This is a genomic window from Rathayibacter rhapontici (assembly GCF_001995175.1).
Classification (GTDB): Bacteria; Actinomycetota; Actinomycetes; order Actinomycetales; family Microbacteriaceae; genus Rathayibacter.
Map to the genome: position 1 here is coordinate 1 of NZ_MUKN01000020.1, position 55,101 is coordinate 55,101.

Genomic DNA, 55,101 nt, shown 5'->3' on the forward strand with positions numbered 1-55,101 from the left:
GCCGCGACCGGCCGAGGGCCGGTCGCCGAGAGCGGCGCCCGCCTCCATCCCGCGCCGGGCGACGGCCGCCGGGTCGCCGATGTTCCCCGCGAGCGCGCCGTAGTAGGCGACCGCGTCCGGCACCGTCGCCTCGGCCGGCTCCGGAGCGCCCAGGTACGCCTCGACGGTGAGGATCGCGCGCGAGGCGTGCCCCGCGAGCCCGCGGACGTCCCACTCGCCCAGGGCGGGCAGCGTCCACTGGTCGTCGCGGATCCGCTCGAGCAGGCGGACGAAGGCGGCGGCGGAGGTCTCGAACAGCGCGGAGTCGGCCATGGACCCCATGCTGGCACGCGCTCTGGACCTCTCACCGGGGCGGTCGGGACCCCAGAATGGCCGGATGACCGACTCCGCCCCCGTTCAGCCGCGCCGCCCCGCACCGGTGCGCCTCGTCGGCCGCACGGTCGTGCTCGAACCGCTCGGCGAGGAGCACGTCGACGGCCTGCGCGCCGCGATCGCGCGCCCCGAGGTCTTCGCCGGCGGCTACGGAGGGGGAGCAGCGGGACTGGATCCCGATCCGGCCGCCTTCCGTGCGTTCGTCCGCCGCTACTACCCGTGGTCGGGACTGCCCTGCGCCGTCCTCGTCGACGGTCGCGTGGTCGGGGTGACGGCGCTCGCCGACTTCGACGAGGCGCGCGAGGCGGCGCACCTCGGCTGGACCGCCTACGCACCCGAGGTGTGGGGCACCGCGGTGAACCCCGAGACGAAGCGGCTGCTGCTCGGTCTCGCGTTCGACAGCGGCTACTCCCGGGTGAAGCTGCAGGCCGACGCGGCCAACACGCGGTCGCGTGCGGCGATCCTCCGCCTGGGGGCGACCTTCGAGGGGGTGCTGCGGCACGACCAGCGGCGGGCCGACGGATCGTGGCGCGACACGGCCGTGCACTCGATCCTCCGCGAGGAGTGGCCGGCGGTGCGCGACGGCCTCGACCGGCGCCTCGAGGCGCTCCGATAGCAACGGCGGACCCGCTCCCGCAACCGGTGCCCCCTGATGCGGGACAGGAGTAGGAAGAGGGCATGGAACGGATCCACTACGCGGGCAGCTCGGTGCTGACCGGCAGCGCCATCGCCCGGTCGCTGGTGCACTACGCCGAGGCGCTCGCGCTGCGAAGGGGGTCCGCGGCGGTCGAGATCCCCGTCCGGCGCCCGGACGGCGGACTCGGCACGGCGGCCCTGCTCATCGGCCCCGCGAGCCAGCTCCTCAGCGAGCCGGAGGAGAGCGACGCCGAGGAGATCGTGGACGAGGAGCTCGTGGCGCGGATGACGCGCGAAGCGGGGCGTCTGGGCGTGTCGCACCCGGTCGCCGAGCCGCAGGACTCGGAGAGCGCGCTGCACCTGCCCGACCTGGACTTCACGGGGTTCGACGACGACGAGGTGCGCTGAAGTGGCCGCACGAGGACCTCTCGGTAGGATCGGCACCTGCCGCGACCACCGGAGCGGAAGCGCTGCCCCGGCGTCCCCCGGCCCCCACCGAGCACCGCGGCCCGAACGGAGAGTGGCCTGATGGGCCGACTGATCTACGACTCCACCCTGGAGGCCGACTTCGACGACCGCCTGCTGGCGCACATGCAGATCGTCATCGGATCCAAGCTGTCGCGGAACGAGTCCTTCTACTTCTCGTGGAAGGACTCGCAGGCGGTCGGCGACGGGCGCACCTCGATCTGGCTCCACCCCGCGATCCCGCTGCGCTTCAAGTACCACGGGGGCCGCGCGCCCTCGATCAACCCCGACTGGATCCGTCAGCTGCTGGCCGATTCGCACACCGCACACGGTCTGCGCATCAGCGAGGAGCCGCACGGCAGCAGTCGACCGAGCGAGGAGCCCATCCTGTGAAGCGTGTCGAGATCATCTACGGCGGATCGCCCTACAGCCTGAGCGACACGAGCGCCGCGGAGGTGCGCGCCGAGGTCGAGCGGGCGCTCGACGGCGAGGCGTCGCGCTGGCTCGTCGTGAACCAGGGCGAGGGCGAACCGCGGAAGACGGCGATCCTGATCACTCCGGGAGTCGCGTTCTCGGTCGCGGACGTCGCGCTCTGAGCGGTCGCGCCTGCTGATCGAGTAGGGCACGCAGCGGCCGTCTCGAGATCCGCGATGTCTGGAGCGGGTGGCTCAGGGGCGCAGCAGGGGCGGGAACTCGGCGGGGATCTCGCTCGCCAGGTAGCCGGCCGCGCCGATCCGCTCGCTGAGACGGGAGTCGGCCTCGGTGTGCAGGTGCACCGCCCAGGCCGCCGCGCCGGCGCCGTCGAGTCCTCGTGCCCGCAGGCCGGCGGTCGCTCCGGCGAGCACGTCGCCGCTCCCGGCCGTCGCGAGGCCCGGATGCTCGCCCTCGGCGCGCACGAGCACGCCGTTCGGGCTCGCGACGACGTTGAACAGGCTCACGACCGCCTCGTAGCGTCGCGCGATCGCGACGGCGGCCGTCTCGACGTCCTCGATCTCCGCACCGAGCAGCCGCTCGGCCTCGGCGGTGTTCGGAGTCATCAGGAGCCGTCCCGCGAGCGAGCGGGCGACCCGCTTCTGGCCCGGCAGGACGCCGAGCGGGAACGCGTCCAGGTGCACGGCGGGCACGTCCCGCAGCAGCGGAGCGAGGGCCCGCAGCGTCGCGGCCGTCGCCTTCGGATCGTCCAGGCCGGGGCCCACCAGTGCGACGTCGGCCGAGGCGAGCTCGCCTTCGAGCGCCTCGAGACCGCGGCCGGTGATCGACCCGGTCCGCGACTCCTGCAGCGGGACGACGCCGCACTCGGGGAGCGCCACCGCGGTCGCGGAGGCGACGGACTCGGCGACGCAGAGCGTGATGCGGCCCGCGCCGACCCGCAGCGCCGAGATCCCCGCGAGCAGGGCGGCACCGGGGGTCTTCCGGGCCCCGCCCACGACGACCACGTCGCCGCGCGCGTGCTTGGATCCTCCGGGCTCGGGCAGCGGCCAGCGCCCCTCGAGCAGTGCGCGGTCGATGACCTCACTCATGCGGGTCTCCCTCTCCTTCGTCGCGATCGTCGTGCCGGGTGACCGGCGCGCCGGTCCGCTCCAGGTGCTCGGTGCTCGAGAAGCGCTCGACGCTCCAGCCGTCGTCGCCGCGGATCAGGCGCGTCACGGACGCGTTGGCCACGGGGGTGGAGGCTCCGATGTCGAGGAGCTCGCGCTCGGACAGGCCCTCGCAGACGTAGCGGGTGATCAGCACGACGGCGTCGTGGCAGAAGAGCACGGCGGGCCCGGTCGGCGCGACGGCGTCGAGGTGGTCGAGGAACGAGCGCATCCGGAGCGCGAGGTCGGTCCAGGACTCGCCGCCCGGCGGCCGGTAGTAGAACTTGCCGTGCCACTCCCTCCGCGCCGCCTCGTCGGGGTGGCGGGCACGGAACCCGGAGGTGGTCAGCCGGTCGGCGATGCCGAGGTCGCGGTCGCGGAGGCGCTCGTCGATCCGGAGCGGCAGGTCGAGGCCGGCCTCGGCGAGGGCGAGGTGCGCGGTCGACGAGGCGCGGACGAAGGGCGAGCTCCAGGCCGAGACCGGGGCCGCCTCGCCGCCGAGCCAGCGTCCGAGCGCCTCGGCCTGCTCCCGCCCGGCCCCGGACAGCTCGACGTCGGCGTCGCGCCGGTCGACCGCGATCTCGAGCGCCCCCTCGGCCTCGGCCGCGCTGGCCGCGACGTTGGCGACGCTCTCGCCGTGGCGCACCAGGAGGAGCTCGGTCGGTCCGGTCGTGCGCGGGGGAGCCATGGAACCAGCATCCGCTCGGCGCCCCCGGACGGGTAGGGGTTTGCGACCGGGGAGGAGCGCGCGCTACGGGCTCTCGACTCCTCCCGGCGCACGGACGAGACTGGGAGGACGACCTGAGGAGACCCATGATCCCGACGCTGTCCTCGCGCGCCATGCTCGTCATCGGCCTCGTCGCCGTGGTGCTGCGCATCCTCCTGATCGACATCGCGCCGTTCGTCTGGGGGCCCTACCAGGGGTCGTCGCCGACGCTGGCGCTCCTGCTCCAGGTGCTCTCGATCACCGCCGGAGTCGCGTCGGGCGTCGGCTACGCGTTCCTCGCGGGCGCCTTCGTCGTGCGGCACCTGGAGGTGCGCGAGGAGGCGGAGCGGCGCCGCTCCGTCCACTTCGTCGGGCGGTCGGCGGCGAAGGAGTAGGCGCTCAGGCGCTCAGGCGCTCTCCTCGGCCGACACCGCGGTGATCACGGCCGCGAGCGTCTCGGGGTTCCCGAGGATCCGGAAGTGGCCGCCGGTCTCGATCCGCACGTTCACCGCGCCCTCGAGCATGCTGCCCTCCGGGATGTGCGGGTCGAAGACGCCGAAGACCGAGGTGATGCGCGCGTTCGCGCCCGCCCGGCTCGCGAGCAGCAGCGTCGTGGCGTCGCGCGGCGAGAACGAGCGGAGGCTCTTCAGCACGAGGTAGGGGGCGTAGCGCGAGCCGCCGAACGGGGTCGAGACCGCGACCATCCGGTCGACCCGGCCGTCGGGGTCGAGCTCGGTCATGACGTACTTGCCGATCAGCCCGCCCTTGCTGTGCGCGACGATCACCACGTCGCGCAGGTCGTGGCGCTCCAGGTAGGCGGCGACGTCCTCCGCCGTGCGGGCGACCGGGCGCCCGTTGCGGCCGAGGTCGTCGAGCACGTGCAGAGGGTGCCCGCGGCGGTGCAGCGGGTCGATGATCGGGCGCAGGAAGGACCAGGTCTCCCAGATGCCGGGCAGGACGAGCACGGGGCGGCGGTCGCCGTCGAGGTAGTCGTCGGGCGCGCGGCGCGAGACGAAGCCGCGCACCTGCCAGCGACGGCGTAGGCGTAGTCCTGGATCCACCAGAGGCCGTCGCGCAGGATCCGGTTCACCGGACGACCTCGATGACGCCGGTGTCGGCGGTCGTCCCGCCGCGGGTCGCGGTGGGCGTCTCGATGGAGGTGGCGAAGCGCCCCAGTTCGCGGGCCAGCTCCTCGGGCTCGGTGCGCGGGACCACGTGGCGGGAGCGACCGAGCTCGATCACCCGGGCGTCCGAGCACGCGGCGGCGAGACGCGCGCACCAGTCGCGCGTGCCGATCGGGTCGTCGTGGCCGCGGACGATCAGCACCGGCTGCGCGAGCACGGCCGCCCGTTCGACGATCGGGTGGTGCAGCATCTCAGGGAGCTGCCGGAGGTACCAGCCGATGCCTCCGCGCAGGTAGTCGCCGAGGACGAGCGCGTCGACTCCGATCGGCTCGCCGAGGCAGTCGCGGGCGAGCGCGAGGCCCTGCCGGACGGCTCCGGGGCGGGCGGGATCGACGACGGGCCCGATCAGGACGACGCCCTCGACGACCTCGGGGACGAGCGCGGCCAGCTCGACCGCGACCTGCGTGCCCATCGAGTGGCCGACGGCGACAGCGCGGGTGACGCCGCGATCCTCCAGCACCCGCGCCACGAAGCGGGCGTGATCGGCGATGCCGACGCGTCGCTTCGGCGGACGGTTGGCGCCGAAGCCCGCGAGGTCGACGGCGACGACGCGCCCGTACCGCCGCAGCGGGGCGACCAGGCGCGAGAACGTGCGGTGCGACATCCCGATGCCGTGCAGGAGCACGAAGGTGCGGGGCGCGTCGAGCGGGCCGAGCGCGTAGGAGCGCAGCTGCACGCCGTCGACCTCGTGGTGGACGGCGGAGACTCGACGGGGCATGCCTCCAAGGCTAGGCAGCCGCCGGATGCCGCGCGCGGGGATGCGCGGGGGCGGTGGCCTGGGCTAAGGGGCGTCGCTGCCCGGCTCGGAGGCGAGCGCCTGGGCCGAGGCCGTCGCGCCGGCGGCGCAGGAGGGAGCGGGCTGCTCGGAGTACTCTCCCGTCGCGCACGCGGCGGCGTCGATCCGGGCCTCGCGGGACGTCACCTGCAGATCCGGACCCGCGACCTCGATCGTCGCTCCGCCGATCGCGTCGAGCAGCCACGTCTGCCGGGTCTCGGCCTCGCCGATGCAGCCGGCGTACGTCATCGCGGGGTCGGGGAGCGCCGACCAGGAGTCGGCGCCCGCGTCCACGAGTGCGAAATCGAGGAAGTTGCACGCCCCGCTCACGTGGAGACGCGTCTCCGAGTCGCGCGTCACGAGCGCGAGAGTGAGGGAGCGGGTCCAGTCGAGCTGCTCCTGCCCCTCCGACGCTCCGGTCACGCCGTAGGTCCCGAGCGCGTCCGCTCCGGTCGTGGACGCCGGCGACGGGTCCGTCGGGGCGCCGCCGTCGGCAGGAGGGGACTGCGAGCATCCGGACGCGGCGATCAGCACCGCCGCGGCCAGCGCGGCCAGAGTGCCGCGGAGGAGGGTCTGCCGCATGTCGTCTCCTGTTTCTCCGCCGGGGTGGCCGGTGCCCGCGTCGTCGGGCGGATCTCGCTTCGTCCGCGCCGAGTCGACGGGGAGGCTCTGAAGACGACTGTAGGAGGTGGACCGGCTCGGCGGCCTCGATCCGCACCATCGCTGCCGGCGTGCAGGAGCAGGCGCCGGTCAGTACAGTGCGGCGAAGAGCTCGCTGCGGGTGGTGACGCCGAGTTTGCGGTAGACGCTGCGGAGCTGGGTCTTCACGGTGTTCGGGCTGACGTGCAGCGCGGAGGCGATGTCGGCGGTCGATCCGCCGAGGGCGGCGCGCTGGGCGACCTCCTGCTCCCGGGCGGTCAGCAGCGGGGGAGCGAGGGCCGGGGTGGGCTCGAGCGCGCCCGCGGGGGCGACACGCGGCTCCCGCCGGGCGAGCAGGCCCGAGACCGTGGCGCGGTCGTGCTCGGGGAGCACGGTGAGGAGCCAGTAGAGCCCGTGCTCGGACGCGAGTGCTGCGATGCGCTCGAGGTCGTCCGGGGAGCGGTCCGGCCCGACGACGAGCACCAGGAGCTCGGCGCGGGGAGCGAGCCGGATCGCGCGGAGCGGAGCGAGGAGGTGACGGGCGTCGGCCGCGCGTCCTTCCCGGGTGAGGACGAACGCGCGGAGGGCCGCGGTGAAGTGGTCGAGGATCGTGCTGATCGACGTCCCGGAGCCCAGGGCGTCGATCGCACGACCGGGCCGAGCAGCGGCCGCGTGCAGGAGGTAGCGCGTGATCCGCACGGATCCGGCATCGATCTCGGAGAGCGTCGACAGCGGCCTCGCTCTCAGCTGGGTATCCAGCTCGGCTCTGAGGACGCGCGGTCGCTGCTCCCATTCGACGATCGCGCGGACGTGGAAGTAGTGCGCCCAGCGGTGCCTGATGGTGGTCGGATCGATGCCGTCGACGAGGCGGCGGGCTCCCTCGCGATCGAGGACGTCGAAGCGCAGGAGCGCCTCGGCGAGTGCCGCCGAGGCGCCGCCGCCAAGAGGCTGCTCCGCCCCGCCGCAGAACTCGTCGAGGGAGCGCTGCGCTCGGGCCCGCTCCCCGTGGAGGGCGGCGAGGAGGGCGGCGGCCCCGCCTGCCAGCGACCGCATCCGGCCGGCCGACGGTGCGCACTCCGTCGCACGGGCAGCGGCTTCGTAGAGATCGATCGCGTCGCTCGTGGCGCCGACGTCTTCGAGAGCGCGAGCCCACTGGAAGAGCCGCTCGGACCGCCCGCCGGCCGTCGTCGCCTCGCCCTGCGGAGTCGCGTCCGCCAGGGTCCGGCACTGCGCGACGAGCGGGAGAGCCTCCGCTGCACGGCCTGCTCGTCTCAGTTCGACGATCCGGGAGGTGAGGGCAGGGATCCCGCACGGATCCTCGTCGGCGTCCGGTGCGGCGCTCGAGCGGCTGCGGACGAAGTCCCGGGCCCGGATCCACCGCGGACGCTCGTCCAGGACGCTCTCGGGGATCCGATCGAGGATCGCCAGAAGCTCGGCCCGGCGGACGTGGACGAGACGCGGCCAGTGCTCCTCGAGGAGCTCGACGGTGCGATCCCACTCCTCCGACTCGGCGGCGCTGCGGAGGGCGGCGAGGTGTCGGCTCTCGGGCACGAAGCGGTTCTCCGGAGGACGGGGTGCGGACTTTCCAGGACGTCGTCGCCGTTCGTCCTGCACGCTCGAGCGACGACGAGAAGCTGCTTGCGCGAAGTCTAGTGGCGCCGCGGGAACGACCAGCGGATGATGGACGCGCTTCCGGTTCCGCCCCGCGCGCGATCGAAGTCCACTGCTCGAGTAGAAGCGATCATGTCCTTCTCGCGGGACTGCTGGTGGGAGCAGAAGGAACACGGGAAGAGTGATCGCGCGACGCGAGTCGGTCGGCCGAGATCGCTCGTTCGAGAACGACGTCTCCGTCGTCCGCGCCTCGCAGGCGGTCGCCCGGGTTCAGAGGGACGCGGGTCCGTCGCTCCGATCGAGCGGCCCCCGGTTCTCCGCTCGGGTCGTACTCGGCCTCATCGCGACGGCGAGAGAGCGGTCGACTGATCGATGGCCAGGAACTCGGCGTTCTGGATCTCGGCGAAGGACGCACCGGCCAAGCGCTCGATCACCGCGATGTGCCCGTCCTCGGCGTCGTCGTCCTCCGTCAGGGCCGCCTCGGCTTCGAGCGGCGCACCGGTGTCCTCGATCAGCTCGCCCGCGAGCTGCACGCGGAGTCGCTCCTGCGGCCCGATTGCCTGGATGACGTACTGATCGGCTGTTCCACCGAGGATCACGAGGAAGAGCTGCGCGTCACCGGCCACCACCTTCGCCGTCTCGCCGAACATCGGATCGGCGAGGACGACGTGCGGTCCGACCTGCGCCGCGGTCAGCGCCTCAGCGGTCATCCCCGTGGCGTCGAAGAAGGAGGTGGACGGGCCGGTCGCCCCCACGCTCTCGAGAGTGCGGTGCGGGAGGATGCCGAGCGCGATGTCGTAAGCCATGGAGCCAGCCTCGCAGAGTCGCAGGAGACGGTCATGGGACCCGGCGCAGATCGTCGGCGGCGGACAGGGCAGTGGACGGGCGCCGTGCGACGAGCAGAGCGGGACGCGGTCGGGACCCGGCCGCGACCGGCGCCGATCAGGCGTGTTGCCCTGGAGCGGGCCGGTGCACCACCCCGGATCACATCGCCGGATCCCCTTCGGTCGCAGTGAGCCGGGTCGGCGGGAGGGCGAGCTCAGCGGACGGCGTCCGGCTCCGGCGCGAAGGTCAGTGTGCGGAGGCGGCCGGAGGGCCAGATCCGGCGGGCGTAGGCGAGGACCGCGGCCGCGACGAGGAGCAGAGCGAGCATTCCGAACAGCCCTGCTTCCGGTCCGTACGATCCGCCCGAGAGGATCCCGTCGTCCGTCGGCCGGGTGCTGAAGCGGCCGGGGACGACGGTGATCCCGCTGATCGGGAGGCCCCAGACGGCCAGGGCGAGGTTCCAGGACGCGTGCAGGGCCAGCGGGAGCCAGAGTGACCGGGTGACCACGAAGGCGATGCTCCACAGTGCGCCACCGAGCGCCGTGCCGACGGCGCCGACGGCGGTGGCATCGGGGTTGCCGAGGTGCAGGAGTCCGAAGACGACCGAGGTCGCGGCGACTCCGATCCAGCGGCCCGCGGGCAGGCTCCGGACGACCTCCACGACGCCGGTCAGGAGCAGGACCCGGAACATCAGCTCCTCCACGAGGGCCATCGCTCCGATGACGGCGGTCCACAGGCCCAGCTCCGGGAGGGACGGCTCCACCGCCCGGACGTCGATCACGCCGAGTGCCTGCTCGACGAGGAACACGAGGGTCACCGCGGAGAAGGACGCCGCGATCCCGACCGTGAGGTGCAGCGGTGTGCGGCGGTCGATCGCGAGTCCGAAGCTCCTGACCATCGGACGACCGGAGCGGCGGAACCGCAGGGCTGCGACCAGAGCGAGACCGACGGCGACGAGCAGGACGAGCAGATCCACGGGGCTCCTCGGGAGATGACGAAAACTCGATTCTAGGAGAGGGATCGAGGGGGAGCAGCGGGCGGCGCGCTCCGGTGGCGAGGCCTCGCGTTCCGCAGCGTCTCCCTCGCCGAAGGCCGAGCGGAGCGACGGCGCGGCGGACACGGTGCAGCGACACGTGTGCAGATCCCGCCTCGATGCACGTGTGCCTCAGGCGCTCAGCCGTGCCGCCCGCTGTCGGCGGCGACGCGGCGATGCGGGACGACCGCATCAGAGGGGTCGTGGGTGCTTCCCGTCAGCGTGCTGCATGCTCGAGCGGGGAGGGTCACGGCCGGCGCCGGGCCCGAGAGCCGGCCGTCGAGGTCGCGCCGAGAGATTCGGGCCGAGAACGGTCGTCCTCGGTCGTCCGAGGAGTGGCCGCTCCGGTCATCTCGGGGGCTTCAGATCGGACGCTTTCAACGCGCGACGCAGTGCGTGGTGAGAACCGAATCCCGTTCGGCGCGCCAATGCGTTCATATCCACTCGATCACCCGATTCCCGAGTGTCCTCGAGGAAGTCGACCGCCGCTTGACGTCGGTGAGCGCGCAGAGCATCACGCGGTGAGATCGACAACTCCGCGGTGAAGACGCGCCACAGGTATTCGCGAGTGACGCCGAGTTCCGAGGCGAGCTTCTCGACCGTGAAATCGGGATCGGGAGCTCGTCTCTCCAGCGCTTCTCGGGCACGGCGGACCAGAGACTGCGCTCCCGTCTGCGTGACGACTGCGACAGGTGCGTCCGAGTGAGCGACGAAGCCCTCGAGGCAGGAGTGGATCGTCACGGCCAATCGAGAGGTATCGACCAGAGGAAGTGCCGGGTCGGTGTTCAAGACGATGTTGACCAGCGATATCAGCGCCGCGTGCGGCCATTCCTGGCGGGCGTTCGACCATCTGGCCGCAGGGAACGACGACGGATCCAGCGCGGAGAGAGTGCCGGTGGCGGGCGCTTCGATCTCGATCCGCGCGCTCGGTCTCCGCACGTCCATCCGCGCGCGCTGCCCGGGGGCCAGGGCGAACGAACTTCCCGCAGAGATCACGACCGATCCATCGCTTCCCGCAGTCTTCTCGGGCGGACTGATGGTGATCTCGGCGTCGAGCTGAAGAACGAACAGTGCCGATCCGGGCGGTGCCGTCACGACGCCCGTCGCGGCACCGTGCCATGTTCTCGTCAGGAGATGACCGGACACGTACCGCTCGTCGACCGAGATCTCCACAGCGCCGGAACTCGTGAGACCTCTCGCCGAGAACCACGCTGCGGCTGCATCATCGCGGAGGATCACTGGTTACTCGCTTCGGACGGGAATGACGCCTTCTCGCTTCAGGTCGGGATATCGCGGCCGTTGCGCTGCCCCTCAAAATATCGACGCGGCCGTCGTCCGCCGGTGCTTTCTCTCCATGTGAATCAACATTCTCGCTAAGTGACTAATCGCCCTGTTCTTCTGGACCGGACAGCGAGGAGACGTCACGATCGGCTCGTCCCTAGAGAATGCGAAAGGTCCTCATGAACAGCACTCAGCCCGACCCGATCCTTGGCTCCGCAGAAGGCGTCCAGCGGCGCACGATCGTCGCCGGCGCGGCCTGGACGATCCCGGTCATCGCGACCGCCGTCGGCGCTCCGCTGGCCGCCGCGTCGGATCAGCCGACGCTCACGTTCACCAACGGGCCCTACAGCGCGAACGGCTGCGGGACGCTCGGAGATGTCGTCATCCGCGCGACCACCGACGGTACGACTCCAGTCACCTCGGGAACGCTCATCAGCGTCACCCTTCCGGCGGGCTTCACCTGGTCGGACGGCTTGACCGGACCGCGGGCGTTCCCGGCCGATGGCAATGGTGAGGTCGCGGTGAGCGGGATCCGTGTCCCCGCAACGGCGACGAACGCCACCCTCACCGCGTCGACCGGCGGGCTGACCGCCGCAGCGCCCGTCAGCGTCACTGCGAACCAGAGCGTCTTCGCCGCCGATGGCAGCCCGCTCGGGACCGGGCAGCCGGTCGGTCTGGTCGGCCTCAAGGGCGACGGGGCGAACGCGTGGGGTGTGACCTCCAGCGGAGACCTCTGGCTCACCAACGGCGGACCGTGGGCGCCGATCGCGGGCGGCACTGGCGTCAGCGACTACTACGTCAACGGCGGTGGCGGTGCCTATCTGAAGGACGGTGTGGTCTACGGTGCCGGCGGTGCCGTCTTCGGGTCGGGTCAGCCGGGAACCCTCGTCAGCATCGAAGGCGACGGGGCCAACATCTGGGGTGCCGACGCCGCCGGCAACCTGTTCCTCTCGGGTGGAGGAGCATGGCTGCCGATCGCGGGTGCCACCGGCACCAGCGACTACTACGTCAACGGAGGCGGCGCAACGTACCTGAAGAACGGTGTGGTCTACGGTGCCGACGGTACCGTCTTCGGGTCAGGTCAGCCGGGAACCCTCGTCAGCATCGAAGGCGACGGGGCCAACATCTGGGGTGCCGACGCCGCGGGCAACCTGTTCCTCTCCGGCGGAGGAGCATGGCTGCCGATCGCGGGTGCCACCGGCGCCAGCGACTACTACGTCAACGGCGACGGCGGTGCCTACCTGAAGGGCGCCTGCTAGGACTCGACGTGCGGGTGGGCGTTCGATCGCCCACCCGCCGCGCTGTCTGCCGACTACCTCCGCTCCGAGTCGCTCCGACCTGTCAAGCCGCCGCGCAGCCCCCCGAGCACTGCCTAGCCTCGGAGCACGGCGGCGCCTGCCGGCCGGGGGAGGACATCGACATGCGGATCGCGATCGTCGGAGCGACGGGCAATCTGGGCACGGCGCTGCTGCGGCGCCTGGAGGGGGAGGAGTCGGCGGAGGTCGTCGGCATCGCTCGCCGGGCGCCGAGGCCCGACTCCTCCGAGTACCGGGGAGCGACGTGGAAGGAGATCGACGTCGCGTCGAGCGCGGCGTCGCGGCAGCTGCGCGAGGCCTTCGAGGGCGTCGACGCGGTCGTGCACCTCGCGTGGGCCATCCAGCCCAGCCACGACCCGGCGTTCCAGCGGCTCGTCGACGTCGGGGGCACCGCGAAGGTGCTCGAGGCGGCGGCCGCGAGCGGGGTCGGCCAGGTGCTGGTCGCCTCCTCCGTCGGTGCGTACAGCGCGGCGCCCAAGTCGGAGCGGGTCGACGAGAGCTGGCCCACGGGCGGGCTGCACACGTCGACGTACAGCATGCACAAGGCGGCGAACGAGCGGGCGCTCGACGTGTTCGAGGCGGAGCATCCGGGGATCGTCGTCACGCGGCTGCGGCCGGGCATCGTGTTCCAGAAGGCGGCGGCGACCGAGATCGCCGGGCTCTTCGCGGGGCCGCGCTACCCGACGCGGTGGCTCGGAGCGATCCGGCCGCCGGTGCTGCCGCTGCCGCGCACCATGATCTTCCAGGCGGTGCACGCGGACGACGTCGCCGACGCCTTCTGGCGGGCGATCGACCGCCGGGCGGGCGGTGCGTTCAACATCGCGGCCGAGCCGGTGCTCACGCCGCAGCGGATCGCGGACCTCCTGGGCGCCCGCTGGATCCCGGCGCCGACCGGCCTGATCCGCTCGCTCGTCACCGCCACCTGGCATCTGCGGATCCAGCGGACGGACGCGGGGTGGATCGACATCGCGACGAACGTGCCGGTGATGTCGACCGAGCGCGCTCGCGAGGTGCTGGGGTGGGAGCCGGCGCGCACGGCCGAGGACGCGTTCCGCGAGCTCCTCGCCGGGCTCGGCGACCGCACGACGAAGGCGGGATCGCCGCCGCTGCGGGGCTGACGGGAACACGGGAAGGGCGGCGGATCCGAGGATCCGCCGCCCTTCCCGTGCGAGGGGGAGAGGCTACGCCTGTCCGTTCTCCTGCACCGCGTGCTTGGCCTCGCGGGCCGAGTCCTTGACGTCCTCGGACGCGGACGTGCCGGCGTCCTTGACGTTCGCCGCGGCGTCGGTCGCGGTCTCCTTGACGGACGCGAAGGCCTGCTGCGCGGGCTCCTGGAGCTCGCTCGCCGCCTCCTTCGCCGCGTCGGTGACCTTGTCGACGACCGGCTGAGCCGAGTCCTTGACCTTCGACGCCGCCTGCTTCTCGGCGTCGGACGCCGGGATGAGGGAGGCGACGAGCAGGCCTGCGCCCAGCGCGATCAGGCCGACCGCGAGCGGGTTGCCCTCGGCCTTGCCCTTGACCGAGCCGGCGGCGCCCTTGACGGAGTCGCCCGCTCCGGAGACCGAGCCCGAGACCGAGTCGGTCGCGTCGTGGACGGTGCCCATCACGCGGTCGCGGACCGAGCCGACAGCGTTCTTGACCTTGTCGGTCTGGCGCTGCGCGATGGCGTGCGGGCTGACCTTCTCGGCCAGCGCGTCCACATCCGTGCCCAGCTCGCCGCGGGTGCGCTCGATGTCGGCGCGGATCTCGTCCGCGGTCTTGTTCTGTGCTGCGTCGTACGTCATCGTCCTGCCCCGTTCGGCTTGAGTGATTCGGGAATCTTCTTGAGGGAGTCGACCGTCTCGGGTGCGCCCTCCACCTGCTTGAGGCTCTTGCGCCCGACGGAGTAGAGGATCGCGGCGATGACGCCCCAGATCACGGCGACGACGACGGCCGACCAGCCGTTGTCGATCAGGTGACCCAGCCCCCACCAGAGGGCGATCGAGAGGAACAGCACGGCCATCAGCGCGGCGTAGCCGGCGCCTCCGAGCAGTCCTGCACCCTTGCCCGCCTTGCCGGCGGACTCCTTGATCTCGGCCTTGGCGAGCGCCATCTCCTGACGGATCAGCGTGGAGAGGTCGCGGGACACCTCGCCGAGCAGCTCGCCCAGCGATGTGGTGGCGGCGCGTTCGTCGGGGGTCGGCTCACCGAACCCGGCGCGATGCGCTCCGGTGGGGTCGGTCATGGCCGGCTCCCGCCCGGGAAGGTGTCGTAGCCCGTCGAGGTCGGCGGCGTGCTCAGCGGGTCGGCGACCGGCACTGTGGGCAGGTGGTCGCGCTCGAGCGAGCTGCTGCCGGTGGTCCCCGTGTAGGTGTCGTCGACGAAGGGGCTGTCGATGTACGCGGTGTCGACGCTGGACGCGGCGGGGGCGCTGTACTCGGGGCCCGAGGTCGAGGCGGCGGCCTCCTTCTCGTCCTTCGCCTCGGAGGTGAGGGCGCGGATCAGGCGTCCGCCGACGAGGCCGGTGGCCGCGGCGATCAGGATGAACGCACCCGGACGGCGGCGGGCGAAGGACTTGACGTCCTCGAGCAGCTCGGCGGGCTCGCGGTCCTCGAGCCACGACGCCACGCCCTGGGCGCGGTCGGCGAGCTGCGAGACGAGGTTCGTGGCGGCGTTGCTGCCGCCCTCGCCCTTGGCGAGAGAGGTGAGGTCGTCGCTGAAGGCGCGGACTCCCTTGGCGGCGTTGTCCTTCTGGGCGTGCGCCTGCTCGGTCAGCTGGCCGCGGCTCTGGTCGAGGAGGTCCTTGACCTGCACCTTGGCCTCGTGGGCGACGTTCGCCGCCTCCTGCTTGCCCGTGGAGAGCACGTCGCCGGCGGCCTGCTTGGCGTCGCCGGCGACGGAGCCGGCCTGCTCCTTGGCGGTGCCGACGGCCTCCTTCGCGGCGTCGACCTTGCCGGAGGTCCCGGAAGTGCCGGTGGTCCCGGTGGTCGTCGTGGTGTCGTAGCTCGCCTCGGTCGCGCCGTAGTTGGCTGCGCCGTTGCCGAACGGAGGTGAATCGGGATCGATGGTGGACATCGTCAGTCCCTTCCAGGATCGAGTCGGGGGAATTTAGGTGTGCGTGCCGACGTGCCGCTCCGAGGATCGGTGCACCGGCAAGGGACAGTCTGGGCAGCGCTCCCAGGAAGCGGGAAGGGCGTAGCGCTCGAGCGCCGGAGAGGTCTACCATCGCGCTCCCGCGACGCTCGGAGCGGTCCTGCGAACGACGACGGGCCGCGGGAACCGGGGCGCCTTGGAGCACACTGCGACGACGCCGGGAAAGCGCTGCCAGTCCGAGACTCCCGCGCTCGCGGCGCCGCGCAGTCAAGCCCCTTCTGACCCGTCAACAGGCCTGCCTACGGTCGAAAGGACACCGGGTCGCACCCGTCCGTATCTGCGAGGAAAGGGAACCACCAGCATGTTCTTCCACAAGCAGGAGTTGCAGTTCAAGTCGTCGCCGTCCAAGCCCGACGCGGTCTTCGCGAGGAGGTTCCAGGAGGTGCTCGGCGGGCAGTACGGCGAGATCACCGTCGCCATGCAGTACGGCTTCCAGTCATGGAACTCGCACCAGCCCGGCAAGTACCGCGACCTGCTCTTCGGCATCGGCGCCGAGGAGTTCGGCCACGTCGAGATGATCGCCGTGATGATCGCCCAGCTGCTCGAGAAGGCCCCGATCGAGCAGTCCGAGGACGCGATGAAGAAGGATCCGGTCCTCGCCGCGGTGATCGGAGGAACCGACATCCAGCACGCGATCGTCGCCGGCGCAGGCGCCCGCCCGGTCGACAGCATGGGCAACCCGTGGCAGGGCTCCTACATCACCGCCAGCGGCAATCTGCTCGCCGACTTCACCGCCAACGCCAACGCCGAGATGCAGGGCCGCCTCCAGGTGGCGCGGCTGTACCACATGACCGACGACCACGGCGTGCGCGACCTCATGTCGTTCCTCCTGGCCCGCGACACCATGCACCAGAACCAGTGGATGGCGGCCGCCGCCGAGCTGCGCGCCGAGGGCAAGGAGGACCTGCCGGTGCCCTCGAACTTCCCGCTCGCGAACGAGGAGCGCTCGGTCTCGTACCAGTACCTCAACTTCTCGGACGGGCAGGCGGCCAAGGAGGGCACCTGGGCCTCCGGCCCCACCCCGGACGGCAAGGGCGAGTTCAGCTACCACGACGGGCCCACCACCAGCGCCCCGATGCCGCCGGCCACCCAGCCGGACCCGCGCTTCTACGGCACCGACCCGAAGCCGAACATCGTCGAGAAGGTCACCGGAGCGGTCAAGGACGCGGTGAGCAAGAAGTGACCGCCCGACGGATCCTCGGGGCGCTCGGCGCCTCCGCTCTGATGGTCGGCCTGCTGGCCGGCTGCACGGGCGACGCGCAGACGCCGAACCAGTCCGGCAGCGCGGTGCGACCAGCGCCGACGACGGATCGACGCAGACGCCCACGAATCCGCCGTCGGACACTCCGGCATCGGAGACGGCGACTCCCGCGACCTGAGGGGCGGAGCTTGGCCCTCCCCGGGCCGGGAAGCAACCCCCTGCCCCCGTTCAGGTGGCCGCGAGCTTCGGTGCCTAACGTCGTGCTCAACGATCAGTGAAGGAGGCACCACCTATGGGGCTCGATGACAAGATCAAGAACGCCGCTCAGGACATCGCCGGAAAGGCGAAGGAAGCCGTCGGCGACCACAACAACGACAGGGACCTGAAGGCCGAAGGCCAGAAGGACCAGACCGCCGCATCGACCAAGAAGGTCGGCGAGGACGTCAAGGACGTCTTCAAGTAGGCAGTCGCTCACGTCGGCGGCGCTCCCCTCGGGGGGCGCCGCTTCGTGCGTTGAAGCCCTTCTTTGCTGGTCGAGTAGCCGGGCAGCGGTGTATCGAGACCGACGTCCGCACGAAGTTCGGGAGTGCGTGGATCTCGATACGCAATCTGCGAGGGCTACTCGATCAGCAGGGGGGCCTGCTGATCGAGTAGCCGCACAGCGGCGTATCGAGACCCGCGTCCAACGAGTGCCTACGGCTGCAGGACGACCTTGATGCAGCCGTCCTCCTTCTTCTGGAACGTCTCGTAGAGGCCCGGCGCATCCTCGAGCGGCGCGTGGTGCGTGACGAGGTCCATGACGCCCAGCGGGTCGCTCGGGTCCTCGACCAGCGGCAGCAGCTCGTCGATCCAGCGCTTCACGTTGCACTGGCCCATCTTGAGGGTGACCTGCTTGTCGAACATCGACTTCAGCGGCAGCGGATCGGCCTCGCCGCCGTACACGCCGCTCAGCGACACGGTCCCCCCGCGCCGCACCAGCTCGAGCCCGCCCTGGATCGCCGCGAGCCGGTCCACTCCGACCGTGTCCATCGCCTTCCGCGCGAGCGGATCGGGCAGCAGCCCGGCCATCGACTGCGCGAGCGATCCGACGGGCGAGCCGTGCGCCTCCATGCCGACCGCGTCGACGACGGAGTCGGGGCCGCGCCCCTCGGTCAGGTCGCGCAGCTCGGCGACCACGTCGTCCGTGAGGTCGAACACCTCGACGCCGTGACGCGCCGCCATCGCGCGCCGCTCGGCGACCGGGTCGATCGCGAGCACCCGGAAGCCCTTGTGCACGCCGATGCGGGCGGCGAACTGACCGACCGGGCCGAGCCCGTAGACGGCCAGCGTGCCTCCCTCCGGCACCTGCGCGTAGTCGACGCCCTGCCAGGCGGTCGGCACGATGTCGCTGAGGAAGAGGTAGCGGTCGTCGGGCAGGTCGGAGCCGACCTTGACGGTGTTGTAGTCGGCGAGCGGCACGCGGAGGAACTCCGCCTGGCCGCCGGGGACCTGGCCGTACATCTTCGTGTAGCCGAAGAGCGCGGCGCCCGACTGGTACTCGGTGACCTGCGTCGTCTCGCACTGCGACTGCAGTCCGCGGCGGCACATGAAGCACTCGCCGCAGGCGATGTTGAAGGGGACGACGACGCGGTCGCCGACCGACAGCGAGGTCACTCCGGCGCCCACCTCCTCGACGACGCCCATCGGCTCGTGGCCGAGGATGTCGCCCTTGTCGAGGTACGGCCCGAGGAGGCGGTACAGGTGCAGGTCCGATCCGCAGATCGCGGTCGAGGTGATGCGGACGATCGCGTCCGTGGGCTGCTGGATGCGGGGGTCGGGGACGGTCTCGACCGAGACCTTCTCGATGCCCTGCCACGTGAGTGCGCGCATGCTTGCTCCGTTCTGACCGGCGCTCGCCGGTCGTGCCCCTCCAGGCCACACCGCGCGGGGAGGGGCTGTCAGGGGGTTGACGCCCCGGCGCTCGGATCGTCGGCGGATACTCGGGCGACCGGGCCGGGGATCCTCGGGTCGCGGGCAGCGCGCACTGGGAGGACGTGCATACGGCGTTCACCTCGCACACGGGCGGCGGGTGGTGTGATGGAGGGATGGAAGCTCTCTACACCGCTATCGCCCACGCCTCCGGTGGAGGACGCGACGGCCACGTCCGCACCGAGGACGACCGCCTCGACCTCGACACCCGCCCGCCCCAGGAGCTCGGCGGCTCCGGGGACGGCACCAACCCCGAGCAGCTGTTCGCGGCCGGGTACTCCGCCTGCTTCCTCGGCGCTCTGCACGGCGCGGCCGGGAGCTGAAGATCGACACGACCGACGCGGCCGTGTCGGCGAGCGTCTCGATCGGCAAGAACGACGACGGCGGCTTCGGCCTCGCCGTCGAGCTCGACATCCACGTGCCGAACGCGAGCCCGGAGCAGGCCCAGCAGGTCGCCGAGAAGGCGCACACGCTGTGCCCGTACTCGAACGCGACGCGCGGGAACATCCCCGTGGAGCTCACGATCGTCTCCTGACGATCCGCTCCGACGACGGCCCCTGCTCCTCTCGGAGCGGGGGCGTCGTCGTCGACGGGGTCCGTTAGGGTCGGACGCATGACCGAGAACCCGTCGCGCGAGGAGTCGGAGGCCCGGGCCGAGCTCGAGCAGATCCGGCAGAGCATCGACAACATCGACGCCGCCCTGATCCACCTGCTCGCCGAGCGCTTCAAGTTCACGCAGAAGGTCGGGCGGCTGAAGGCGGCGCACGGACTGCCGGCCGCGGACCTCGACCGCGAGGCGCGCCAGATCGCGCGGCTGCGGTCGCTGGCCGAGGAGTCGCACCTGGACCCGGCGTTCGCCGAGAAGTTCCTGGGCTTCATCGTCGCCGAGGTCATCCACCACCACGAGCAGATCGCGAACGGCGCGGAGGCCTGAGGGCCTGAGCGGCGCCTGCGCGATCTGCAGGTGCTCGTGCGATCTGCAGGCGCTCGTGCGATCTGCAGGGGATCCAGGCTGATCCGCGTCCCGCGACGCGGTGGGAAGCGCGTTCCCGCGCGGATCCCCTGCAGACGGTACGAGGGCTGCTCGGCTGCGGTGCCGCCTGCGGAGTGGTGCTCGTGCGATCTGCAGGCGTTCGTGCGATCTGCAGGGGATCCGGCTCCGATGCCTGCTGGTCGCGCGGTGGGAAGCGCGTTCCCGGGCGGAATGCCTGCAGATGGTACGAGGAGTGACCGGGAGGGTGCAGCCTCCGGAGTGGCGCTCGTGCGATCTGCAGGGGATCCGGGCGGATCCGCGCCCGCGGCGCGGTGGGAAGCGCGTTCCCGCGCGGATCCCCTGCAGATCGTGCGACGAGCCGCCTACGCCTCCGCGGGGCGGCCCAGCGCGCGCACCGAGGTGACGCGGCGGCGGGCGATCGCGGCGACCGTCAGCAGCAGGCCGAACAGCAGCCAGAGCACGAGGCCGACGACCGCGCCGCCGACGCCTCCGGTGCTCTCGACCACGCCCGACAGCGCGTTCTGCGCGGCCGACAGCGGCAGGAACCCGAGGGCGTCCTCGAACACGCCGGGCACCGTCGAGATGATGCCCGCGCCCAGGCCGATGACCGCGGCGAGCATCGCGAGGAAGCGCCCCACTCCGCCCAGCAGCGCCACGAGGCCCTGGTTGACGGAGGCGAACGACGCACCCACCAGCATCGACAGCAGGGCGAAGCCGACGAAGGCGCCGGCGTCGAGATCGGCGACGAACTGCATCACGATCGCGACGGCGAGGCCCTGCACGAGCCCGATCCCGAGCGCCGGGGCGTAGGAGGAGAGGGCGAGCGCCGCGGAGGACCGGGTCGAGGTCAGCGCGCGGTGCGAGAACGCGGCGAGCACCAGGAACGACGCGAGGGCGCCGAGCCAGAGGGCGATCGTGGTGAAGAACGGCACCGAGGAGGCCCCGAACAGCGACGTGGAGCTGCTCGCGTTCTCGACGGGATCCGCGACCACGTCGGCCAGGTTCTGCGACTCCGCCTCGGTGTAGGTCGGCAGCTGCGCGACGGCCGAGTCCAGGCCGGTGGCCAGGGTCCGCGTGCCGTCGGCGAGCTGCAGGGCTCCGTCCGAGACTCCGACGGCTCCTTCGGCGAGCTGGTCCGCTCCGTCGGCGGCCGAGGAGGCGCCGGTCGCGAGCTCGGCGGCGCCGTCGGCGGCCGAGGTCGCGCCGGTCGCCAGCTGAGCGGCACCGGTCGCGGCCGCCGAGGCTCCGGTCGAGAGCTGGGCCGCTCCGGTCGCGGTCTGGTCGGCTCCGTTGGCGAGCTGTCCGAGGCCGGTCGAGAGCGACGTGACTCCGGTCGCGACCTGGCGGGCGCCGCCCGCGGCCTGCTGCGTGCCCACGACGAGCGAGGGCGCCTCGGGGGTGCCGACGCGGATGCCCGCATCGAGCGCCTGCGTCGCTCCCGCCGCCGTCGCGGTCAGTGCGACCGGGCCGTCGGCGGCGGTGAGGGCGTTCGCGACGATGCCGCTCGCGGCCAGGCACTGCGGGTCGGCGCAGCCTCGAGCGCCTGCTGCAGCGCCGCGAAGGTCCCCGCGGTCGACTGCGCCGCGCCGCCCGAGAGCTGCGCGATCTGCTGGGTGCTCTCGCCGATCGTGACGGTGCTCGCGCTCAGCTGGTCGAGCCCGTCGGCGACCGCGGTCGCTCCGGTGCCCAGCTGCGCGGCGCCCGTCGCCGAGTCGCGGGCGCCGGTGGCGAGCTGCGCCACTCCGCCCGACAGCGCCGACGTGCCCGTGCCCAGCTGCGCCACTCCGCTCGACAGGTCGGACGCGCCGGTGCCCAGCTGCGCGACTCCTTCGGACAGCGCCGACGCGCCGGTCGACAGCTCGTCGATGCCGTCGGCGAGGGAGCTGGTGCCGTCGGCGAGCGAGGAGGCGCCCGTGCCGAGCTCGGTCGCTCCGTCGGCGAGCGTGCCCGCGCCCTCGGCCGCCTGGCCGATCTGCTCGTTCAAGTTGTTGAAGCCGACGTAGACGTTCTCGAGGTACGCGGTGGTGAGCTGCGTGTTCAGGAGGGACGTCGCGGTGCTCGTGACCGTCGCCGAGATCGCGTCGTCGACGAGCTTCGCCTTGTCGCTCGTGGCGATGTCGATGGTGGCCTTGGTCGCCGCCGCCGCGTCGCCCGCGTACGAGGTCGCTGCCGCTGAGAAGTTCGAGGGGATGGTGACGACGGTGGCGTAGGAGCCGTCGGCCAGTCCCTGGGCGGCGTCGTCCTTGTCGGTGAGGACCCAGGTGAAGTTCGAGGTCGAGTCGGAGCCCGAGACGTTCGCCACCGGAGTGGGGGACGCGGTCGGCGTCTCCTCGGTGCCGCCCGTGACCAGCCCCGCCGCGAGCTGGCGCCCGAGCGGCACGGTCTGCCCGTTGAGGTCGACCGGGGTGTCCTCGTTCACGACCGCGGCCGTGACCTGGTCGAGGCGCTGGGTCGGGTCCCACAGGGCCCAGACGAGCAGCCCGCCGATGGCGAGGGGGACCAGGACGATCCCGAGGAGGGTGAACCAGGACACCTTCTTGGCGCCGCGGGGACGCTCGAGGGAGAAGAGAGCCATCTGTCAGAGGACCTTTGCGATCGCGCGGTCGGATGCCGCAGTCGGGACCGCGCGCACGTCGCGGTCGGAGGGGAGGAGGTCGTCGAGCGCGTCGGGCTCGACGGCCGAGGCGACGACGGTGAACGGGCGCTCGTGCTCGAGCGCGTGCGCCCGGGCGCCGTCGAGCTCGGCCCGCAGGTCGTCGCGCAGCCGCGGATCGGTGACCGCGTCGACGTCGTCGAGCACGAGGAGCGCCGGGTGCGTCGAGAGCGCCGCGCGCACCTCCTCGATCGGATCGGCGGCGCCGGCCAGGCGCACGAGGCCGACCCGGCCGCGCACCGCGGAGGCGCGGATCGGCACGACGAGTCCGTCGACCTTCAGGCGACCGGAGTCGGGGGCCAGCCGGCCCGCCAGCGTCAGCAGCAGGGCGGTGCGTCCCGAGCGGTGCGGTCCGTGCACGACGAGCGCCGCTCCGGCCGGCACCCGCACGGCGACGTCGCGGTAGAGCGGTCCGTCGGGACCGTCGAGCGAGAGGCCGTCGGCGGCGATCGCGTCGGTCGCTCCGGGCTCGGGCCACTCGGCGAGCGCGAGCTCCTTCGTCAGGCCCTCGCCCTCCACGTCGAAGGAGGGGAGGAGGCGGTCGAGCCAGCGGGGCATGTGCCACGCGCGGTCGCCGAGCAGGTGCAGGACCGCCGGGACCAGCGTCATCCGGACGATGAAGGCGTCGACGAACACGCCCACGGCCAGGCCCAGCGCGATCGGCTTGATGTTGGTGTCGCCCTCGGGCACGAACGCCGCGAAGACCGAGAACATGATGACCGCGGCCGCCGTGACGACCTTCGCCGAGCCGACGAAGCCCGACTCCACCGCGGTCCGCGCCGAGCGCCCGTGGACGTAGTCCTCGCGCATCCGCGAGACGAGGAACACCTCGTAGTCCATCGCGAGCCCGAACAGCACGCCCATCAGGATGATCGGCATGAAGCTGATGATCGGGCCCGTCTTGTCGACGTGCAGGGCGTCGGCGAACCAGCCCCACTCGAAGACCGCGGCGACGGCGCCGAACGACGCTCCGACCGACAGCAGGTAGCCCAGCGTCGCCTTCAGCGGCACCCACAGCGAGCGGAACACCATCGTCAGCAGGACCAGCGACAGGCCGACGACCAGGATGCCGAACGGCAGCAGGGCGTTCGCGAGCGTGTCCGAGATGTCGATGCCGACGGCGGTCTGGCCGGTCACCGCGAGGTCGACGCCGTACTCCTCCTGGAAGTAGTCGTGCCTGTCGCGGATCTCGGCGACCAGCGCCTTGGTCTCCTCCGAGTCCGGTCCGCCCTCGGGGATCACCTGGATGATCCCGGTGTCGGCGGTCTCGTTGGGAGTGGCCAGCGGCACGGAGGCGACGCCGTCGAGGCCCTCGATCTCGGTCTTGAGGTCGGCCATCAGGCCCAGCGGGTCGGTCGAGCCGATGATGGTGCCGGTGACGATGAGGGGGCCGTTGTAGCCGTCGCCGAAGTTCTCGGCGAGCAGGTCGTACGTGTCGCGGGCGGGCGTGCCCTCGGCCTGGTAGCCGGCGTCCGGCAACGCGAGGCGCAGGCTCAGCGCCGGGATGCTCGCGACTCCGAGCACGCCGATGACGGCGATGATCGTGACGATCGGGAACCGGGTGACGGCGCGGACCCAGCCGCGGAAGAAGCCCCGCGGGACCTCGGCGTGCGCGTGCGTGCCCGGCGAGGCGGGAGCCGCGTCGGGCTCGACATCGGTATCGGCGTGGGCTCCGGCGACCTGCTTCGCGGTCGCCTTCTTCTTCGCGCGCCGCTCCTTCGGGCGCAGGCGCTCGCCGGCGAATCCGAGCAGCGCCGGAGTGAGGGTGAGCGCGATGACCACCGCGATCGCGACTCCGCCCGCCGCCGCGATGCCCATGGTCGTCAGGAACGGGATGTTCGCGACCGACAGACCGACCAGTGCGATGATCACCGTGAGGCCGGCGAAGACCACCGCGGAGCCGGCGGTCGCGACCGAGCGCGCGGTCGACTCCTCCGGGTGCATGCCCTGCTTCAGCTGGTCCTGGTGGCGGCTGATGATGAAGAGGGCGTAGTCGATCCCGACTGCGAGCCCGAGCATCAGGGCGAGCAGCGGAGTCGTCGACGAGATCGACGCGAAGCGGGTCGCGATGAAGATGGCCGACATCGAGAGCGCGACGCCGAGCAGTGCGGTGACGAGCGGCATGCCGGCGGCCAGGAACGAGCCGAAGGTCAGGACCAGGACCACGAGGGCGACGATGAGGCCGATGGCCTCGGTGAGCGTCACTCCGGGCAGGTTCTGCGAGAAGAGGTCGCCGCCGAGCGACACGACGGAGCCGGCGGGCAGCGCCTCCTCAAGGGTCGTCGCCTCGGCCTGGAGGGCCTCTCGGGACTCCTCGGAGGTGGTGGTCGCGGAGCCCTCCATCTGCGCGGTGATGACGAGGGCGTTCCCCTCGTCCGAGATCGTGCCCTCGACGGTGTCGGAGTAGGGGTCGGTGACCGCCGCGACGCCCTCGATGCCGGTGAGCGCCGCGACGGCGTCGGCCACCGGCCCGGTGATGTCCGCGTCCTCGACGCCGCCGCCGTCCGGAGCGACGACGACGTAGCGCGCGGAGGTGCCGCTGACCTGCGGGAACGTGCGCTCGAGCTGGTCGAGCGCGGTCTGCGACTCGGTGCCCGGGATCGAGAAGCTGTTGTCGGTGCCCTGGTTCAGCAGCACGGCGCCGCCGCCCGCGAGCACGACGACGGCCAGCCAGAGGACGGCGACGAGACGGTGGGCCTGGTAGACCCATCGCCCGAGTCGGTAGAGCAGCGACGACACGCGGTCTCCTGATGATCGAGGGGGAGGAGGACGATACGACGGTGTACCCGATACACGAATGTATCCGATACAGGAACGTATCCGATACAGTGATTCCGCTCAACGCCCCTTGACAGCTCTCGGAGAGGATCCAGGAATGACGGTGATCGACGCTCCCGAGCAGTCCTCCCGACGCAGCCGCACCCGCGAGCGGCTGCTCGACGCGGCCTACGACGTGTTCGCCGAGACCGGAGTGCACTCGGCCTCGGTCGAGCAGGTGTCGGAGCGGGCCGGCTTCACGCGCGGCGCGTTCTACTCGAACTTCACGAGCAAGGAGGAGCTGTTCTTCGCCCTGATGGAGCGCGAGAACGGCGCCCGCCTCGCCGGGCTCGTCGAGCAGATGGGCCGCACGCTGCCCAAGCTCGCCGGCACCGCCGAGCCGCTGACCGCAGAGGCGCTGGGCGCGGTGGTGCTCGACTTCCTGCACGGCCCCTTCGACGACGACCGCCGCTGGTGCCTCGTGCAGGCCGAGTTCGAGCTGCTGGCCCTGCGCGACCCCGCCATCGCGACGCGCTACAGCGGGTTCCGGGCGCGCTTCGACGCCTCCCTCGTCGACATCATCGGCTCGGCTCTGCGGGAGGTCGGCCGGGACTTCGCGCTCGAGCCCACCGCCGGGGTCCGGCTCGTGCTGGCGAGCTACGAGGGCGCCGTGAAGCAGTCCCTCCTCGACGGCGACTCCGACGGCCAGAGTCTCGAGCGGCTCCGCTCGTCCCTCACAGGAGTCGTGATCGCGGTCTCGACGCCGGTCTGAGCCCGCGGTCCCCGCCGGCCCCCGCGCGCGGCGAAGATGGACCCATGGAACTGCGTCAGCTCGAACACTTCCTCGCCGTGGCGAAGGAGCAGCACTTCACCCGCGCCGCGAGCGCGCTGCAGATCTCGCAGTCCGGGCTCTCGGCCTCCATCCGCGCGCTCGAGAGCGAGCTGGGCAGTCCGCTGTTCACCCGCAGCACCCGGCGCGTGGAGCTGACGCCCGCCGGCCGGGCGATGCTCGAGGAGTCGGAGCGGTCGGTGGCGAGCGCTCTCGCCGCGCGGGATGCGGTGCGGGCGGTGCAGGGCGTGCTGCGGGGGAGCCTCGCGGTCGGCACGGAGGAGTGCCTGGGCGGCGTGCACCTGCCGCGCGAGCTCGCGACCTTCCGAGGCGAGCACCCCGGAGTGGCGCTGCGGCTGACGCACGACGGATCCGGCGCGCTGCTCGAGGCGGTGGCCGCCGGTCGCTCGATCTGGCGCTCGTCGCCGACATCGGAGCGACGCCCGCGGGCGTGCGGACCCTGCCGCTCGCGAGCGAGGGCTTCGCGGTCCTGGCGCACCCCGATCATCCGCTCGCCGACCGCGCGGTGTGCCGCGTGCCCGATCTCGTCGGCGAGACGATCGTGGGGCTGCAGGGGCACTGGGGTGCGAGCCACTTGGCCGCGCAGGCGTTCGCCGAGCACGGGCTCGGGTTCGAGGTCGAGCTCGAGGTGAACGACGTGCACACGCTGCTCGATCTGGTCGGCTACGGCATGGGCGTCGCGGTGGTGCCGGCGCACTTCGCCGAGAAGCGCCCCGAGGCGCTGACCGCGGTGCCGCTCGAGGATCCGCTGCTCGTCTGGCGCACGATGGTGGCGGTTCCGGAGCGGCCGACCGCGGCGGCCCGCGCCTTCGTGTCGGCGCTGCCGTCGCCGTCGGCGGTGCCGGTCGAGTAGCGCCGCCCTGCTGCTGGTCGAGTGGCCCCGGAGGGGCGTATCGAGACCCGCGGGTCCGGCGGTGGTGGATCTCGATACGCCCGCTGCGCGGGCTACTCGATCAGCGAGTGCTCCCTGCTGGTCGAGTAGCTCCGCCCTGCTGCTGGTCGAGTAGCCGCGGAGGGGCGTATCGAGACCCCGCCCGGCGCTCAGTCGAGCGACGCGAGCTCCTCCGGGGTCAGCTCCAGGTCGGCCGCCGTGGCCGAGTCGCGGATGCTCTCGGGACGCGACGAGCCCGGGATCGGCAGCACGATCGGCGCCTTCGCCAGCTCCCACGCCAGGCAGACCACCTGCGGCGAGACTCCGTGCGCCTCGGCGACGTCGGCGAACGCCGAGTAGCGCGAGCCCAGCTCAGCGGCCGACGAGATCCCGCCCAGCGGGCTCCACGGCAGGAACGCGATGCCCAGCTCCGCGCAGAGCTCGAGCTCCGGCTCGCTCGAGCGGAACGACGGCGAGAACTGGTTCTGCACCGAGACGAGGCGACCGCCGAGGATCCCGTGCGCCTCCCGGATCTGCGCCGGGTCGGCGTTCGAGATGCCGGCGCGCACGATGACGCCCTCGTCGAGCAGCTCGACGAGCGCTCCGATCGAGTCGGCGTACGGCACCGCCGGGTCGGGCCGGTGGTACTGGTAGAGCCCGATCGCCTCGACCCCGAGACGCTGCGCGGACGCGCGGGCCGCCTCCTTCAGGTGCTCGGGACGCCCGTCCTGCGTCCACACGCCGGGCTCGGGGCGCAGGTGCCCGCCCTTCGTGGCGACGAGCACTCCGGAGGTGTCGCCGCCGTAGCCCCGCAGCGCCTCGGCGATCAGCAGCTCGTTGTGGCCGAGGTCGTCCTCGCCGCCCAGGTGGTAGGCGTCGGCGGTGTCGACCAGGGTGACGCCGGCGTCGAGTGCCGCGTGGATCGTGGCGATCGACCGGTCGCGGTCGGGCCGGCCCTCGATCGACATCGGCATGCCGCCGAGGCCGATCGCGCCGACGGTGATGTCGCCGAGTGCGCGCTGCTTCATGAGTCCTCTTCGTTCGGGGGGAGTGCGGAGTGGGAGACGGGGACCGGGGTCACCAGGCGTAGTCCTCGGGCGCCGTGCGGTGCCCGGGGAAGATCTCGTCGAGGCGGGCCAGGTCGTCGGAGTCGAGCGCCACGTCGACCGACGCGACCGCGCTCTCGAGCTGCTCCATAGTGCGCGGGCCCGTGATCGGTCCGGTCACGCCGGGCTGGTGCAGGAGCCACGCGAGCGCCAGCTCTCCCGGGGCGACGCCGCGCTCGCGGGCGAACGCCTCGTACTGCTCGAGCGCCGGGCGGTTCTTCTCGATCGCCTCGGCCGAGCGGCCGGCGTTCCGACGGCTGCCCGACTCCGTCTTCTCGATCACTCCGCCCAGCAGCCCGCCCTGCAGCGGCGACCAGGGGATCACGCCGAGCCCGTAGTGCAGCGCGGCCGGCAGCACCTCGCGCTCGATGTCGCGGGTGAGCAGGTTGTAGATCGACTGCTCCGACGCGAGGCCGGTGAAGTGCCGCGATCGGGCCGCCTCCTGCGCCTGGGCGATGTGCCAGCCGGCGAAGTTGCTCGAGCGACGTAGAGGACCTTGCCCTGCTGCACGGCGACGTCCATCGCCTGCCAGATCTCGTCCCACGGCGTCGAGCGGTCGACGTGGTGGAACTGGTAGAGGTCGATGTGGTCGGTCTGCAGGCGGCGCAGGCTGTCGTCGAGGGCGCGGCGGATGCTGAGGGCCGACAGGCGGCCGCCGTTGGGCCAGGAGTCGCGGCCGCGCTCGGCGCCGGGCGCCGCGTACTGCTCCATGTCGCCGTAGACCTTGGTCGCCAGGACGGTGCGCTCGCGGCGCTCGCCGCCCTGCGCGAACCAGCGTCCGACGATCTCCTCGGTGCCGCCGCGGTTCCCGTCGCCGCCGTAGACGTTCGCGGTGTCGAAGAAGTTGACTCCCAGCTCCTGCGCCCGGTCCATGATCGCGAACGAGTCGGGCTCGCTGGTCTCGGGTCCGAAGTTCATGGTGCCGAGGACGGCGCGGGAGACGGACAGGCCGGTGCGGCCGAGATTCGTGTACTGCATGCTCCCATCCCACGCCGCCCCGGCCCCCGTGTCCAACAGGGGCTCGTCATGGCATTCAGCGTTGGCGGAGGTCAATGCGCCGGCCGCGCGGCGGCGGCGGCGGGCTCGGCCGCGTTAGAGTCGCCGGGTGGCACGGCAGACGACGACCCAGCGCATCCTGATCGCCCTCTCCTCGACGCTCCTGCTGGCCGGGTGCACGTCGCCGGCCCCGAGCCCGAGCGCTCCGGCCGAGACTCCGGCCGCGACGACGGAGCCCGCCGCCGCTCCGCGCCCCGTCCCGAGCGAGGTGCTCGCGCCGGTCCCCCTGGCGGGCGCCTCCGGATCGACGCCGTCGACGGGATCCTGCGCCTCGGCCGCCGCCGCGCCGTCGGGATCGATCGGCGACGTCGACCTCGAGTCCGTCCGGGACAGCGGTCCCAAGACCGGTGCGACCGGCGCCGTCACGACCGCGACCGACGGGAGCCCCGCCTCCTATCTCGTCGCCGGGGGCGACATCAGCGCCGAGATCGCCGAGCGCTTCTGCGTCAGCCCCGAGTTCCTCGACGCGCTCAACTCGGCGCGCCGCGACGGAGTGGGCATCGACTCGCTCTACGCCGGCGACACGCTCAACCTGAGCCCGTCGGCCGTGCTGAGCGTCGGCGACCAGAACGGCCGCGTCCTCGACAACGACGCTCCGAGCCCGCTGCCCGAGCAGGAGGACTGACCGCCGCGCGGTGTCGTCAGGCCGCGACGAGGCCCAGGAGCACCGCCGTCACCGCGACGGACGCGGCGAACCCCACTCCGCGCCGGCCGGCCTTCTCGCCCTCGGCGAGCCAGGGCAGCGACTCCCAGCGCAGGGCGGCTCCGGCGACAGCGGCCGCGGTCACCGCGACCAGCGCGAACCACGGAGCGAGCGTCACCGCGGTCCAGTCGGCGAAGACCCGGACGAGCGCGAGCACGAGCGCCGCGTCGACCAGGTGCGAGAGCAGGCGGAAGCGGTCGCGGGCGAGGAGCGTCCCGAACCGGGGCAGCGGCACCGCGGCCAGAGCGGTGCGTCCGACGACGTAGACGCCGATGACGAGTGCGACGAGCGTGGCGAGGATCACGACCCCTCCTCCAGGACGTGGGCGAGCAGGTCCAGGCCGACGTCGTCGACCGAGGTGGCGGTGCTGCCGTTCACGAAGACGGCGACTCCGCGCTCGCGGTCCATCGCGAGCATCGTGGAGTAGCCGGACGTGCCTCCGTCGTGCCACGTCGTCTCGCGGCCGTCGGCCGCCTCGGACGTGAACCACGCGAGGCCGACGCGATCGGATCCGCCGGCGTCGTGGCGAGGAGCGAGCACTTCGTCGGCTGCGACTCCGAGAGCCGGATCGTCGGTGAGCAGCGCCTGCGCGTAGCGGGCCATGTCGGCGGCCGTCGAGCGCACGCCTCCGGCCGGGGCGTAGCCGCCCATCGCCCAGGCGTCGACGGAGCGGCCGCTCGCGGCGTAGCCGGTCGGTGCGTCGGGGCCGAGGCCGTCGGCGGTCGTCGGGACGCGGCTGTCCGCCATGCCCAGCGGTGTGAGGATCCGCTCCTGCACGAGATCGGCGTAGTCGCTCCCCTCCGCCCTCGCGAGGGTCTGGCCGAGCACCGCGGCGCCCAGGTTCGAGTAGAGGAACGGCTCGTCGACACTCGACGCGTCGGCCGCGTGGCGCAGCACGTCGTCGGCGGAGTAGCCCGCGTAGGGATCGGTTCCCCGCAGCTGCGAGAGCAGCGAGCGTCCGATCGTGCCGAGTCCGCTCGACAGGCGCGGCAGCCCGGACGTGTGCGTCGCGAGCTCCTCGAGGGTGCCGTCGAAGCCGCCGACGTCGGCGTGATCGGCGGCCCGGTCCTCAAGAGCGACGGTGCCCGAGGCGGCGCTCTGCGCGAGCAGGAGCGCGGTCATCGTCTTGGTGACCGAGCCGATCTCGACCTCGGTCCTCTCGTCCGCGCCGAAGCCGGCGAAGCGCACGCCCTCCGGAGTGACGACCGCGGCCACGATCTCGTCGCGGACGCCGTCGCCGAGGTGCTCGGCGATCCAGGTGGCGAGCTCCGCGTCCCCGGTCGCCTCGGGGGAGAGGGACGGGGTCGGCGGGCGGAGGAGCACGCCGGCGGCGAGGACCGCGGCGGCGGCCGCGGCGGCCACGACGACACGGGTGCGGCGCGTCATCGGGGGCCTCCGGCGGCGAGCAGGATCACCAGCAGCGGGACGAGTCGCTCCGGAGGGACGCCGTAGCGTCCGCGGCCGCGCGCTTCGAGCCAGCCCGCCGCGACGAGCTGGTTGACGTGGTGGTAGATCTGGCCGGTGGTGCCGGCGCCCTCGCTCTCGGCGAGCTGCGCGACCGTCTCGACTCCGCCCGCGACGGCCTGGAGGAACCGCAGGCGCACCGGACTGCCGAGGGCCGCGAGCGCGGCGGGGCCGGGGCTGGCGCCCCAGTCGCGCTCGAAGAACGCGTCGGTCGTGAGCCCGTACTGCCACTCGACGGGGCCGGCCGGAGTGCCGACGGAGCCCGCGAAGACGACGCCGCCGGGAGGGGGGAGCCGGTCGCGGAGGGCCGTGATCGCCCAGAGCGGGTCGTCGTGCGGGGGTCCGGGGACGGGAGCGACGGCTCCGCCCGCCTCGAGCCGGTCGAGACGGGCGCGGAGCTCGTCGAGCTCGGCGGCGAGGTCGCGGGAGGTCATGCCTCCATTCTTGCAACTATTCCGTAATAACGGAACCCTCCTGCGCGCCCCTCCTCCAAAAGTTGCGGGAAGCGTGAGTACTCACCGCAACTATTGGCGAAGCGCGCCGGGCGGCGGCCCCGAGCGGGCAGGAGTCCGTGCGTCGTCCTGCCGCCCTCGAGTCCTCCGAAGTCGTCGTACTCGAGCCCCAGTGCGACGACTCTTGGACAGCGGACGGGCGACGTGCTCGGAGACGCGGCGATCCTCCAGAAGTTGCGGGAAGCGCGAGCGTTCACCGCAACTTCTGAGGAAGCGAGCGGGCGGGATTACGCGCGTCGTCCTGCGGCCCTCGAGTCCTCCGAAGTCGTCGTACTCGAGCCCCAGTACGACGACTCTTGGACAGCGGACTCGACGACCTAGGAGACGCCGCGATCCTCCAGAAGTTGCGGGAAGCGCGAGCGTTCACCGCAACTTCTGGCGAAGCGCGCCGGGCGGCGGCCCGGAGTGCGCGCCCATCCTCCAGAAGTTGCGGGAAGCGCGCGCCGTTACCGCAGCTTCTGCGGAAGCGAGCCAGCAGGAGCCCGCGCGGCGATCCTCCGGAAGTCGGCGGAACCGCGCGCGCTCACCGCGACTTCTGCGGAAGCGCCGCCGGAATCAGGCGAAGTGCTTCGGCAGCACCGCGCTGTTCACCGTGCGCAGCTCCGCGAGCGGCAGCGTGAACAGCCCCTGCACCTCGACGGCCGGAGTCGCCGCGTCCGTCACGCCGATGCGCAGCACGGGGTACCCGCGCCCCTCGCACAGCCCGCGGAACTTCACGTCGTCCTCGCGCGGCACCGACACCAGCACGCGGCCGGTCGACTCCGAGAAGAGCGCCGCGGTCGCGTCGACCCCGTCGCGCTCCATCAGCTCGTCGAGCCAGATCCGCACACCCACGCCGAAGCGCAGCGCCGACTCGGCGACGGCGACCACGAGCCCGCCGTCGGCGAGGTCGTGGGCGGAGGCGATGAGCGACTCCCGCGCGCCCGCCGCGATCAGCTCGGCGAGGGCCTTCTCCTGGCCGAGGTCGAGCTCGGGCGGCAGGCCGCCCAGGTGGTCGTGCACGGTGCCGGCCCAGGCCGAGCCGTCGAGCTCGTCGCGGGTCGTGCCCAGGAGGTAGACGTTGTCGCCCTCGTCCTGCCAGCCCGAGGGGATGCGGCGCGCGACGTCGTCGATCACGCCGAGCACGCCGACGACCGGGGTCGGGAAGATCGGCACGTCGCCGGTCTGGTTGTAGAACGAGACGTTGCCGCCGGTGACGGGGATCTCGAGCTCGAGGCAGGCGTCGGCGAGGGCGGTGACCGCCTCGCGGAACTGCCACATGACCTCGGGGTTCTCGGGGCTGCCGAAGTTGAGGCAGTCCGAGACGGCGACGGGGGAGGCGCCGGTGACGGCGACGTTGCGGTACGCCTCCGCCAGCGCGAGGCGGGCGCCCTGCGCCGGGTCGAGCTGGCACCAGCGGCCGTTGGCGTCGGTCGCGACGGCGAAGCCGAGGCCCGACTCCTCGTCGACGCGGACCATGCCGCCGTCGTCGGGGTAGCTGAGCGCGGTGTTGCCGAGCACGTAGCGGTCGTACTGCGAGGTGATCCAGCTCTTGTCGGCGAGGTTCGCCGAACCCAGCAGCGCGAGGGTCTCGGCGCGCAGCCCGTCTCCGGACGACTTCCGGGGCAGGCGCGAGGACGAGTCGGCCTGCAGCGCGTCGAGCCAGGCCGGGTACTCGAGGGGCCGCTCGTAGACCGGTCCGTCGACCGCGACGGTGCGCGGGTCGACGTTGACGATCTCCTCGCCGTGCCAGTTGATGATCAGGCGGCCGGAGTCGGTGACCTCGCCGAGCACGCTGGTCTCGACGTCCCACTTGCCGACGACCTCGAGGAACGCGTCGAGCTTCTCGGGCGTCACGACCGCCATCATGCGCTCCTGCGACTCCGACATGAGGATCTCCTCGGCCGTGAGCGAGGGGTCGCGCAGCAGCACCGAGTCGAGCTCGATGAACATGCCGCCGTCGCCATTGGAGGCGAGCTCGGAGGTCGCGCACGAGATGCCGGCCGCTCCGAGGTCCTGGATGCCCTCGACGAGATCGCCGCGGAACAGCTCGAGGCAGCACTCGATGAGCACCTTCTCGGCGAACGGGTCGCCGACCTGGACGGCCGGGCGCTTGGTCGGTCCGCCGTCGGCGAAGGTGTCGGAGGCGAGGATCGACGCGCCGCCGATGCCGTCGCCGCCCGTGCGCGCCCCGAAGAGCACGACCTTGTTGCCGACTCCGCGGGCGTTCGCGAGGTGCAGGTCCTCGTGGCGCAGCACTCCGACCGCGAGGGCGTTCACGAGCGGGTTGCCCTGGTAGACGGAGTCGAAGTAGGTCTCGCCGCCGATGTTCGGCAGGCCGAGGCAGTTGCCGTAGAAGGAGATGCCGGCGACCACGCCGTGCACGACGCGCGCCGTGTCGGGGTCGTCGATCGCTCCGAAGCGCAGCGCGTCCATGACCGCGACGGGCCGCGCGCCCATCGAGATGATGTCGCGGACGATGCCGCCCACTCCGGTCGCCGCGCCCTGGAACGGCTCGATGTAGCTCGGGTGGTTGTGGCTCTCGATCTTGAAGGTGACGGCCCAGCCCTCGCCGACGTCGACCACTCCGGCGTTCTCGCCCATGCCGACCATGAGGTTCTTCTTCATGGCGGGGGAGACCTTCTGCCCGAACTGGCGGAGGTACATCTTCGACGACTTGTAGGAGCAGTGCTCGCTCCACATCACCGAGTACATCGCCAGCTCGCCGCTCGTGGGGCGCCGGCCGAGGATCTCGCGGATGCTCGCGTACTCGTCGGGCTTGAGGCCGAGAGCCGCGTAGGGCTGCTCCTTCTCGGGAGTCGCCTCCGCGTTCGCGGTGGTGTCGGGGACGGCGATGCGGCTCTGTGCCATGTGCTCGAGGCTCCTGGAGAGGGGGCGGGGGATGCGCGTCGATCCTACCGGCCGCCGCCCGCGCGGCCCCGGCCGGGAGGCGGCGCCGCGGACCGGCCGCCGGGAGGCCTCCCGCGACCTCTCGGCTGCCGCACACAGCGCATAGGATCGCCGGATGAAGTGGGCGGCTCTCCTCGTGACCGTCCTCTGGGGTCTCGTGCAGTGCTTCGGGAACCTGAGCGCCGCGAACGTGAACTCGGACGAGCCCGTCTACCTCTCCGCCGGCTGGGACTACCTCCACGGCGACGTGAGCGCGAACCTGGAGCACCCGCCGACCGCCAAGTACGTGCTCGGCGTCGCGCAGCTCCTCCTGGGCGAGGGGCTCCTCGCCGGCCGCCTCGCGGCCGCGGCCGCGACGTTCCTCACCGGCGCGATCCTCTGGTTCTGGCTGAAGCGCGAGCTCGGCTTCGTGCTCGCCCTGATCCCGGCCGGCCTCTTCCTCCTCCTCCCCCGCTCGAGCGCGGGCGGGCCGGGGCGGATCGACCGGTTCGCGATCCTCGAGCCGTTCATGATCCTGTTCGCCGTCGCCGCGATGGCGGCCGCGTGGGCCTGGGCCCGGCGCGAGGGCGCGCGACCCTGGCTGATGCCGCTCGCCGGCGCGCTCCTCGCCCTCTCGGTCACGTCGAAGCTCACGACCGCGGTGCTCGCGCCGGTCGTGCTGATCCCGCTGCTGATGGTCGGCCGGCGGAGTCGCCGGCGCGCGTGGCTCGGCGCCGCGGGCTTCTCCGCCGCCTTCCTCGTCGCCGCCGTGCTCGCCTACCTGCCCGTGCATCCGGTGGAGGCGATCCGGTACCTGGTCGAGTTCCAGTCCGAGCACAACGCCGACGGGCACCTGATCGACGTGGCCGGCGCCGCCTACGCCTTCCCCCCGTGGTGGGCGAACCTCTGGTTCACGGCGGTGGGGCTCGGAGTCCCGGCGCTCGCCGTGCTGCTCGCCGGGGTGCTCCTGGCGCTGATCGCGCCACGGCAGCGCGCGCTCGTGCTCTATCTCGGCTCGGCGACGGCGCTGCTGCTCGTCTTCCACCTGGCGATCAGCTCGGTCGCCCTGCCGCACTACTACGCGGTCTGGGCGTGGCTGCTCTGCGCGCTCGCCGGAGTGGGCGTCGCGGAGGCACTGCGCGGGCGCCTCTCCCTGCCGCCCCGGGTCGCCCGCGGGGTCGGGGCGGTCCTGCTGGCCGCCTCCGTCGTCATCGGGGCCGTCTCGACGCTCGGGGTGCTGCAGGAGCGGCCGACCGGAGTCGCGCGCGTCGCCGACGCCCTCCGCGAGTGCGGTCTCGACGAGGGCCTGGTGCTCGTGCAGGGAATGTCCTCGGGCGTCTACGTCCCGTACCTCGGCGACCGGTACACGACCGATCCGGCCTCGGAGGGGATCGTCGCGATCGCGATCCAGGAGTCGGCCCGTTTCCCGGTCGACCCCGCGGTCACGGCCTACCTCGAGGGCCCCGGCGCCTCGGACGAGGTGCTGCGGCTCGACGGCCTGGACCTCGTGCTCACCCGCGGTCCCCTCGACTGACTCTCAGCGCGAGACGCAGGCTCCGGGGTCGACCGCCGCGCTCAGCGACGGCGCCTCGGCGGCCACCGGCGACAGCACCGACAGCGGGATCGCGTAGCCCACGTTGTCCACCGACGCCGCCTTGCCGAACACGACCCCCGAGACCGTGCCCTCGAGCGAGAGCAGCGGGCCGCCGGAGTTGCCCTGGTTGACGACGGCCGCGAGCGTCAGCACCTCGCGCGAGGTGGGTGCGCCGTCGACCATCAGCGACACGGTGGCGTCGGAGGAGACCTGCGCCGATCCGAGCGTCAGCGGCCCGCCGAAGGGGTAGCCGGCGACCACCGCGTCGTCGCCCGCGGCGACGGCGTCGTCGAGCGCGAGCGGAGCGGCGGACAGGCCGTCGACCGCGACGACCGCCAGGTCGGCGGCGGCGTCGACGTAGACGACCCGGCCGGTGCGCGGCGGCTCGCCCGGTGCCTCGACGACCGGCTCCGACACTCCGGCGACGACGTGCGCGTTGGTGACCACGCGGTCGTCCGACACGACGAAGCCGCTGCCCGTCACTCCGACGTCGCAGGCCCAGGCCGTGCCCGAGACCCGCACGACGGAGTCGGAGGCGGTCGCCACCTCGGGGTCGTCGGTGGCGACGTCGGCGATGCTCGGCGCCTGCGTCGGAGCGTCGATCGCCTCGACGATCCACGACGTGCCCTCGTCGACGACCGTCGACTGGAGCTGCGCGAGGAAGCCGCGCACGGGATCCGGAGTCAGGTCGTCGATGGTGCGGATGACCGTGGAGCCCGCGACGGAGGTGGTCACGAGCGGCACGCCCAGGAGCGAGACGGCCGAGGTGATCGCGATCCAGACGAGACCCGAGATCGCGACGCCCGCGACTCCTCCGGCGAGCCGATCGAGCACGCCGAGCTTCACCTTGTCGGCCCCGCGGCCGAACGCGGCGCCGATGGAGGCGCCGATCGCGTAGCCGATGCCGAGGCAGAGCACCGCGGTGCCGATCACGGCCAGCATGCGCCACTCGCTCCCGGCGGCCCAGGCCGAGACGGCGGGCACCGCGAAGGAGGCGCCGATCGCGCCGGCGACGATGCCCGCGAGTCCGCCGGCGGTGCGGAGGAACCCGCGGCGCAGGCCGTCGACCAGCGCGCCGATCAGGCTCAGCACGACGATGACGTCGACGATCACGGATGCACCCACGCGGACCTCCAGGTTGGGGGGTCCTCCAGCATGACCGACGCCGCATGCGGGGACGCCCGGAGGAGCCTGCGAGTCGCGAGGCCTGCAGAAGTAAGGCTCAGCGTTCCGACTGGGGCGGTCGCGGCCCGGTTCCGGCTCTCAGCCTCAGCTCTGCGGCTCCGAACGCCCTGCCGGATCAGAAGAACGAGATGCAGTACGGCTCCGCGACCGGCGCGAAGAAGCGGTCGACTCGCTCGCGGTCCTCCGGAGCCAGCACCACGGCGCCCGCGCGGGCGAGCGTCGACGGGCGGGCCGAGCCGAGCAGCAGCGTGCCGAGGTCGGCGACGTCGAGCTCGAGCACCGCGGCCGCGTCGGTGCGCTCGACGCGCCCTTCCCCGCCGTCGACCGTGATGCGGTAGCCGCCGTCGACGAGCCCGAGGGCGTCCCGCACCGCGATCACCAGCTCGCCGTCGGTCGTCCAGGGACGCGCGCCGAACGCCGCCGCGACATCGAGGACCCGGGTCCAGATCAGGTCGGAGACCGTGGTCACCTGCACCACGCGCGCGTCGCGCAGCGCCCAGGTGAGCGGGTCGTCGAGCGGAGCCATGTCCCACGTGACGGTTGACGCGAGGTCGACGGCGCCGAGGAAGCCCCAGAGGCCGAGGTACGCGTCCTCCGTCGCGGCGACGAGGTCGACGACCGCGAGGGTGCGGTCGTCGTCGTCCGGCCCGGTGGCGCGGTAGGTGACGTAGCCGTCGAGCACGCCCTCGGAGTCCAGGTGCACGGCCGAGCGGACGGAGGGTCCCGACACGGTCTCGCCCGTCTCCATGCCGACCGCGTTGCCCGCGGCACGCGACTGGCGCGTGATGGACCCCGGGGTGCGCGCGTGGAACGCCGCGAAGACCTCCTCGACCCGCGACTGCAGCCACGGGGTCGAGACGACCTCGACGCGTCCGGCCGGCTCGACCTGCAGGGCGAAGCGCGGACCGGTGTCGACGCGGATCGAGCGGGTGAAGGCGGAGCGGCCGAAGCCGAAGCGGCGGTAGATGGAGGCCTCGCTGGCGGTCAGCAGCGCGACGGCGGCGCCGGCCTCGCGGGCGCGGTCGAGGTCGTCGGTGATCATGGCGCGCAGGATCCCGCGGCGCCGGTGGGTCGCCCGCACGGTCACCTGCGAGACGAGGTGCGCCGGGAGCTCGCGGCCACGGCCGACCTGCAGCGTGCCGGGGAACGCGGCGTACGTGGCGACGGGCACCGCCGCGCCGTCGAGGCCCTCGGGGGCGTCGGAGTCGTGCACCGCGGTCAGGAAGCGCTGGTCGGCGACCATGTGCTCGGCCCAGTCACGCCACTGCTCGGCCGAGTACTCCTTCTCGTGGAACCCCGCGTTGATCGCGGTGCCCCAGGCGCGGGTGGCGGCGTCGGGACCGCCCTCGGCGGTCAGTGCGGCGGGGAAGTGGCGGAAGTCGAGACCGGGGAGGGACATCCGACCAGCCTATTCACCGGCCCGTGCTCGCGGGGGCCGCGCCTCACAGCACGCCCCAGCGCTTCTCCAGCGCCGCATCCACCGCGACGGCCAGCTCGTCCATACGCGCCGACGGGTCCGACGCCCGGAGTTGCTCCGCGAGGGCCGCGATCGCCGCGCGCCGCCGGGGCAGCGTCGCCGTGAACGCGCAGTCCCGCAGCACCAGCAGGAGCGTCTCCGCCGGCGCCTCCACGCGGGACAGCACGGTCAGTCGCCGCTCGAACGGCGACTCCGGAGCGATCACCCGCAGGAACCCCTCCGGATCCTGGTACGCCGCCGGCGGGTCCGGCACCCGGGCGAGCAGCGCCAGTGCCGACGCCAGCCCGTCCAGGTCCGCCGCCGCCGCGAGCGCGTCCAGCCGCGAGTCCACATCCGCCCCCGGCCCCGCCCCGAGCACGACCGCGGCGAGCGCCTGCCCGTCGATCCGCCGCTCCTGGGCCTCGTCGGGCACCGTCTCGTCGGCCGACCACCACGAGAGCAGCGGAGTCGCGGCCACCGCGAAAGAGCCTGCCCGCCGCTCCAGCGCCACGAACAGGTCCTCTCGCGCCGCGAGCGCGACGAGCGCGTCGACATCGATCGCGAGCACCGTGCCCGAGGTCTCGGGCAGCACGAGATGCCGACCCGACGGAGGAGCGAGCTCGGCGCGGGTCCGCGCGCCCGGCCCGCGCGTGCTCGCCTGCAGGATCGCGTCTTCGAGAGTCGGCTCCGTGCGTCGTCGTCCGCTTCCCAGCACCATGCCGTCACGCTACCGTCGCGGCATGACCCGCTACCTGGCGCTGCTGCGCGGAGTGAACGTCAACGGCCGCACGGTCCGCAGCGCCGACCTCGCGGCGGTCGTCGAGCGAATCGGCGGCGCGGGAGTCCGCACGGTCCTCGCGAGCGGCAACGCGGCCTTCGACTCCGACCGCGACCCCGCCGAGCTGAAGCCCGCCCTTGAGGCCGCGCTGGAGGAGCGCTTCGGCTACGACGCCTGGATCGTCCTCATCGAGCAGGAGGCGCTCGCCGCGGTCGCCCGCGCGTACCCGTTCGAGCGGATCGACGACGTCGCGCATCCGTACGTCGTCTTCGGCTCGAGCGACGCCGCACTCGACGACGCCCTCGCCGCGATCGGCACGAACGACGTCGACCTTCTGCAGAGGGGCGCGGGAGTCCTCTACTGGCGCTGCCCGCGCGGGTCGTCCACGGACACTCCGGCGGCGAAGGTCCTGGCCCGCGCCGCCTACCGCGCCACCACGACCACCCGGAACCTCCGCACGGTCGAGAAGCTCGCCGCAGCCTGACGGTTCACCCGATCTGGGGTGCCGCTCCGAGTGCGGACGGCGGGGATACTCGCTCGGTGATCCCCTCCCGATTCCCCCGCGCCCTCGGTTATCTGCTCCTCATCCCGCTCGGCGTCGTCGTGGGCGTGGCACCCGTGGCCGTCGGCGAGGGGCGATCGTCGGGGATCGTGCCGATGATCGTCGTCATGCTCGTGATCTTCGTCCCCCTCGTCGCCTGGATCCTCTCGGTGCGGTGGCGGACCGACGCCCTTTGGGACCGTCTGCGCACAGCCCATCCGGATGCCGTGATCCTCGAGGCCCAGCGGACCCCCGAGACCGTGTCGGCACTGCCTCGCGTGCAGAGCAACCGCTTCTTCTCCCTGGCGATGATGTACTTCCTGGTCATCGATGAGGACGGAGTGGCGATCCACAGCTCCAGCGCCGGGTCGGAGAAACCGGTCGTGCTCGCGTGGGACCGGCTGGGGCCGTTCTCGACGGGCGCAGTGCGGATCGGCAGACACTCCGGTACCGCCCTCGTCGTCACGGTGGCGCCCTCAGGGGAGCAGCTGCCCGTTGCCGTCCGCGACAGCGGGCCGATGGCGGCGGTGCGGATCTCGCCGACTCCGGCGGGAGTCGCGGCCCTCATCGAGGCTCTCGAGGAGGTGCGACGGCGGCCGAGGGAGGGACGGACGCCGAGCACACCGACGGCGGGCGGCCCAGCGCAGGAGAAGGACTGACAGTCTGAAGAATCCCTCACATATTGGTTAGGCTATCCTTACTCTCGGTCCACCCGGCCGACACTCCTGGAACCGCCTTCCGAAAGGGAACGATGCCCCGCGTCACCAAGCCGCTCGCACTCCTCGCGACCGCACTGCTCACCGCCGGTCTCGCCGGCTGCTCGTCCGCCGCGACCGGCTCCGAGGACGCCGCCTCGGGCGACTTCACCCCCATCACCATCGAGCACGCGCTGGGCACGACGACCATCGAGTCCCAGCCCGAGCGCGTCGCGACCGTCAACTGGGCGAACCACGAGGTCCCCCTCGCGCTGGGCGTCGTCCCCGTGGGCATGGCCGCCGCCAACTTCGGCGACGACGACGGCGACGGACTGCTCCCGTGGGTCTCCGCGAAGCTCGAGGAGCTCGGCGGCGAGACCCCGGTCCTGTTCGACGAGACCGACGGCATCGACTTCGAGGCCGTCGCCGACACGCAGCCCGACGTGATCCTCGCCGCCTACTCCGGCCTGACGCAGGAGGACTACGACACCCTGAGCGAGATCGCTCCCGTCGTCGCCTACCCCGAGACCGCGTGGGGCACCTCGTGGCGCGACACCATCACCTTCAACAGCGAGGCCATGGGCATGGCCGCCGAGGGCGAGGAGCTCGTCACCGAGCTCGAGGGCGAGATCCAGGAGGCCGCCGCCGCGTACCCGCAGCTCGAGGGCACCTCCGCCATGTTCCTCACCCACGTCGACCCGACCGACCTCAGCCAGGTCAGCTTCTACACGACCCACGACACCCGTCCGGCCTTCTTCGCCGACCTCGGCCTCGCCACCCCCGGCAGCATCGAGACCGCCTCGGCGACCACCGACGCGTTCTCGCTCACCCAGAGCGCCGAGCAGGCCGACGCGTTCGACGACGTCGACGTGATCGTGACCTACGGCGACGACGAGCTCGTGAACACGCTCAAGGCCGACCCGCTGCTCTCGCAGATCCCGGCCGTCGCGAACGACGCCATCGTCCGCCTCCCATCCACCCCGCTGGGCACCGCCGCGAACCCGACCCCGCTGTCGATCTCGTACGTCCTCGACGACTACCTCGGCCTGCTGGCCGAGGCCGCCGACAAGGCGAAGTGACCCTCACCGCCCCGCCTGCCGCCGCGGGCGTCGCCGCTGTGCGACGTCCGCGGCGTCTGCGTGCGCTCTGGCTGCTCGTCGCGGTCGGAGTGCTCGTCGGCGCGGGCGTGCTCTCAGTCATGGTCGGCTCGCGCGACGTGGCGTGGAGCGACGTCGTCGCGGCGTTCGGAGGCTCGACCGACGGCTTCGGGCAGGCCGCGGTCGCCAAGCGCCTCCCGCGCACCGTGCTCGCCATGATCGCCGGAGCCGCCCTGGGCGTCGCCGGCGTGCTCATGCAGGGCGTGACCCGCAACCCGCTGGCCGACCCCGGCATCCTCGGCGTCAACACCGGCGCCTCCCTCGCCGTCGTCACCGGCATCGTCTTCTTCGGTCTCAGCACCGCCACCGGCTTCATCTGGGTCGCCATCGGAGGCGCCGCCGTCGCGGCCGTGTTCGTCTACGTCGTCGGCTCCCTCGGCCGCGGGGGAGCGACTCCGCTCAAGCTCGCGCTGGCCGGCGCCGCCACCTCGGCCGCCCTCGTCTCGGTGATCAGCGCGATCATCCTTCCGCGCGCCGACCTCTCGGGCGGCATCCGCTCGTGGCAGATCGGCGGAGTGGGCGGCGGCACGTTCGCGAGCATCGGCCAGGTCCTGCCGTTCCTCGCGGTCGGCTTCGCGATCTGCGTGCTCTCGGCCAAGAGCCTCAACACCCTGGCGCTCGGCGACGAGCTCGCCGCAGGCCTCGGCGAGCGCGTCGCCGTCGCCCGGGGCGCCGCGGCTTTGGGCGCGGTGGTCCTCTGCGGAGCGACGACCGCGATCACCGGACCGATCGGCTTCGTCGGCCTCGTCGTCCCGCACGCCTGCCGCCTGATCGTCGGCGTCGACCACCGCTGGCTGCTGCCGTTCTCGGCCGTCGCCGGCGCGGTCCTCCTCACCGGCGCCGATGTCGTGGGCCGCATCGTCGCGCGCCCGAGCGAGATCGACGTCGGCATCATCACCGCGCTGATCGGCGCTCCCGTCTTCATCGCGATCGTCCGCCGCCAGAAGGTGCGCGAGCTGTGACCGCGGTGCTCGAGCGGAGCCACTCCGCCACCGCCGCCGCCGTCGCGTCCGGTCGTCGTCGTCGCGGGGCCCGCCGCCGCGCCGTCGTCGCCGTGCTGGCCGTCGCGGTCGTCGTCGCCTTCGCGCTCTCACTCGTCTACGGCCAGACCGTCTACACGCCCGACGAGGTGCTCCGGGTGATCCTCGGTGAGCAGGTGCCGGGCGCCTCCTTCACCGTCGGCCGCCTGCGCCTCCCGCGCGCCGTGCTCGCGGTGCTCGTCGGCCTCTGCTTCGGCCTCGGCGGCGTCAGCTTCCAGACCATGCTGCGGAACCCCCTCGCGAGCCCCGACATCATCGGCATCAGCGCGGGCGCCTCCGCCGCCGCGGCCTTCGCCATCGTGACGCTGTCGCTGGGATCCACGCAGGTCTCGATCCTCGCGATCACCGCCGGTCTCGCCGTCGCCCTGGTGGTCTACGCCCTCGCCTACCGCAGCGGAGTCGCGGGCACCCGGCTGATCCTCATCGGCATCGGCGTCGCCGCCATGCTCGACAGCGTCACCGCCTACATCCTGTCCCGCGCCGCCGCCTTCGACTTCCAGGAGGCGAGCCGCTGGCTCACCGGCAGTCTGAACGGCGCCCGCTGGGAGGAGGTCGTCCCGGTCCTCGTCGCCGTGGTCGTCCTGACCCCGGTGCTGCTGCTCAGCTCCCGCGACCTCGCCGGCACGCAGCTCGGCGACGACACCGCCTCCGCTCTCGGCATCCGGGTGAACCGCACGCGTCTCGTCGTGATCGTCGCGGCCGTCGGCCTCATCGCGTTCGCCACCGCGGCCGCCGGCCCCATCGCGTTCGTCGCGTTCCTCTCCGGGCCCATCGCCGCGCGCCTCATCGGCCCGGGCGCCTCCCTCCTGGTGCCGTCTGCCCTGGTCGGAGCCCTGCTCGTGCTCGTCGCCGACCTCGTCGGGCAGTACGCGCTGGGGCTGCGCTACCCGGTCGGCGTCGTGACCGGGGTCCTCGGCGCCCCGTACCTGATCTACCTCATCGTCCGCAGCAACCGATCGGGAGGGTCCCTGTGACCGCCGAGCACACCCTGACCGTCGAGAGCCTCACCCTCGGCTACGGCGACCGCACCGTGGTCGACGGCCTCGACCTCGTCGTCCCGCCCGGCCGGATCACCGCGATCGTCGGCGCGAACGCCTGCGGCAAGTCGACCCTCCTCCGCTCGATGTCGCGCCTGCTCGCCCCGCGCGCGGGCACCGTGCTACTCGACGGCAAGGCCGTGCACCGGATGCCCGCGAAGCAGCTGGCGCGCACGCTCGGCCTCCTCCCGCAGTCGCCGATCGCTCCGGAGGGGATCACCGTCGCCGATCTCGTCGGCCGCGGACGCCATCCGCACCAGGGCCTCCTGAGCCGCTGGAACGCGCACGACGACGAGGCCGTCGCGACGGCCCTGGACGCGACCGACACCGCCGCCCTCGCCGACCGCGCGGTCGACGAGCTCTCGGGCGGGCAGCGCCAGCGCGTCTGGATCGCCATGGCCCTCGCGCAGGAGACCGACCTGCTGCTGCTGGACGAGCCGACCACGTTCCTCGACGTCAGCCACCAGGTCGAGGTGCTCGACCTCCTCGTCGACCTCAACCGCACGCGCGGCACGACCGTGGTCATGGTGCTGCACGACCTCAACCTGGCGGCCCGCTACGCCGACCACCTCGTCGCCCTGGCCGACGGCACCGTGCACGCCGCCGGCACCCCCGCCGAGGTGCTGACCGAGGACGTGGTGCGCGCCGTCTTCGGGCTCGACAGCCGCATCATCACCGACCCGACCTCCGGCACGCCGCTGATGCTCCCGCTCGGCCGCCACCGGCTCGCTCCGCCCGCCGAGGACGCCTCCGCCCCGCAGAACTGAGGCTCGCGGCGCCGCGATCGCTTCACTTCGACGCGGAGAGCACTGCAGCCTTACTTCTGCGGACGATCGGCGACCGACGGCGAGTCCCGGACTCGACAGCGGCGGATCGCGCCCTGAGGGCACGCCGCGAGGCGCGCACGTGACGGACGTGTAAACGGTTCCAGACACCACCCCGGGCGGCGTATACGATTCTTCACAGTCCGTGGCGGGCAGCCGTCGTCGGCACACTCCGCCGCATCCTGCCCCCGACCAGAGGTTCCCCCGCCGTGTCTGCACTCTCCGCGCGCCCCGACGCCTCCGCTCTCCGCGGGCTCCGTGCGCTCCTGTTCGACCTCGACGGCGTCCTGACGCCGACCGCCGATGTGCACATGCACGCGTGGTCGCGGCTCTTCACGTCGTACCTCGAGTCGAAGGGGATCGCCGAGGGCTACTCCGACGCCGACTACTTCCGCTCCATCGACGGGCGCCCGCGCTACGACGGCGTCCGCGCACTCCTCGCCTCCCGCGGCATCGTGCTGCCCGAGGGCGAGCCGTCCGACGACCCCGCGCTCGAGACGGTCTGCGGGCTCGGCAACCGCAAGAACGCGGCGTTCAACGCCGTGCTCGAGGCGGAGGGGGTCGCGCCCTACCCCGGCTCGCTCGCGTTCCTCGACGCGGCGATCGCCGCGGGCGTCGAGGTCGCCGTCGTGACCTCCTCCCGCAACGGCGTGCCCGTGCTCGTCGCCGCCGGGCTCCGCGACCGCTTCGAGGTCGTCGTCGACGGCCTGCTCGCCGCCGAGCGCTCCATCGCGGGCAAGCCCGCCCCCGACACCTACCTCTACGCCGCCGAGCTGCTCGGACTCACGGCCGCCGAGTGCGCCGTCGTCGAGGACGCGCACTCCGGAGTCGCCGCCGGCCGCGCGGGCGCCTTCGGGCTCGTCGTGGGAGTCGACCGCGGAGTCGGCGCCGAGGCCCTGCTCGAGCACGGCGCCGACCTCGTCGTGGACGACCTGGCCGAGCTCCTCCCCTTCCTCCCCGTCTCCACCCCCGAGGACGCCGCATGAACCCCATCACCTCCGACCCGCTCGACCGCAACCGCTTCCCGGTCGACGAGTGGGCCCTGCTCGAGACCGAGTTCGCGAGCGAGCTGCAGGGGCGCACCGAGACGCTCTTCGCGACCGGCAACGGCTACCTCGGCCTCCGCGGCAACGTCGAGGAGGGTCGCGACGGCTACGCCTACGGCTCCTTCATCAACGGCTTCCACGAGACCTGGCCGATCCGCCACGCGGAGGAGGCGTTCGGCTTCGCCCGCGTCGGGCAGACCATCGTCAACGTCCCGGACGCGAAGATCATCCGCCTCTACGTCGACGACGAGCCGTTCGTGCTCAGCGAGGCGGACATCCTCTCGTACTCGCGCCGCCTCGACTTCGCGAACGGCGTGCTGCACCGCGAGCTCGAGTGGCGCACGCCGTCGGGCAAGCGCGTGCTGATCCGCTCGCGCCGCCTCGTGTCCTTCACCGACCGTCACCTCGCGATCCTCGACTACGAGGTGGAGCTGCTCGACGGCGACGCGTCGGTGCTCATCTCGAGCCAGATCCTCAACCGCCAGGACGGCGTGGACGAGTACCACGCTCCCTCGGGCAGCGAGGCGGCGGGCTTCGACCCGCGCAAGGCCGAGTCCTTCGAGGACCGCGTGCTCCAGCCGCGCCTCAAGCGCGTCAACGGCACCCGCTACCTGCTCGGCTACCGCACCACCAACTCGCAGATGACGATCGCGTGCGGCGCCGAGCACGTCCTCGAGACCGAGAACGAGTGGGACCAGACCGCTCAGATCGACGACGACCTCGCCAAGCACGTCTACCGCGTGAAGGCGAAGGCGGGCAGCCCGATCCGCCTGGTCAAGACGCTGACGTACCACACGTCCCGCGGCGTGCCGGTGCGCGAGCTCGCCGACCGCTGCGACCGCACGCTCGACCGCGCACGCGAGACCCCGGTCGAGGAGCAGTTCGTCAAGCAGCGCGAGTGGCTCGACGACTTCTGGGCCCGCTCCGACGTGCAGATCGACGGCCAGCCCGCGATCCAGCAGGCCACCCGCTGGAACCTCTTCCAGCTCGCCCAGTCGACCGCGCGCACCGACGGCGGCGGAGTCGCGGCCAAGGGCGTCTCGGGGTCGGGATACGGCGGCCACTACTTCTGGGACACCGAGGTCTACGTCCTCCCGTTCCTCAGCTACACCGCGCCGCTCGTCGCGCGGAACGCCCTGCGCTTCCGCCAGAACATGCTCGAGGCGGCGCGCGCCCGTGCCGCCGAGCTCAACCAGCGCGGAGCGCTGTTCCCCTGGCGCACCATCAACGGCCAGGAGTCGTCGGCGTACTACGCCGCCGGCACCGCGCAGTACCACATCGACGCCGACATCTCGTATGCGCTCATGCAGTACGTGGCCGCGACGGGCGACGACGACTTCCTCGCCCGCGGAGCGATCGACATCCTCGTCGAGACCGCGCGCATGTGGGCCGACCTGGGCTTCTGGCGCAGCAACGGCGACGACCACTTCCACATCCACGGGGTGACGGGGCCGGACGAGTACACGACCGTCGTCAACGACAACCTCTACACGAACGTCATGGCGCGCTCGAACCTCCGTGCCGCGGCGCGCGCGGTCGAGCTGCTGAAGGCGGTCGAGCCCGCCGCGTACGAGCGGATGGCCGTCCGCCTGACGCTCGACGAGGACGAGGTCATCGAGTGGGCCCGCGCGGCCGACAAGATGCACATCCCCTTCGACCAGCGCGCCGGCATCCACCCGCAGGACGCCGCGTTCCTCGAGAAGGAGCTGTGGGACCTCGAGAACACCCCCGCGAGCAAGCGCCCGCTGCTGCTGCACTTCCACCCGCTGGTCATCTACCGCTTCCAGGTGCTCAAGCAGGCCGACGTCGTGCTGGCGCTGCTCCTGCAGGGCAACGAGTTCACCGCCGAGCAGAAGCGCGCCGACTTCGAGTACTACGACGCGCTCACGACCGGCGACTCGACCCTCTCGGCGGTCGTGCAGTCGATCATCGCGGCCGAGGTCGGCTACCACGAGCTCTCGAAGCACTACTTCCTGTCGGCTCTCTTCGTCGACCTCGCCGACCTGCACCGCAACACCGCCGACGGCATCCACGTCGCCTCGACCGGCGGTGTCTGGAGCGCCCTCGTCTACGGCTTCGGCGGCATGCGCGACCACGGCGGGCGGATCACGCTCGACCCGCGCCTGCCCGGCGACTGGGAGCGGTTGACCTTCCGGATCACCCTGCACGGCACCCGCGTGCGCGTCGAGGTCACCCAGGACGCGGTGCTGCTCACCGTCGAGACGGGTGACGCCGCGGCGATCACCGTGCGCGACGAGCGCGTGCACGTCGAGGCGGGCAACCCCGTCCGCGTGGGCCTCGGGCACCAGGGCCCGCGCCTCATCGGCGCGCCGACCACGTCCGACATCGAGGGCACCCGCCGCTCCGACGGCACCGTCATCACCGCCTCCATCCCCACGATCTCGATGACCCCGGAGCCCGAGGTCCTCACCGGCCCGTAGGCCAGCGCTGAGCGGGCGGCCCGGGCAGCGGGCGCCCGTCCTGCTGATCGAGCAGCCCGCGCAGCGGGCGTCTCGAGATCCCCCGTGTCCAGTGAGGGCGGGTCTCGATACGCCCCTCCGGGGCTACTCGACCAGCGGGGACCGGGTTCCCCTGCTGATCGAGTAGCCCGCGCAGCGGGCGTATCGAGATCCCCGTCCACCAGCAGTTAAGCCCCCGGAACGACGGAACGGCCGGGCCCCCGAAGGGTCCCGGCCGTTCCGTCGGAGCTCGAGCGCTACGCCGCCGCGACCAGCGCGCGCACCGCGGACGTGAAGAACGTCAGCCCGTCCACGCCCGAGCGCATCGCGGCGCGGGTGTCGGGGCCGAAGCCGGGCTCGACCGCGTGCTCCGGGTGCGGCATGAGCCCCACCACGTTGCCGCGGGCGTTGCTGATCCCGGCGATGCCGTTCATCGAGCCGTTCGGGTTCTCGCCGAGGTAGCGGACGACGACTCGTCCCTCCGCCTCGAGCCGCAGCAGGGTGTCGGCCGACGCGATGTAGCCGCCCTCGCCGTTCTTCAGCGGGATCGTGATCTCCTGGCCGGGCTCGAAGCCGTTGGTCCAGGCGGTGGCGGTGCTCGCGACCATCAGGCGCTGGTCGCGGCAGACGAACGATCCGGCGTCGTTGCGGATGAGGCCGCCGGGCAGCAGGTGCGCCTCGGTCAGCATCTGGAAGCCGTTGCAGATGCCCAGGACCGGCATGCCGGCGTTCGCCGCGGCGATGACCTCGCGCATGATCGGCGAGTGCGAGGCGATCGCTCCGCAGCGCAGGTAGTCGCCGTAGGAGAAGCCGCCGGGCAGCACGATCGCGTCGACGCCCTGCAGGTCGTGGTCGCCGTGCCAGAGCGCGACGGGCTCGGCGTCGGCGAAGCGGATCGCGCGCTGCGCGTCGCGGTCGTCGAGCGAGCCGGGGAAGGTGATGACGCCGATCCGCATGTGCTTCAGACCTCCGGGTAGTGGATGCCGACGACGTCCTCGATGACCGAGTTCGAGAGCATCTCGTCGGCGATGCGGGCGATCGAGGCGCGCACCTCGTCGGTGACCTCGTCGACCGTGATCTCGAAGCGCTTGCCGACGCGGACGCCGCTCACCGAGGAGTGGCCGAGGCGCGAGAGGGCGCCGGCGACGGCCTTCCCCTGGGGGTCGAGCAGCTCTGCCTTGGGCATGACCTCAACGACGATCGTGGGCATCGTGTCTCTCCGGAGTGTCGGGGGAGTGTGCGGGAGTCCGCGCGCCCATGGTACCGCCCGCCGAATCCCGGAGGTGGTGCGCTCAGCAACCCGCGGCCGTCACCCGGATCGCGTTCGCCCACGGGTCCTCGAACCCGAGCGTGCGGCCGTCGTCCTGCGTCGCGATCGACGCGTGGCGCAGCCGCTCCTCGAGCGCGCCGAGGTCGTCGCGCCGGGCACGACGATCTCGACCTGCCCGAGTCCGAGGGCGAGCTGCCGCCGTCCGGCGCCGAGCGAGTTCCAGGTGTTCATGGCCATGTGGTGGTGGTAGCCGCCGGCCGAGACGAAGAGCGCCTGCCCGCCGTACGCGATCGTGGTCTCGAAGCCGAGGCGGTCGACGTAGAACTCCTTCGCCGTGGCGACGTCGCCGACGCTCAGGTGCACGTGCCCGACCGAGGCGCCGCCGAGGCGGGGCTGCGCGATCGACTGCTCGGTGAGGTGCTCCTGGAGGAACGTGTTCGGGTCGAGGAACACGGTGCCCATCTCGATCCGCCCGTGCGTCCACGACCACTGGGTGCGGTCGCGGTCCCAGTAGAGCTCGACGCCGTTGTGCTCGGGGTCGTCGAAGTAGAAGGCCTTGCTGACCAGGTGGTCGGAGCTGCCGGTGAAGGAGCCGGGGTGCCGGGTCGCGACGCTGTAGACGGCTGCGGCGAGCGCCGCCTCCGACTCGAACAGGATCGCGGTGTGGAAGAGCCCGGCCGCGCGGGGGCCGGCGTGGCGCAGCTCCGGGGCGTGCTGCAGGATCACGGCGGCGACGCCTCCGCGGCCCAGCACGGCGACGGAGCCGTCCCGCGACAGGACGTCGAGGGTGACGGCGTCGCGGTAGTACGCGACCATCCCGTCGAGGTCGGCGACGCGCAGCGTGACCGCGCCCATCGTCGTGTCGGGCGCGAGCAGATCGGGGGAGGCGGCGTTCATCGTGTTCACGCTAGACCCAACTCAGTTGTAGCCACAACTATTTCCTCGGGGCCTGACCGACTTCCATAGACGGCTCATCGGATCCGTCCAGCCCGTCCCGACACGACGGACGTGGAATGGAGTCCTGCCGCCGAGAAGGGCGGCCCGGCTGGAGGACGAACCATGGACGAGACGCAGGCAGCAGACGGAGCGGAGCGCCGACCCGGCGCCGAGCGGGCACTGGAGCAGGTCGAGGATCGCGCCGCGCTCCGCGTCGACGACCGGCGCCGTCGGCGCCGCGCACTGATCGCGGGTGGCGCCGGGCTCGCCGTGCTGATCGGCGTCGCGGCGGGCGGAGTCTCGTACGCGGGCACCACCGAGGCCGCGTCGTCGTCCTCCTCGAGCACCGCGACGATCGTCTACCCGGGCGGCTCGCACGGGTCCTTCGGCGGCGGCTCGATGATCTCCCCGTACGGCAGCGGGTACGGGTACGGCTCCGGCTCCTCGTCGAGCACGAGCACGAGCACGAGCACCTCGACCGACGCCGTCCCCGCCTCGACCGCGCAGACGACCGGAGTCGTCACGATCGTCTCCGACCTGACCTACCAGGGAGCGCGCTCCGCCGGCACCGGCGTGATCCTCACCTCCGACGGCATGATCCTGACCAACAACCACGTGGTCGAGGGCGCGACGAGCATCGCCGTCACCGTCGAGGCGACCGGCGAGACCTACACCGCCCGCGTCGTGGGCACCGATGCGACGAACGACGTCGCCGTGCTGCAGCTCGAGGGCGCCGTCGGCCTCACCCCCGCGACGCTCGACACCGACGGCGTCGCGGTCGGCGACTCCGTGACCGCGGTGGGCAACGCCGAGGGCACCGGCGATCTGGTCGCCGCGGCCAGAACCGTCACCGCGCTCGAGCAGAGCATCACCACGCGGTCCGAGACCGGTGCCGCCGGCGAGACGCTGCAGGGCCTCATCCAGGTCGACGCCGACATCGTCTCGGGCGACTCGGGCGGACCCCTGGTCGACGCCGCCGGCGCGGTGGTCGGGATCGACACCGCGGCGTCCAGCGGATCCGCGGACATCACGGGATTCGCTATCCCGATCGCGACCGCACTCGACATCGTCGCGCAGATCGAGGCGGGCGCCGACACCGCCACCATCGAGATCGGCTACCCGGCGTTCCTGGGCGTCTCGCTCTCGGGCGCGACCCCGTTCTCGTCCTCGACGGGGGCGGCGGGGGCCGTCATCGGCGGAGTGATCGACGGCACCCCGGCGGCGACGGCCGGTCTCGCCGCCGGTGACGTTGTCACAGCCGTCGACGGCACTCCGGTCGCCTCGGCCGACGCGCTCTCGGCGGCGCTCGCCGACCGCGAGCCCGGCGAGTCCGTCACCCTCTCGTGGACGGACGCCTCCGGAGCCGCCCACTCCGCCCCCGTCACCCTCACCGAGGGCCCCGTCGCCTGACCTCGGGCGGAGTGAAGCCCCTGTCCGCGCATTCGTCGCCGTCCGCAGTCGGCCGCCCTCTCCACCACCACCCGCCCTCCACCACCACCACCCGCCCACTCCGTCGGCACCCGCACGATCTGCAGGCACCCGCACGATCTGCAGGCATCCGCACGATCTGCAGGTGTCTGCACGATCTGCAGGTGTCTGCACGATCTGCAGGCACCTGTACGGTCTGCAGGCGATCCGGACGGGAATGCACTTTCCTTCGCAAGCCGGAGTCGCATGCCCGCCGCCTCCCCTGCAGATCGCACGAGCACCCTCCCGACTCGCCGCGTTGTTTTGACTCACTCAACACAACTGCGGTAGTGTCACCGGCGTGACGACACAGGACGACCGCCTCCGAGCCTCCGGGCTCAAGGCCACCGCCACGCGGCGCGCCGTCCTGCACGCACTCGAGGAGCACCCGCACTCCGGGGTCGACGAGGTCCTGGCGCGCGTGCGCCTCGAGCTCCCCGACACCTCCGCGCAGGCGGTCTACGGAGTGCTCTCCGCGTTCACCGACGCCGGTCTCACCCGCCGCATCGAGCCGGAGGGGCACCCCCGCCGCTTCGAGCTGCGGGTGGGCGACAACCACCACCACGTCGTCTGCCGCGCGTGCGGCGCCGTGGCCGACGTCGACTGCGTCGTCGGAGCGGCACCGTGCCTGCACCCGTCCACGTCGAGCGGCTTCGCCGTCGACACGGCCGAGGTCACGTTCTGGGGCACCTGCCCCGACTGCCTTCGGGCGTCCGCGAACTGACCCGACCCCATCACCGCAGTGGTGCGCCGATCGGGCGCGCCGCCGACAGGAGGAACATGACCGAGGAACGATTCACGACGACGAACTCCGGAGCGCCGGTCGCGAGCGACCAGCACTCGCTGAGCGTCGGGGCCGACGGCCCCCTCGCGCTCCACGACCACTACCTCCTCGAGAAGCTCGCGCAGTTCAACCGCGAGCGCATCCCGGAGCGCGTCGTCCACGCCAAGGGCGGCGGAGCGTTCGGTCGCTTCGTCACCACCGGCGACGTGAGCGCCTACACCCGCGCCGCGCTCTTCCAGCCGGGCGTCGAGACCGAGATGCTCGCCCGCTTCTCGACCGTCGCCGGCGAGCAGGGCTCGCCCGACACCTGGCGCGACCCGCGCGGCTTCGCGCTGAAGTTCTACACGAGCGAGGGCAACTACGACCTCGTCGGCAACAACACCCCGGTGTTCTTCCTGCGCGACGGCATCAAGTTCCCCGACTTCATCCGCTCGCAGAAGCGCCTCCCCGGCACGCACCTGCGCGACCACGACATGCAGTGGGACTTCTGGACGCTGTCCCCGGAGTCGGCCCACCAGGTCACGTGGCTCATGGGCGATCGCGGTCTGCCGAGCTCGTGGCGTCACATGGACGGCTTCGGATCGCACACGTACCAGTGGATCAACGCGGCCGGCGAGCGCTTCTGGGTGAAGTACCACTTCAAGACCGACCAGGGCGTCGAGATCCTGAGCCAGGAGCAGGCCGATCAGATCGCCGGAGAGGACGCCGACTTCCACATCCGCGACCTGTCCACCGCGATCGACAGTGGCGACTTCCCGACCTGGAGCCTCTCGGTGCAGGTCATGCCCTACGAGGACGCGAAGTCGTACCGGTTCAACCCGTTCGACCTCACGAAGGTCTGGCCCCACGCGGACTACCCGCTGATCCCGGTCGGCACGATGATCCTCGACCGCAACCCCGAGAACTACTTCGCGCAGATCGAGCAGGCCGCGTTCGCGCCGTCGAACTTCGTGCCCGGCATCGCCGCGAGCCCCGACAAGATGCTGCTCGCGCGCATCTTCAGCTACGCCGACGCGCACCGCTACCGCGTGGGCGCCAACCACGCGCAGCTGCCGGTCAACGCTCCGAAGTCGCCGGTGCACTCGTACTCGAAGGACGGGGCCATGCGCTTCGACTTCCAGAAGTCCGAGGTCCCGGTCTACGCGCCCAACACCCTGGGCGGCGCTCACGCCGACCCCGCTCGCGCGGCGGAGTCGACCGGCTGGGAGAGCGACGGCGAGCTGACGCGCGCCGCGGCGACCCTGCACGCCGAGGACGACGACTTCGGCCAGGCGGGCACGCTCTACCGCGAGGTCCTCGACGACGCCGCCCGTGCGCGACTCGTCGCGAACATCGCCGGGCACGTGTCCAAGGTCACGCGTCCCGAGCTGCGCCAGCGGGTGCTGCAGTACTGGGCGAACGTCGACAGCTCGCTGTCGCAGCGCGTCGCCGAGGCGCTCGAGCCCTCCGCGCCGGGTGCCGACGTGGCCCCGGAGGAAGTGGGCATCGGGGCCTGACCCCGCCGCCCGAACGAGTGCGCGGTGCCGGGCTGGACCCCGGCACCGCGCGAGTCCGATGTACCCCCGACTTCGAGAGACGAGAGAGATGACCACCGAACGATCTTCAGAGTACGTGCCTTCGCCCCTGTGGGGCTCCTACGTGTCGAGCGGATCGGCGACCACGCCGGTCGTCGGCCGCTACACCGATGTCGAGCCCGCTCGGCCCCGCCGCTCCCGCGAGTACGCGGCCGCCGTGACCGGAGCCGTCGCGCTGCCGTCGACCTGACCTCCGCCTCCGCGGACCACGATCAGCGGACGGTGCGGGCTGTCGCGTGCGGCCCCGCATCGTCCGCTTCCCTCTGCGGCCGACGTCCCCCGACGTCGGTCAGCGCGTCCCCGCTCGGTCGAGCGGGGCGGCGTGCGTGCGCCTGCCGCGATCGGTCCGGCGCACGCCCGGCCACCAGAAGGCGTCGCCCGTGAGGAACACGAGCGCCGGCACCAGGACCGTCCGCACCACGAGGGTGTCGAGCAGGACTCCGATGCAGACGATCACGCCGATCTGCGTGAGGGCGACGACGGGGAGGACTCCCAGCACGGCGAAGACCGCGGCGAGGAGGATCCCGGCGCTGGTGATGACGCCTCCGGTCGACGCGAGCGCCCGCACCATGCCCTCGCGGGTGCCGTGCGCTGCCCGCTCCTCGCTGGCCCGGGTGACGAGGAAGATGTTGTAGTCGACGCCGAGCGCCACGAGGAACAGGAACGCGAACAGCACCACGTTCGCGTCGAAGGCCGGGAATCC

General features: G+C 72.3%; 54 protein-coding genes and 4 pseudogenes (1 of these 58 only partly in view). 28 read left to right on the forward strand and 30 right to left on the reverse strand.

The genetic code is table 11. The annotated features are described in order from the left end of the window. On the reverse strand, positions 1–312 hold a 312-nt coding region (locus tag B0T42_RS08120), incomplete at its 3' end, for a maleylpyruvate isomerase N-terminal domain-containing protein (RefSeq protein ID WP_173892317.1). A 64-nt stretch (positions 313–376) separates the two neighbouring features. Between B0T42_RS08120 and B0T42_RS08125 the strand changes: the two genes are divergently transcribed. From B0T42_RS08125 to B0T42_RS08140, 4 genes are all read left to right on the forward strand, one after another. After that, positions 377–988, forward strand: coding sequence for a GNAT family N-acetyltransferase (locus tag B0T42_RS08125; RefSeq protein WP_077222715.1), 612 nt, complete (start codon positions 377–379; stop codon positions 986–988). 62 nt (positions 989–1,050) lie between these two features. Continuing rightward, on the forward strand, positions 1,051–1,416 hold the full coding sequence (locus tag B0T42_RS08130; RefSeq protein WP_077222716.1) for a hypothetical protein: 366 nt from the start codon (positions 1,051–1,053) through the stop codon (positions 1,414–1,416). Positions 1,417–1,536: 120 nt separating this feature from the next. Next, positions 1,537–1,866, forward strand: coding sequence for a DUF7882 family protein (locus B0T42_RS08135; RefSeq protein WP_077222717.1), 330 nt, complete (start codon positions 1,537–1,539; stop codon positions 1,864–1,866). Beyond that, the gene (locus B0T42_RS08140) at positions 1,863–2,069 is read left to right on the forward strand and encodes a hypothetical protein (RefSeq protein WP_077222718.1); all 207 of its coding nucleotides are present in this window, start codon (positions 1,863–1,865) and stop codon (positions 2,067–2,069) included. Before B0T42_RS08135 ends, B0T42_RS08140 begins: the two co-directional genes overlap by 4 nt. 72 nt (positions 2,070–2,141) lie before the next feature. On the opposite strand, the gene B0T42_RS08145 is transcribed toward B0T42_RS08140, so the two are convergent. Then, positions 2,142–2,993, reverse strand: a complete 852-nt coding sequence (locus B0T42_RS08145; RefSeq protein WP_077222719.1) for an ADP-dependent NAD(P)H-hydrate dehydratase — start codon at positions 2,991–2,993, stop codon at positions 2,142–2,144. Beyond that, positions 2,986–3,738, reverse strand: coding sequence for a histidine phosphatase family protein (locus tag B0T42_RS08150; protein ID WP_077222720.1), 753 nt, complete (start codon positions 3,736–3,738; stop codon positions 2,986–2,988). Before B0T42_RS08150 ends, B0T42_RS08145 begins: the two co-directional genes overlap by 8 nt. Positions 3,739–3,863: 125 nt before the next feature. Here B0T42_RS08150 and B0T42_RS08155 point away from each other — a divergent pair, with 125 nt between their 5' ends. After that, positions 3,864–4,151, forward strand: a complete 288-nt coding sequence (locus B0T42_RS08155) for a hypothetical protein (protein WP_077222721.1) — start codon at positions 3,864–3,866, stop codon at positions 4,149–4,151. Between the two features lie 12 nt (positions 4,152–4,163). Here B0T42_RS08155 and B0T42_RS08160 read toward each other — a convergent pair whose 3' ends face one another. From B0T42_RS08160 to B0T42_RS19475, 7 genes are all read right to left on the reverse strand, one after another. Beyond that, a complete protein-coding gene (locus B0T42_RS08160) occupies positions 4,164–4,817 on the reverse strand; it encodes an esterase/lipase family protein (protein WP_342418222.1) in 654 nt (217 codons plus the stop codon). A gap of 25 nt (positions 4,818–4,842) precedes the next feature. Next, positions 4,843–5,658: an alpha/beta fold hydrolase gene (locus B0T42_RS08165; protein ID WP_077222722.1), complete on the reverse strand. Its 816-nt coding sequence runs from the start codon at positions 5,656–5,658 to the stop codon at positions 4,843–4,845. A gap of 63 nt (positions 5,659–5,721) precedes the next feature. After that, entirely contained in the window at positions 5,722–6,297 is a 576-nt protein-coding gene (locus tag B0T42_RS08170) for a hypothetical protein (protein WP_077222723.1), read from the reverse strand. 168 nt (positions 6,298–6,465) lie between these two features. Beyond that, positions 6,466–7,905, reverse strand: coding sequence for a LuxR C-terminal-related transcriptional regulator (locus B0T42_RS08175; RefSeq protein ID WP_077222724.1), 1,440 nt, complete (start codon positions 7,903–7,905; stop codon positions 6,466–6,468). A 398-nt stretch (positions 7,906–8,303) separates the two neighbouring features. Beyond that, positions 8,304–8,771: a hypothetical protein gene (locus B0T42_RS08180; RefSeq protein WP_077222725.1), complete on the reverse strand. Its 468-nt coding sequence runs from the start codon at positions 8,769–8,771 to the stop codon at positions 8,304–8,306. A 233-nt stretch (positions 8,772–9,004) separates the two neighbouring features. Continuing rightward, positions 9,005–9,766, reverse strand: coding sequence for a CPBP family intramembrane glutamic endopeptidase (locus B0T42_RS08185; RefSeq protein WP_077222726.1), 762 nt, complete (start codon positions 9,764–9,766; stop codon positions 9,005–9,007). A 405-nt stretch (positions 9,767–10,171) separates the two neighbouring features. Then, complete coding sequence (locus tag B0T42_RS19475) at positions 10,172–10,996, reverse strand: helix-turn-helix transcriptional regulator (protein WP_139344456.1); 825 nt, start codon at positions 10,994–10,996, stop codon at positions 10,172–10,174. Positions 10,997–11,283: 287 nt separating this feature from the next. Here B0T42_RS19475 and B0T42_RS08195 point away from each other — a divergent pair, with 287 nt between their 5' ends. Together B0T42_RS08195 and B0T42_RS08200 are read left to right on the forward strand one after the other, a co-directional pair. After that, positions 11,284–12,363 (forward strand): hypothetical protein, encoded by a 1,080-nt coding sequence (locus tag B0T42_RS08195; RefSeq protein WP_077222728.1) that lies wholly within the window; start codon positions 11,284–11,286, stop codon positions 12,361–12,363. A 161-nt stretch (positions 12,364–12,524) separates the two neighbouring features. After that, positions 12,525–13,538 (forward strand): NAD-dependent epimerase/dehydratase family protein, encoded by a 1,014-nt coding sequence (locus tag B0T42_RS08200; protein ID WP_077222729.1) that lies wholly within the window; start codon positions 12,525–12,527, stop codon positions 13,536–13,538. Between the two features lie 63 nt (positions 13,539–13,601). Here the strand turns inward: B0T42_RS08200 and B0T42_RS08205 are convergent, their stop codons facing one another. Genes B0T42_RS08205 through B0T42_RS08215 form a run of 3 tightly spaced genes read right to left on the reverse strand, consistent with a single transcriptional unit; the run spans position 13,602 to position 15,474 of the window. Further along, on the reverse strand, positions 13,602–14,204 hold the full coding sequence (locus B0T42_RS08205; protein ID WP_077222730.1) for a DUF3618 domain-containing protein: 603 nt from the start codon (positions 14,202–14,204) through the stop codon (positions 13,602–13,604). Then, entirely contained in the window at positions 14,201–14,644 is a 444-nt protein-coding gene (locus tag B0T42_RS08210) for a phage holin family protein (protein ID WP_077222731.1), read from the reverse strand. Before B0T42_RS08210 ends, B0T42_RS08205 begins: the two co-directional genes overlap by 4 nt. Further along, entirely contained in the window at positions 14,641–15,474 is an 834-nt protein-coding gene (locus tag B0T42_RS08215; RefSeq protein WP_077222732.1) for a hypothetical protein, read from the reverse strand. Before B0T42_RS08215 ends, B0T42_RS08210 begins: the two co-directional genes overlap by 4 nt. A 379-nt stretch (positions 15,475–15,853) precedes the next feature. On the opposite strand from B0T42_RS08215, the gene B0T42_RS08220 reads away from it, so the two are divergent. Beyond that, on the forward strand, positions 15,854–16,735 hold the full coding sequence (locus tag B0T42_RS08220; RefSeq protein ID WP_077222733.1) for a manganese catalase: 882 nt from the start codon (positions 15,854–15,856) through the stop codon (positions 16,733–16,735). A 310-nt stretch (positions 16,736–17,045) separates the two neighbouring features. Further along, positions 17,046–17,216, forward strand: a complete 171-nt coding sequence (locus tag B0T42_RS08225; RefSeq protein WP_077222734.1) for a CsbD family protein — start codon at positions 17,046–17,048, stop codon at positions 17,214–17,216. A gap of 230 nt (positions 17,217–17,446) precedes the next feature. On the opposite strand, the gene B0T42_RS08230 is transcribed toward B0T42_RS08225, so the two are convergent. After that, complete coding sequence (locus tag B0T42_RS08230) at positions 17,447–18,622, reverse strand: zinc-dependent alcohol dehydrogenase (protein ID WP_077222735.1); 1,176 nt, start codon at positions 18,620–18,622, stop codon at positions 17,447–17,449. 215 nt (positions 18,623–18,837) lie between these two features. On the opposite strand from B0T42_RS08230, the pseudogene B0T42_RS08235 reads away from it, so the two are divergent. Beyond that, a pseudogene (locus tag B0T42_RS08235) lies at positions 18,838–19,256 on the forward strand (organic hydroperoxide resistance protein). 78 nt (positions 19,257–19,334) lie between these two features. Further along, positions 19,335–19,655, forward strand: a complete 321-nt coding sequence (locus tag B0T42_RS08240; RefSeq protein WP_077222736.1) for a chorismate mutase — start codon at positions 19,335–19,337, stop codon at positions 19,653–19,655. 422 nt (positions 19,656–20,077) lie between these two features. Here the strand turns inward: B0T42_RS08240 and B0T42_RS08245 are convergent, their stop codons facing one another. From B0T42_RS08245 to B0T42_RS08255, 3 genes are all read right to left on the reverse strand, one after another. After that, on the reverse strand, positions 20,078–21,091 hold the full coding sequence (locus B0T42_RS08245; RefSeq protein WP_077222737.1) for an ABC-2 transporter permease: 1,014 nt from the start codon (positions 21,089–21,091) through the stop codon (positions 20,078–20,080). A gap of 77 nt (positions 21,092–21,168) precedes the next feature. Continuing rightward, a complete protein-coding gene (locus B0T42_RS08250; RefSeq protein ID WP_077222738.1) occupies positions 21,169–22,290 on the reverse strand; it encodes an ABC transporter permease in 1,122 nt (373 codons plus the stop codon). A 3-nt stretch (positions 22,291–22,293) separates the two neighbouring features. After that, positions 22,294–25,107, reverse strand: coding sequence for an MMPL family transporter (locus B0T42_RS08255; protein ID WP_077222739.1), 2,814 nt, complete (start codon positions 25,105–25,107; stop codon positions 22,294–22,296). A gap of 136 nt (positions 25,108–25,243) precedes the next feature. On the opposite strand from B0T42_RS08255, the gene B0T42_RS08260 reads away from it, so the two are divergent. The 3 genes and pseudogenes from B0T42_RS08260 to B0T42_RS21200 all read left to right on the forward strand — a co-directional run bounded on the left by B0T42_RS08260 (position 25,244) and on the right by B0T42_RS21200 (position 26,828). Further along, complete coding sequence (locus B0T42_RS08260) at positions 25,244–25,897, forward strand: TetR/AcrR family transcriptional regulator (RefSeq protein ID WP_158078078.1); 654 nt, start codon at positions 25,244–25,246, stop codon at positions 25,895–25,897. Between the two features lie 44 nt (positions 25,898–25,941). Then, positions 25,942–26,067, forward strand: a pseudogene (locus B0T42_RS21195) (LysR family transcriptional regulator); the annotation flags it as partial. Between the two features lie 338 nt (positions 26,068–26,405). Next, the gene (locus B0T42_RS21200) at positions 26,406–26,828 is read left to right on the forward strand and encodes a LysR family transcriptional regulator substrate-binding protein (protein WP_236720180.1); all 423 of its coding nucleotides are present in this window, start codon (positions 26,406–26,408) and stop codon (positions 26,826–26,828) included. 188 nt (positions 26,829–27,016) lie between these two features. Here the strand turns inward: B0T42_RS21200 and B0T42_RS08270 are convergent, their stop codons facing one another. Together B0T42_RS08270 and B0T42_RS08275 are read right to left on the reverse strand one after the other, a co-directional pair. Next, positions 27,017–27,874, reverse strand: a complete 858-nt coding sequence (locus tag B0T42_RS08270) for an aldo/keto reductase (RefSeq protein WP_077222741.1) — start codon at positions 27,872–27,874, stop codon at positions 27,017–27,019. A gap of 49 nt (positions 27,875–27,923) precedes the next feature. Next, positions 27,924–28,930, reverse strand: a pseudogene (locus tag B0T42_RS08275) (aldo/keto reductase). Positions 28,931–29,057: 127 nt separating this feature from the next. Between B0T42_RS08275 and B0T42_RS08280 the strand changes: the two are divergent. Continuing rightward, positions 29,058–29,633: a hypothetical protein gene (locus B0T42_RS08280; RefSeq protein ID WP_077222742.1), complete on the forward strand. Its 576-nt coding sequence runs from the start codon at positions 29,058–29,060 to the stop codon at positions 29,631–29,633. A 16-nt stretch (positions 29,634–29,649) separates the two neighbouring features. Here the strand turns inward: B0T42_RS08280 and B0T42_RS08285 are convergent, their stop codons facing one another. From B0T42_RS08285 to purL, 4 genes are all read right to left on the reverse strand, one after another. Beyond that, the gene (locus B0T42_RS08285; RefSeq protein ID WP_077222743.1) at positions 29,650–30,015 is read right to left on the reverse strand and encodes a hypothetical protein; all 366 of its coding nucleotides are present in this window, start codon (positions 30,013–30,015) and stop codon (positions 29,650–29,652) included. Continuing rightward, entirely contained in the window at positions 30,012–31,097 is a 1,086-nt protein-coding gene (locus B0T42_RS08290) for a serine hydrolase domain-containing protein (RefSeq protein ID WP_077222744.1), read from the reverse strand. The genes B0T42_RS08285 and B0T42_RS08290 overlap by 4 nt, the downstream gene beginning before the upstream one ends. Then, positions 31,094–31,609 (reverse strand): winged helix-turn-helix domain-containing protein, encoded by a 516-nt coding sequence (locus B0T42_RS08295; protein ID WP_077222745.1) that lies wholly within the window; start codon positions 31,607–31,609, stop codon positions 31,094–31,096. The genes B0T42_RS08290 and B0T42_RS08295 overlap by 4 nt, the downstream gene beginning before the upstream one ends. A gap of 633 nt (positions 31,610–32,242) precedes the next feature. Next, the gene (gene purL / locus B0T42_RS08300; RefSeq protein WP_077222746.1) at positions 32,243–34,537 is read right to left on the reverse strand and encodes a phosphoribosylformylglycinamidine synthase subunit PurL; all 2,295 of its coding nucleotides are present in this window, start codon (positions 34,535–34,537) and stop codon (positions 32,243–32,245) included. Positions 34,538–34,691: 154 nt separating this feature from the next. Here purL and B0T42_RS08305 point away from each other — a divergent pair, with 154 nt between their 5' ends. Further along, positions 34,692–36,089 (forward strand): glycosyltransferase family 39 protein, encoded by a 1,398-nt coding sequence (locus B0T42_RS08305; RefSeq protein ID WP_077222747.1) that lies wholly within the window; start codon positions 34,692–34,694, stop codon positions 36,087–36,089. Positions 36,090–36,092: 3 nt separating this feature from the next. On the opposite strand, the gene B0T42_RS08310 is transcribed toward B0T42_RS08305, so the two are convergent. From B0T42_RS08310 to B0T42_RS21970, 3 genes are all read right to left on the reverse strand, one after another. Continuing rightward, positions 36,093–37,274, reverse strand: a complete 1,182-nt coding sequence (locus B0T42_RS08310; protein WP_077222748.1) for a MarP family serine protease — start codon at positions 37,272–37,274, stop codon at positions 36,093–36,095. A gap of 175 nt (positions 37,275–37,449) precedes the next feature. Continuing rightward, complete coding sequence (locus B0T42_RS08315; RefSeq protein ID WP_077222749.1) at positions 37,450–38,733, reverse strand: GNAT family N-acetyltransferase; 1,284 nt, start codon at positions 38,731–38,733, stop codon at positions 37,450–37,452. Between the two features lie 43 nt (positions 38,734–38,776). Beyond that, a complete protein-coding gene (locus B0T42_RS21970; protein WP_077222750.1) occupies positions 38,777–39,508 on the reverse strand; it encodes a DUF2254 family protein in 732 nt (243 codons plus the stop codon). A 22-nt stretch (positions 39,509–39,530) separates the two neighbouring features. Here B0T42_RS21970 and B0T42_RS08325 point away from each other — a divergent pair, with 22 nt between their 5' ends. The 8 genes from B0T42_RS08325 (at position 39,531) to B0T42_RS08360 (ending at position 48,349) form a co-directional block, all read left to right on the forward strand. Next, positions 39,531–40,052, forward strand: coding sequence for a DUF1697 domain-containing protein (locus B0T42_RS08325; RefSeq protein WP_077222751.1), 522 nt, complete (start codon positions 39,531–39,533; stop codon positions 40,050–40,052). Between the two features lie 56 nt (positions 40,053–40,108). After that, the gene (locus tag B0T42_RS08330; protein WP_077222752.1) at positions 40,109–40,768 is read left to right on the forward strand and encodes a hypothetical protein; all 660 of its coding nucleotides are present in this window, start codon (positions 40,109–40,111) and stop codon (positions 40,766–40,768) included. A 92-nt stretch (positions 40,769–40,860) separates the two neighbouring features. After that, complete coding sequence (locus B0T42_RS08335) at positions 40,861–41,883, forward strand: iron-siderophore ABC transporter substrate-binding protein (RefSeq protein WP_077222753.1); 1,023 nt, start codon at positions 40,861–40,863, stop codon at positions 41,881–41,883. Then, positions 41,880–42,923 (forward strand): FecCD family ABC transporter permease, encoded by a 1,044-nt coding sequence (locus tag B0T42_RS08340; RefSeq protein ID WP_077222754.1) that lies wholly within the window; start codon positions 41,880–41,882, stop codon positions 42,921–42,923. Before B0T42_RS08335 ends, B0T42_RS08340 begins: the two co-directional genes overlap by 4 nt. After that, positions 42,920–43,975, forward strand: coding sequence for a FecCD family ABC transporter permease (locus B0T42_RS08345; RefSeq protein WP_201788508.1), 1,056 nt, complete (start codon positions 42,920–42,922; stop codon positions 43,973–43,975). Before B0T42_RS08340 ends, B0T42_RS08345 begins: the two co-directional genes overlap by 4 nt. Continuing rightward, entirely contained in the window at positions 43,972–44,805 is an 834-nt protein-coding gene (locus tag B0T42_RS08350; RefSeq protein ID WP_077222755.1) for an ABC transporter ATP-binding protein, read from the forward strand. Before B0T42_RS08345 ends, B0T42_RS08350 begins: the two co-directional genes overlap by 4 nt. 266 nt (positions 44,806–45,071) lie before the next feature. Continuing rightward, the gene (locus tag B0T42_RS08355) at positions 45,072–45,848 is read left to right on the forward strand and encodes an HAD family hydrolase (RefSeq protein ID WP_077222756.1); all 777 of its coding nucleotides are present in this window, start codon (positions 45,072–45,074) and stop codon (positions 45,846–45,848) included. After that, positions 45,845–48,349 (forward strand): glycoside hydrolase family 65 protein, encoded by a 2,505-nt coding sequence (locus tag B0T42_RS08360; RefSeq protein ID WP_077222757.1) that lies wholly within the window; start codon positions 45,845–45,847, stop codon positions 48,347–48,349. Before B0T42_RS08355 ends, B0T42_RS08360 begins: the two co-directional genes overlap by 4 nt. A gap of 275 nt (positions 48,350–48,624) precedes the next feature. Here B0T42_RS08360 and purQ read toward each other — a convergent pair whose 3' ends face one another. The 3 genes and pseudogenes from purQ to B0T42_RS08375 form a co-directional block, all read right to left on the reverse strand. After that, a complete protein-coding gene (purQ, locus tag B0T42_RS08365) occupies positions 48,625–49,323 on the reverse strand; it encodes a phosphoribosylformylglycinamidine synthase subunit PurQ (protein WP_077222758.1) in 699 nt (232 codons plus the stop codon). Positions 49,324–49,328: 5 nt separating this feature from the next. Continuing rightward, entirely contained in the window at positions 49,329–49,577 is a 249-nt protein-coding gene (gene purS / locus B0T42_RS08370) for a phosphoribosylformylglycinamidine synthase subunit PurS (RefSeq protein WP_056868663.1), read from the reverse strand. 82 nt (positions 49,578–49,659) lie between these two features. After that, a pseudogene (locus B0T42_RS08375) lies at positions 49,660–50,534 on the reverse strand (VOC family protein). A gap of 162 nt (positions 50,535–50,696) precedes the next feature. On the opposite strand from B0T42_RS08375, the gene B0T42_RS08380 reads away from it, so the two are divergent. The 4 genes from B0T42_RS08380 (at position 50,697) to B0T42_RS19480 (ending at position 54,588) form a co-directional block, all read left to right on the forward strand. Beyond that, positions 50,697–51,983, forward strand: coding sequence for a S1C family serine protease (locus B0T42_RS08380; RefSeq protein ID WP_077222759.1), 1,287 nt, complete (start codon positions 50,697–50,699; stop codon positions 51,981–51,983). A gap of 358 nt (positions 51,984–52,341) precedes the next feature. Further along, the gene (locus B0T42_RS08385; protein WP_077222760.1) at positions 52,342–52,764 is read left to right on the forward strand and encodes a Fur family transcriptional regulator; all 423 of its coding nucleotides are present in this window, start codon (positions 52,342–52,344) and stop codon (positions 52,762–52,764) included. Positions 52,765–52,820: 56 nt separating this feature from the next. Next, positions 52,821–54,320 (forward strand): catalase, encoded by a 1,500-nt coding sequence (locus B0T42_RS08390; protein ID WP_077222761.1) that lies wholly within the window; start codon positions 52,821–52,823, stop codon positions 54,318–54,320. 88 nt (positions 54,321–54,408) lie between these two features. Then, a complete protein-coding gene (locus tag B0T42_RS19480; RefSeq protein ID WP_139344458.1) occupies positions 54,409–54,588 on the forward strand; it encodes a hypothetical protein in 180 nt (59 codons plus the stop codon). Between the two features lie 99 nt (positions 54,589–54,687). Here the strand turns inward: B0T42_RS19480 and B0T42_RS08395 are convergent, their stop codons facing one another. Beyond that, positions 54,688–55,101 carry the 3' end of an MMPL family transporter gene (locus B0T42_RS08395; RefSeq protein ID WP_077222762.1) on the reverse strand. The gene runs 1,683 nt beyond the window's last position, so only the last 414 of its 2,097 coding nucleotides appear in the window; its start codon lies beyond the right edge, outside the window; its stop codon occupies positions 54,688–54,690.

Excerpts from the sequence above, each read along its gene's own strand:
- B0T42_RS08125 (WP_077222715.1), top strand. The coding sequence starts at position 377 with ATGACCGACTCCGCCCCCGTTCAGCCGCGCCGCCCCGCACCGGTGCGC.
- B0T42_RS08130 (WP_077222716.1), top strand. The coding sequence starts at position 1,051 with ATGGAACGGATCCACTACGCGGGCAGCTCGGTGCTGACCGGCAGCGCC.
- B0T42_RS08135 (WP_077222717.1), top strand. The coding sequence starts at position 1,537 with ATGGGCCGACTGATCTACGACTCCACCCTGGAGGCCGACTTCGACGAC.
- B0T42_RS08145 (WP_077222719.1), bottom strand. The coding sequence starts at position 2,993 with ATGAGTGAGGTCATCGACCGCGCACTGCTCGAGGGGCGCTGGCCGCTG.
- B0T42_RS08150 (WP_077222720.1), bottom strand. The coding sequence starts at position 3,738 with ATGGCTCCCCCGCGCACGACCGGACCGACCGAGCTCCTCCTGGTGCGC.
- B0T42_RS08155 (WP_077222721.1), top strand. The coding sequence starts at position 3,864 with ATGATCCCGACGCTGTCCTCGCGCGCCATGCTCGTCATCGGCCTCGTC.
- B0T42_RS08165 (WP_077222722.1), bottom strand. The coding sequence starts at position 5,658 with ATGCCCCGTCGAGTCTCCGCCGTCCACCACGAGGTCGACGGCGTGCAG.
- B0T42_RS08170 (WP_077222723.1), bottom strand. The coding sequence starts at position 6,297 with ATGCGGCAGACCCTCCTCCGCGGCACTCTGGCCGCGCTGGCCGCGGCG.
- B0T42_RS08180 (WP_077222725.1), bottom strand. The coding sequence starts at position 8,771 with ATGGCTTACGACATCGCGCTCGGCATCCTCCCGCACCGCACTCTCGAG.
- B0T42_RS08195 (WP_077222728.1), top strand. The coding sequence starts at position 11,284 with ATGAACAGCACTCAGCCCGACCCGATCCTTGGCTCCGCAGAAGGCGTC.
- B0T42_RS08200 (WP_077222729.1), top strand. The coding sequence starts at position 12,525 with ATGCGGATCGCGATCGTCGGAGCGACGGGCAATCTGGGCACGGCGCTG.
- B0T42_RS08205 (WP_077222730.1), bottom strand. The coding sequence starts at position 14,204 with ATGACGTACGACGCAGCACAGAACAAGACCGCGGACGAGATCCGCGCC.
- B0T42_RS08210 (WP_077222731.1), bottom strand. The coding sequence starts at position 14,644 with ATGACCGACCCCACCGGAGCGCATCGCGCCGGGTTCGGTGAGCCGACC.
- B0T42_RS08215 (WP_077222732.1), bottom strand. The coding sequence starts at position 15,474 with ATGTCCACCATCGATCCCGATTCACCTCCGTTCGGCAACGGCGCAGCC.
- B0T42_RS08220 (WP_077222733.1), top strand. The coding sequence starts at position 15,854 with ATGTTCTTCCACAAGCAGGAGTTGCAGTTCAAGTCGTCGCCGTCCAAG.
- B0T42_RS08225 (WP_077222734.1), top strand. The coding sequence starts at position 17,046 with ATGGGGCTCGATGACAAGATCAAGAACGCCGCTCAGGACATCGCCGGA.
- B0T42_RS08230 (WP_077222735.1), bottom strand. The coding sequence starts at position 18,622 with ATGCGCGCACTCACGTGGCAGGGCATCGAGAAGGTCTCGGTCGAGACC.
- B0T42_RS08240 (WP_077222736.1), top strand. The coding sequence starts at position 19,335 with ATGACCGAGAACCCGTCGCGCGAGGAGTCGGAGGCCCGGGCCGAGCTC.
- B0T42_RS08250 (WP_077222738.1), bottom strand. The coding sequence starts at position 22,290 with ATGGCTCTCTTCTCCCTCGAGCGTCCCCGCGGCGCCAAGAAGGTGTCC.
- B0T42_RS08260 (WP_158078078.1), top strand. The coding sequence starts at position 25,244 with ATGACGGTGATCGACGCTCCCGAGCAGTCCTCCCGACGCAGCCGCACC.
- B0T42_RS08270 (WP_077222741.1), bottom strand. The coding sequence starts at position 27,874 with ATGAAGCAGCGCGCACTCGGCGACATCACCGTCGGCGCGATCGGCCTC.
- B0T42_RS08290 (WP_077222744.1), bottom strand. The coding sequence starts at position 31,097 with ATGACGCGCCGCACCCGTGTCGTCGTGGCCGCCGCGGCCGCCGCCGCG.
- B0T42_RS08295 (WP_077222745.1), bottom strand. The coding sequence starts at position 31,609 with ATGACCTCCCGCGACCTCGCCGCCGAGCTCGACGAGCTCCGCGCCCGT.
- purL (WP_077222746.1), bottom strand. The coding sequence starts at position 34,537 with ATGGCACAGAGCCGCATCGCCGTCCCCGACACCACCGCGAACGCGGAG.
- B0T42_RS08305 (WP_077222747.1), top strand. The coding sequence starts at position 34,692 with ATGAAGTGGGCGGCTCTCCTCGTGACCGTCCTCTGGGGTCTCGTGCAG.
- B0T42_RS08315 (WP_077222749.1), bottom strand. The coding sequence starts at position 38,733 with ATGTCCCTCCCCGGTCTCGACTTCCGCCACTTCCCCGCCGCACTGACC.
- B0T42_RS21970 (WP_077222750.1), bottom strand. The coding sequence starts at position 39,508 with ATGGTGCTGGGAAGCGGACGACGACGCACGGAGCCGACTCTCGAAGAC.
- B0T42_RS08325 (WP_077222751.1), top strand. The coding sequence starts at position 39,531 with ATGACCCGCTACCTGGCGCTGCTGCGCGGAGTGAACGTCAACGGCCGC.
- B0T42_RS08335 (WP_077222753.1), top strand. The coding sequence starts at position 40,861 with ATGCCCCGCGTCACCAAGCCGCTCGCACTCCTCGCGACCGCACTGCTC.
- B0T42_RS08360 (WP_077222757.1), top strand. The coding sequence starts at position 45,845 with ATGAACCCCATCACCTCCGACCCGCTCGACCGCAACCGCTTCCCGGTC.
- purQ (WP_077222758.1), bottom strand. The coding sequence starts at position 49,323 with ATGCGGATCGGCGTCATCACCTTCCCCGGCTCGCTCGACGACCGCGAC.
- purS (WP_056868663.1), bottom strand. The coding sequence starts at position 49,577 with ATGCCCACGATCGTCGTTGAGGTCATGCCCAAGGCAGAGCTGCTCGAC.
- B0T42_RS08380 (WP_077222759.1), top strand. The coding sequence starts at position 50,697 with ATGGACGAGACGCAGGCAGCAGACGGAGCGGAGCGCCGACCCGGCGCC.
- B0T42_RS08390 (WP_077222761.1), top strand. The coding sequence starts at position 52,821 with ATGACCGAGGAACGATTCACGACGACGAACTCCGGAGCGCCGGTCGCG.
- B0T42_RS19480 (WP_139344458.1), top strand. The coding sequence starts at position 54,409 with ATGACCACCGAACGATCTTCAGAGTACGTGCCTTCGCCCCTGTGGGGC.